This is a genomic window from Luxibacter massiliensis, assembly GCF_900604355.1.
Lineage (GTDB): Bacteria > Bacillota > Clostridia > Lachnospirales > Lachnospiraceae > Luxibacter > Luxibacter massiliensis.
Genome location: NZ_UWOE01000001.1, coordinates 457,431 through 515,101, shown reverse-complemented (window position 1 = coordinate 515,101; position 57,671 = coordinate 457,431). Strand labels below are relative to the sequence as shown.

Here is a 57,671-nt window from a genome sequence, read left to right as displayed (position 1 = left end):
CACAGGCCACCGCCGCTGCCAGGCAGAGAAACGTAAAGATTTTAAATACCCGCATCTCCATCTCTCCTGGCACATTGGGTTCTGGATACTGTGTCCCAGCTTCTTCAGAAGAAATTCCCTGCTCTTTGAGTATTTTGAAAAAATTCCTCTGGATATTATCTGTATCAAACCTGGAAGTAAACCCAAGTGACAGCGTATCCTGGAAGGAACACATACAGAGCTCCATTTTAGGCGTACTAGTAAATACCCCAAAACGTTCAATATACGGTATATATTCTTCCGGCATCGTTACAGCGCTCATATTAGAAAATATAGCTGTCACATCTTTTTCTGCATATCTGGCTCCTGCCCTAATACACAGATTTTTCAGTTCCAGAGGGGCCAGCCTGAGTATGGGATGCATCTCTAATGCAATCAGCTCATTCATGTGCTCGGCAACTCTCTCCGTGGCCAATTCCCTGGAAAAATACTGCTTCACATGTTCCAGGACAGACTCAAAACTATCCTCCTGCCCGCCAAAATAATATCCCGGCTCTATCCAGTTAAAAAAATTCAGCATAGAATCCGATGGGAAAAATTTTCTTAAATTTACTGGCACCATTAAAACAACTGGATACTTTTCCTGTCTCTTGGACATTTCTCTGTGTATCGCCAGCAGGTAAACAGCAGTTAAAAATACTGTCATGGACACCCCCAGTTCCCTGGAGCGGGCAAGTACCTCCCTGACAGATACAGTCCTCTCCTGAACCTGGAGTTTGCCCGTCTCTCTCCTTGGTTTATGAAGCTGGAACGCCCTGGGTTTTTTCTCCTTCTTTCTCTTTACCTCTGAATAATATTTAGAAAAACTGTCGTTTTCCTGATCCTGCACCGTGATTCCTTCATCCAAAAGGACTATGTCCTTAAGTCCCTCCTTGCCATGTACAATATAGAGATAATTTTTCACCAGCTCCCGCAGAAACTCTGTGGCTCCAGTTCCGTCTGTCAGCGCATGGAATACTTCAAAATTAATCTTCCTGCCAAAGTAGGTCACTTCAAACAAAAGATCCTTCTTATCGCGCACGTATAAATTACTGCAAGGTTCCTTATATTCTTCCCGGACCCTGGGCCTAATCCTGCTCTTTTCCAGATAATGCCAGAATAATCCCTTTCTCATGACAGACAAAAAAACCGGATATGTGGCTAACGTCCGCTCCAGCGCTTCCTGCAGCTTGTCCTCCTCCACCTCTTCTTTCAGCACACAGTAAAACCGGAACACCCGGGTATCCTTCTTATTACTGGTAGCTGAAAACAACTTCGCCGCGTTATCCAGTTTTCTCCAATATGCCCTTTTCTCCTGCACCCCTATACCTCCTGTGATGTAGTATTTTTGAGAAAACGATTAATAAAATCAAAACTTTCCTGCACATGGAAATTCTTAATACCTAAAGCAAAGTATCCATGCAGCGCATCCTGTATCCTGCGTATCTCCACCCGGTTCCCGGCCTGCTTAAGCCGCAGTGCATATGCTTCCCCCTCATCGCGCAGAGGGTCAAATTCTGCCGTTATCACCAGCGTATCCGGCTGGCCGGATACATCCTTTGCTAATATGGGGGCAAAATATGGGTTAAGTTTGTCCTCCTCACTGCCCGCATAAAGTTCTATATAGTCGCGCATCTTGCCTGCCGTAAGCAAATAATCTGTCCCATTTTCTCTCACCGAGGGAAACGGGGATTCTTCTGTATAATCACTATTCACGGCCGGATAAATAAGTATTTGCCGTCTTGGCATAAATTCTCCTCTGTCCCTGGCCATGAGCGACAGCGCCGCTGCCAGGTTCCCGCCCGCACTGTCCCCGATCAGAGTAATATCTTCTGGTTCCACATTCAGTATAAACCGATTTGTAAAAATTGCCCTGGCCACTGCATAGCAGTCCTCTAAACCCACAGGGAACTTATTTTCCGGGGCCAGCCTATAATCTACAGATACAACTACATGCTCTGTGGCATTTGCCAGCCTTGCACATATACGTTCATAGTTATCTACGCTCTCCGTCACCCATCCGCCGCCATGGATAAAAAGCATCACCCTGCGCTGATCTGGGCCCATGCCTTTAAATGCTTTTTCATTTGGGAAAAATATTCTGGTTGGCACCTCAAAGTCCTCATTATAGATTTTATAATCTATAGTTTTATAAAAAATCTTCATAGGGTCAAGCCGTTTTAAGTCTGCCAGATGCCTGGAAGCCTCTACTTCAATGCCGTCAAATGAAAGTGCCTTTAAAATCTTCCTTGCTGTGTGATTAATCGCCATCTATATCTCCATTCTAAATGCTGTATCTGCACTGTTTTCTAAGGCCAGACTCCAGCCAGCCATATTTGTTCCATGCTCCCCCTGCCATATCTTTTAATATTCTACCATTAAGCTGAAAAATGCGCAAACCCAAACCTGGATTTACGCATCCTACTTCCATTTATAACATTTAATTTTCCTTAAAAACCACAAGAGGCCCTGAGCCGGAGCTTTTTCAGATGAAATGCATATACATCAAAGGTCACAGTTCCCCCGCTTCCTGAAAACCCCCATTCCAAGGGCTCCCGGCCCAGTATGGCATCCAATGCTCAGGGTAAGGGGACTGTGCATAATCTTAACTCCCGGAAATGAGGACTTAAGCTTATTCTTCCAGAATTCCGCTGTCTCCTCCTCCATAAGGGTGTTCGCAAATCCGAACTGCAGCTCCCCCTTATCGTAGAGTGGTTTAAACCGCCCGGAAACATCCTTTTCAAGGGCATGTATCATTGTCTTGAATGCAGCTTTCATCCCTCTTACTTTGGCATAGGCATCCAGCTTATCTCCTTGTATAGTAAGAATCGGCTTTATATTCAGCACACTCCCAATAGCCGCCCCCGCCGCTGTGACCCTCCCTCCCCTTTTTAAATATTCCAAAGTATCTACTGCAATATAAATTACAGCATCTAAGGCCTCCTGTTCCAGGACAGCCTTTATCTGACTCCCGCTCATGCCCTGCCTGGCCATAGACTGTGCATCCATGGCTGACTGTGCCAAGGTAAGAGAGATACGGTGGTTGTCCACAACATGGACACGGCCTTTATATTCTTTTGCAAATCCCATAGCGCTCGCGCAGGAATTACTGAGGCCGCTGGACATAGGTATATAGACCACTTCCTTGAATACTTCAAGCAGTTTCTCCCACATATCCATCACATCTCCCGGGGAAGGCTGGGAAGACGTTACGTCCGCGCCCTCAGCCTGCAATTTATAAAAAGTCCCGGCCTGAATATCCACACCTTCAAAGTACGTCCTGCCGTCAATCAATATCGGCATAGGAATAATATAAATCCCCAGCTCTTTTCCTGCTTCGGGGAGAATCCCACAATTACTGTCTGTCATAACTGCAACATCCGGCATCATATTATATTTCTCCTTTTCGCCCATCGGGGTTATTCTGTCATTGCAAAATAACTTAACACATTGACCGTTATTTTTACATGTGTTAAAATTATAGCAAATCATATATTTTATAACAATTTACAATATTTTATTTTTGTAAGTTATTTATACAGATCGGAGAAATTGTAAAATCATATGGAAGACAAACGTGTCCGTAAAACAAAAAAGAATTTAAAGGCGACTCTTATCAGCATGTTATCTGATATGCCCTTTGAACAAATATCTATTACAGAACTCTATATGCGTGCAGATACTAGCCGTATTACCTTTTATGCCCACTACAATGATAAATACGCCCTGGCTGATGATATTTTCCAGGATATGATACAGGCCGGCACTTCTATTTATGAAAACATGCAGTCTGAAAATAATCCCGGCAAAAATGTGGTCACAAGCTACTGTAATGTACTGGACAGCATTTTAAAACTCTACTATGAAAACTTTGATTTTTTTCGCCACACTGTCCCTGACAAGAATCCCTATCTGGCATTTTCTTTCTATAATTATATACTTGCCACCGTTGAGATGCACACAAATAAAGAGAGCAAAGTACTTAAACTGAAATACTCTGCCAAAAAGATTGCCGGCTTTATCTGTTATGGTATGGCAGGATTTATCAATGAGAGCCACTCTGATAACACCCCTCTGGATGTAATACACGCGGAGGCCAAAGAACTCCTTGGCAATGTATTGAGATCTGATATCCTTCTCCACTGAACATACCTCAATTCACATGGAAAGCTGCAGCCAGACCCCTAGTAAATTCAGAAGTCCGATGGAAGCATCGGCGTATTAAACCCTCGCGGCAGTCACCAACCGGACATATAAGCATGCCCGCTTAGTTTTTTGCCCGCGGGAATAAAGTAAGGAGAAAAGACCAATGACACAAGATAAAATCAAAATTCTTGCCTTTGAAGTACGGAACGATGAAGAAAAAATATTCAGAGAAGCCGCCCAGTCACTTTCAGCAGATGTCACTTTGCTTACAGATATCCTGGATGAGAATACAGTACAGAAATGCCATGGGTATACCGGCGTAACAATCCTCGGCATGAGCCGGATTAACAGAAAGCTTCTCCAGCAGCTGAAACAGGCGGGCGTCCGCTATTTGTCCACACGGACAATTGGATATAACCACATTGATATTGCTGCAGCCAAAGAGATGGGCATACGGATCTCTAACGCAGAGTATGCGCCAGAGAGCGTAGCCGATTTCACGATTATGCTGATGCTCCTTGTGCTCCGCAAATATAAGCCTGCAGTATACCGGCAAAATGTAAATGACTATTCTCTGGACGGCCTGCGGGGAAGGACATTAAAAAGCCTGACCGTTGGCGTAGTGGGAGCAGGCCAGATTGGGCAGGCTGTTATCCGCTCCTTAAGCGGCTTTGGCTGCCACATCCTGGCATACAACCGCTCTCCCCGCCGGAACGCTGAAGTATATGCAGATTTTGTTTCCCTGGAGGATCTCTATGCGCTAAGTGATATTATCACCTTCCATCTTCCCTTGACAGACGCCACAAAATATATGGTTAATGAGAAATCTCTCCAGGCCATGAAGGACGGCGTAATTCTAATAAATACGGCCCGCGGGGAGCTTATGGACCGCAGGGCGCTGATCCATGGGGTTGAGTCCCAAAAAATAGGGGCATTAGCCTTGGATGTTTTTGAGGATGAACGTTCCATTTATCACGAAAGCCGGATTAACGATATCATTGCAAACCGGGATATGGCCTATCTGCGGCAGTTCCCCAATGTAGCCATGACACAGCATATGGCCTTTTATACTGAATCTGCCATAGCAGAAATGGTCAGCTGTGGAATACAGGGGATCGTAGAAATGCATACGGCAGGCCACTGGAAAAAGGAACTATAAGCCTGCACCTGCCTGGCCTTATTATTTCCAGACAATATGCCCCTTCCCCCTGGGGGCCGTCCTTCTGTAGGACACAGCAGGATACCCCAGAAGCATACAGCAGGAAGCTGTCTTATCCTCCATGCCAAGCCATTCTTTTAATTGGGTACTGCTATTTACTATCCGCATCAGATAACCGCTGTATAAAACCCCCAGTCCCTCAGCCACTGCCATATTCTCAATATTGGCTGCTGCAAGTCCTCCATCCAATGGGTTGTCTGACGCAATCGCCAAAAAAGCCGGCGCATGAAAGAAAAGAGAATCATCACAGGGATCTTTCTTCCAATTCTCATAGAAACGGCCAAATATTCTTGCATATGCCGGCGCATTTTTATGCAGCTGTGCCACTACTTCCGGCATCTGCCCCCACAAAAGTTCCCTGAACTCTTCCAGAGTATTCTGGACAAAAATAAAAGTACAGTCCTGCATGTTCCTTGCAGTAGCCGTATAACGGCCGGCCTCCAACACACGTCCTGCCTTGTCTCTCTCAATCTTATCCTGCCTGTAATTACGGATACTCCTCCTGAACTTGACAGCATGCAGCAAATTTTCAGGTTCAACATGGAACGTCTGTGGATTATACTCCTCCACACCTTCCATATCATACTCTGGAATTGAAACTGCCTTTACAGGACATAATGCCACACAGTGGCCACACTGCATACACTCCCTTATAATAGATGCTTTATTGTCTGCCATGCGTATGGCCTTGCCAAAACAGTCTCTGGCACAGGCGCCACAGCCAACACATCGTTCCTGATTTATCTCTACCATAATGACTTTCCCTTTCTTCGCCTTCAAGCGGCGGCACAAACAGTAAAAAATCTCCTATAAGTCCTTTGTTATATTAAAAATATGTATTTTTTGGAAGAAACTGCTACTAAATCTCCTATTTACTGGACATACTATATATACACGGCCGTCTGGACAGCTATACTTGTAAACCTGCCCACTAAAAGACTGCCGGGTAAAATGTCTGTGAAAGGAGAAAGATATTATCATGAAAGCTACCATTGACAGAGACGGGTGTATCGGATGTGGACTCTGTGCTGGAACCTGTCCAGAAATATTTAGTATGGCCGATGACGGCCTGGCGGAGGTTACTGCTGAAATTACATCTGATACAGAAAGTACTGCGCAGGAAGCCGCAGATAACTGCCCGGTAAGTGTAATCCATGTAGAGTAAATCCCACGCCTTCAAGCCTTCCATAATCCCCAATTTACAAAACACCCCACAGGACATGGGGAATATACTCCAGGTTTACTTTCTACAATACCCATCCTACGGTGCAACTAGTATGCCCCCAATCTCTCGTGTGCCTGACTGTCCACATTAACAGTGTGTTCCATCCAAATTATCGTCCGCATCCTACTGCGCTGATTAAATCCAGATGAAACACACTGCTAAATGGGGCAGGCGGCTGCCCCGTTATTTTCAATTATCTAAGACATAACAGCCAGCTTACCTATACCAGACATTTTAAGCCTGTTGTTTTCTGTCCGTCCATCTCTCAAACTCATTTACTGGCAGCGGCTTAGAATATACATATCCCTGAATCATATCACAATTTACCCGGCGCAGATATTCCACTTGCCAGAGTTCCTCAATCCCCTCTGCCACAGTTTTAACGTGGAGCTTTGCAGCCAGTTCAATCAGACAGGAAATCACATCCTTTGCCTTTTTTCTGGACATATCCAGGAAAAACCGCCTGTCTAATTTCAGAACATCCACATCAAACTCTTTCAAAAGTCCCAATGAAGAAAATCCAGAGCCGAAATCATCCAGTGAGCACTTAAACCCTAATTTATGCATTTGGCTAATGCCTTCTTTTACTATATTAATCTGTTTGTCATCAAAAAAGGTGGACTCCGTCAGCTCTAATTCAATGATCCCCTCAGGAATGTTGTATTTCCGAGCAACCTTGGCAAAAGGTTCCAAATATCCCTCATGCTGGAAATGCTGCCTGGACAGGTTGACTGAAATCGGAACCAATTCCCGCCCCCTGTTCCTCCAGTCATCAATAAGCCTGCATACAGATTCAAACATATACAAATCTAAGCGGCATATTTTGCCGTTCTTTTCAAACAACGGAATAAAATCGGAAGGGAAAATCATCCCCTTCTGAGGATGAACCCAGCGCACAAGCGCCTCTGCCCCTGCCACCATACTATCCTTCGTACTAATCTTAGGCTGCAGATAAACCTGGAAATCATTGTTCTTCAGAGACTCCTCAAACAAAGCGTTGAGCTCCTGCTCTTTCTTGATCTTCTCTGCGAATATATCATCGTAAAAAATACATTTTTCACAGCTTTCATTTTCCATGCTCTGATATGCAATTCTCGTCCGGTCCTGAAGAATCGTTATTTCCTGTCCAGGATCATTAATAATGCATGCCCCCTGCTGGAAAACAACTGGGAATGGGGATACGTCCGTATTGCGGAAAGCATTTACTTCTTTAATAATCTGATTCAGCCTTGTCTGGATCATGACCGGCTCACACTCTTTCATACATAAAAAGAAATGATCTGACTCACTCCGGGCCACAAACTCATTATCCTTTACATTTATGTAATGCCGGATCACTTCATAGATGTAAGAAAGCATATGATTTCCTCCATCTATGCCAAACATTTCATTCACCAGCTTGAACCCCTTCACATCCAGCATAACGATTGTATAGCTAAAGGGTTTCATGGACTGGGAGGCCTCCCGGTATTTCAGCTGGAAAGCTGCATTATTCATCCCTCCCGTCACGTCATCGAGAAAAGCAAAATGCTCCAGCCTCCTGCGGCTCTCATTGAATAAGTGAAATACCATTATTATAAATGCAAGGAACACCAGGGACATGAATCCTAAAATCAGATAGAATCGTAAAATGTATGCCTCTGACCCTCCTGATATGAGGTCATTGGGAATAATCGTAAGTAAAAACCAGTCATTCACACCAAGCGAATTGTAGGACAGGAATAAGTCCTCCTGGGTGCTGGAGGCAAACTCCAGAACGCCCTCCTTCCCCTCCTCCATATTCTCGCCCATGTTCTCTATCTCTAAAGCCAGTTCCCCATCTTGGTCACTCTTAAACAAATCATCTAACTGAAGAAAGGGTTTCAGGTCGCTGGGGGAAAGTACAACTTGGCCGCTGCTGTCAATAATACAGCTTAAGGTACGTCCATCAAAGCTTTTGGAGTCGATCATCTCCTGCATACTCTCCTTACTGCGTATGCCCACAATTACATCTGAGACTTCATCCTGTACATATACTGGGACAGAATAAAAGATCTCCTGGCCGCCCAGATAACTTGTACAGACTTCTCCCTCAAAAGAGGCCTGCACGCTGGGCAAATCGCACAGTATGTCATGCTTTACAGATGAATCTGGGTTGGAGGATACCCCGCCCCCTTCTCTGTCTATCTGTATCACAGAATCAAAATCCAAGATCCGCGCTTTTCTTTCTAAAAACTCCTGCAGGTTCTGGCCTTCCTGGAAGCTTCTGATCTGTCCAACTGAATCTGCAATCATTAACAGAGAATCTATATTAAACTGAATTGAATCATGTATAGTCCCTGTCATCTGCGATGTCTTATCATTCAAATACTCCTGGGTCCTGCGGTTCAATGCATCTTTCAGCCCTAATGCATTCCAGACTGAAACCAGTAGCGCCACAATAATTATACCAGAAATAAAAATAATCTGGATTCCTCTCACAATAAAAGGTCCCCGATAGTCAGAAACCAAACCATCTTCCTTTCTCATCCATCCTATTCTCCTATACGAAGTATCAAAAAGTATATACCGCTCAGTATTATTTTAGTACAATCCAATCAAAAATACAAACATCACATATATTAAGTTATGTTTTTTTATGCCTTACTGAACTGCTAATATCCAATAAGATATATATTCAGACTAGTTGTCCTTAATTTCATATGTCCCATAGACTTTCCCTAAAACTTTCCCAATGCAGCGAAACCGGTCATCTTTTGCCACTTCAATTTCAGGATCCATAACATTGAGCGCCCTAAGACGTATAGAGTCTCCATCTTTACACAGGACTCTGATATAACACACGTCATTCAGAGAGAAAATCCCCATCTCATTATGTCTGACCTTGCCCCCCTTTACAGCTATCACATCATATTTTTGAAATATAGGCTCATAACGGTCAATCTGTATCTGCAGGCAGAAATCCGTCTCCCCCGGCAGATACATTTTAGGAATCCTTATAGTCTGGGCCATATCCTGCAAAATAAATCCAGTATTGTTGACCCTGCTCCCAGGCTGCCAACAAGGCAGCGTTGTCCAGTCTTCAGCCTGTATACGCATATATTCTTCATCTATGATCATTCTTACTAGACGCTTGCCATTTTTCGTCAAATACCTATATTTTGCCACAGCTTCCTTCTCTTCCTCGGAAAGTTCATTGCCATATATCCTGCGGATCGTATTATTTGACAAGTAGTCCTGGTATAGGTAGTTCGCATCTACTTCAAGAGCAATAATCAAGGAGATAAGTATATCTGGCTTAGGATAGCTCACTCCATTCTCATAATTTGCTATAGCTGAGGGTGTGACATGGACCATTTCGGCAAGCTTATTCCTAGAAAGATCCATCTCCACACGGCGTTTGCGCAATCTTCCACCAATGGCCATATAAAGCCTCCTTCCCACTTTTATATTACCAAGTTTACTACAAATTTCTTTGAAATTCAACATATTTTACAAGAAATTTGTAAAATTAGATTGACTTTTATCCCTACATATCGTAGACTGATAACGTTATGTTGAGTAATAATATATTTGGGGTATGGAGGAAGCATGGACAAGAAACTTCAAATTATTCAATTAATTAAAAAGGCGAACCAAGCGCAGCTTAAATGTATTTATGAATTTATAAAAGCGCTGCTCGGCAATGTTTAACCAGAAGGCCTTTTGGAAATAAGAGCGTCAACTAATTTCTGCAGAGCACCCCATTCACCTTCCGTGAGTTCGCTCAATGTAAGTATGAACTGTTTCTTAAACGAAGCCGGATCCTCACACAGCAGCCGCCCAAACCATTGGGATAATTTTACATCAGGGTTTGTCTCTACATACATCTCCCCTTTTCCAGTTCTAAGCCACGTTTCATCTACGTTAAATTCCCGGCATAAGGATATAAGTATTGCATCAATCGGAACCCTCACACTTGTCTCATAAGTGGCAATAGTATTTCTGGAAACCCCAATACGCTTTGCGAATTCTTGCTGGGTCATACCGGCATTCTTTCTGATAAGCTTTATACGATCTTTCAATTTTTTATAATCCTTTCTGGTTTATTGAATACTGCTTGAAACGGGAACCAGCGACATTTGCCTTTTCAATTCCCTGCATATATGGAGGGAATACGCCTATATTTTTGTATAAACATAAGGCTTATGGCTTATTGGTCCCGCGATCATTTCTCATAGTAAATTAAAACTTGTACATTGTCAACAAAAAGTTATTGACAATTGTTGTATATAGACATATAATAGTTGCATTGTGAGTTATACTTAGTTAGAGACCCCGATGCACGCGTACGGGGCGTCAAACTAGCAGTGATGCAGGCAACGGGGTATTAGATCCTCGCAGCAGCCGCCAAACGGACAAGTGAACATATCCGTTAGCTGGTTACTTGTGGGAATAAAATAAATATAGCCTGATATCGTGATCAATAAAGGAAAGAGAGGAAAAAATGATGAAGAAGGATGTAGTTGACACACTACTATGCATCGGGATTCCCGCTAGTATCAAGGGATTTACCTACATTTGCGATGCTATGGAGATATTTGACACCGATTCCTACTATACAGATGGGAAGGTCTGTGCACTTTATCATGAAATTGCCCGCCGGAGAGATACAACATCCTCCCGCGTAGAGCGCGCAATGCGACGTGCATTTGAAATAGCAATCACAAAAGGAGACCCAAAAAAGGTCGAAAAGTATTTGGATACTGTAAATACACAAAATTCCAATTTACTCAGGACACTCTATATCAGAATAAAACAGGAGGAAACCCCCGCCCTCACCCCGAGATATCTCTGCGGTGTTGAGAATTGCGATATAAAAAAACAGGTTTACCAGGAGATGCTTATCTGGTTTTCCAAGGAGCTGGAATATGCCCTCGAAAAATTATCGGCTGCCAGAAAGTAAACCTCCTGCAGAATGTCTGATGAATCATGTACCTTGCTGATTGTCACAATTATCGGTATGTTCCAGCCAAACTATGGGCATAGCGGTTAGGCTGCCACAGAGATTTAGTTTGGCTAAAACACACTGTCAGGCAGGACAGTCAGATGGGTACAGCGTATTATGGCGCAGTCTCTCCTACTGAATACTCCATCCAGTTTCTAAATCATAAAAAACATTCAGGCTGTCCTGATATCTGCCATCTGAGGTTCCCCCCATTACTACGCAGATATATGTTGTGTTGTTAATCACAGCCGCCGATACAAGTCCACTTCCTGCATTTGCACTATTTCCTGTTTTTATACCAATTGCCGGGGAATAATAATATGTACTTTTAGGATTTATCAGTTCATTTGTATTTGTGAATGTCATATTTTTTCCATTTTCAAAAGTTTCTCTGACACTGTAAATACCTGAAATTTCAATATTCCCACCCTCTTTTATATAACTTTCTCCTGGAAAACAGTAAAAAACTGCTGCAAAATGAACATCATCACTGGAATGGCATGCCCCGTCAATGGGCACCATCCTATATGAAAATTCAATTTACAGCAGTTTATGTATTCTTGTCCAGATTTCCGTCTGCCTATTCTACCACAAGTTTTTATATATCTCTACTACATCAGCTTTTCTGGGAACACGGGGATTTGTCACTGTACACCCATCTGCCAGCGCCGCATCTGCCATCTGGTCAATAGCTGCAAAATACTCTTCCTCCGAAATCTTTTCCATCTGAGAAATCGACAATGGGATATCCATTTCCTTTAGCATAAACTGTACCCAGTTCACAAGAGATCTGACGGTCATAATCTTATTATAACTGCTCAACCCCAATAACTGGGCTACTGTGGAATATCTCTTAACAGCCGGAAGATACTCTGAACGGCTCTTACTGTGTTTATTTATGTCACTGTTGAACTCAATAATATGCGGAAGCAGCATTGCATTGGCCCGCCCATGGGGTATATGGAACCTGGCCCCAAGCTGATGGGCCATCCCATGGTTCAGTCCTAATGACGCTGAATTAAAAGCCAGGCCTGCCAAGCAGGAAGCTGAATGCATTTTCTGTCTTGCATGTGTATCGTTGCCGTCCAGATATGCCCTGAGAAGGAACACACCACATATCTCTATAGCTTTCTCGGCAAGTGCAGTGGAAAAATCATTTCTATTTGTACTTACACAGGCCTCCAAAGCATGGGTGAACACATCCATCCCTGTATCTGCCGTAATAGCAGGAGGGACGCTTTTTACCAATTCAGCATCCAATATAGCCTCATTCGGAGTCAATTTTTCTGACACCAGAGGATATTTCATTTGTTCCGCCGGATCAGACACAACTGCAAACGAAGTTACCTCTGAACCTGTTCCGCTTGTCGTGGGAATTGCTATTAAACCCACATCACCATAATTATCTACACGGAGTGCAAACTCACGGATAGATTTAGATGAATCTATAGCTGAACCTCCCCCAACTGCCACAATAGCATCGGGCCTATACTCCAGCATCTTTTTAACGCCCTCACTGATCTTCTCAATGGGAGGGTCCGGCACAACATCCTTAAAAATATCATACTGAATCTTTCCCTTCTTCAGGGGATCCAGAATCAGATTAATCATATTACTCTGTGCCATAAACGGGTCAGTAATGACCAGTACTTTATTATACGGAATCTCAGTCAGGCGGTCTAAGGCCTGATCTCCAAAATAAATTTTTGTCTTTATATCAAAGCTCTTCATAGTGCTTTCCTCTATTCTGGATAGATACACTCTATCCCTAATTCTTTAAATACCTGCAGCCACTTTGACGGAGGTCTTTTATCTGTAACAACTGTTGTAATATCTTCAGGCATTCCCACAACTGTAAAAGCTGTTTTCCCCAATTTACTGCTGTCCACGGCTAATATCTTCTCCTTTGCCGAATCCAGCATTGTTTTCTTATTATTGGCGAGAAGTTCGTCAGAATCTGTAATTCCAGATGAAAGGTCAAATCCTTTACAGGATATTACAGCTTTATCCACATGATAGGAACGCAGCATTTTGTCAGTCTGGGGCCCCACAAGGGCAAAAGAACCGCCTCTTGATACGCCTCCGGTGGAAAGTACAGTCAAATCTGGCACATCAAACAGCTCCACAATAATTTCTATTGAGTTAGTAATCAATGTCAGATTTTTTTTCCCTTTCAGTGCTTTGGCAACATATACAGCCGTGGAACTTGCATCTAGCATAACACTTTCGCCGTCATGAATCCTGGACGCTATGGCCTCAGCGATGTACTGTTTGCCAATCACATTATGATTTTTCCGAATATTAAAGGGCAAATCTATATTTATACTTTCATTGATAACCGCACCGCCATAGCTTTTGATGGCAAAGCCATCATTTACAAGCTTTTCCAGATCTCTGCGTATGGTCTCCTCCGACACTTCGTAAATCTGGCTCAGTTCACTTACCACCACACGCCGTTCAGCCTGCAGCCTTTCTAATATTTCATTCCGTCTCTCTATCGCAAGCATCGCATCGCCTCCCGGTCACTTTATGTCAGTCGTAAATCCCTACAATATTGCCCTGCGTATCTGTTCATCTGGATGTGCGATCACAGACGAATCCAAATACATACCTTCCACTGCAGCGGCTGATTTTGCCCGTTCAATGGCCGCCTCCACTGCAGCGATCTCACCTGTGAGCATCAAATATGATTTACCGCACATTCCCCGGGCAATCCTAAGCTCAATCAAATCCACAATTGCTGTTTTAGCCGCCTCATCGGCCGCAACAATTATAGATGTGGCATCATATGTTTCCATAATGCCAAGGGCAGAAACTGCTTCGATTCCTGTGGTGCCATAAATAGCAGGAAATATTGACTCGTGAGGATTTCCCAGTATAAAACTGTTAATCAGGTGCTTTCCATACACGGTCCGGGATACTTCAACGGCAGCGTTTACAGCGCTTAAGTCCCCTGATATAATCACAATATATTTTCCAGGACAGACTGTCTGTGCCTCTATAATTGTCACTGCGGAAGTCTTGACCATGGCATCTGCTGCTACCACGCCTGCTGAAACAGTCTTATATTCTACCATTCCAATTGCCTTGCTCATTTACCTGCACGTCCTTCCTGCTTTTCTATTATGATGTATTTCTCACTTACCTCCGTAACCGTCCCACTGATACTCGCGTGGATCCCCACGCTCAATCCCGTGCCTGGTTTAGCAATCATCTGCCCCTTTTCTACCTCATCGCCTATGCTGGCAATAGCCAGGGCCGGCGCTCCAATATGCTGGCTTAAAAGGACTTTTACTCTTTTCACGGAAACAGGCTCCTCGTCCAAGGGCGCTTCCCTGTCATATCTATCCAGATCTAAGCGTGCCATAAGACGCTGCATAGGGACTTTCCGGTACTCCCTCTCCTTGCCCGCTGCTTCCGGCACTACATCCTGGGGCGGCTTTATCCCATTAGCTTTAAGTCCTGCCTTATACTCAGCCATCAGGCTGCGGGGTGACAATCCCTGCATACAGGAATACATCTCACATAGGCCGCAGGAAGAGCAGAACATTGTATTGATAAATATGTCTGGCTTCTGTATGTCCTTACAAGTAGCCGCACGCATAAATAAATGAGGTTCAATAGGATGTCCCAGGAGATGTCTGGGGCACAAATCTGTACACATAGTACACTGACAGCAGCATGCTGCCGCACGTTTCAGGTCTATGGATGCCTTTCGCATTTTCCTTTGGATAATCAAATGCTCCTCCGGCAAAACAAGAACTGCATTGGTAGTCTTGGTTACGGGCCAAAGGCCGCCGCCAATGAACCCCATCATAGGGCCGCCAATAAAGTATGCCGGGTTTTCCACTGTAATGCCGCCTGCCATCTGCACAGTCTCGTCAATGGAAGTCCCTAGGGGGACACGCACCGTTACTGGAGCCTTTACTTCCCCAACAACGGACACCAGTTTATCTGTAACCGGAGCTTCCTGACTGACTGCCCTATATATATTATAAACCGTTTCTACATTAAATACAGCCACGCCACTTTCAATTGGAAGTCCTCCGGGCCTGACTACTTTTCCGGTCACTTCATAAATCAGTACAACTTCATCCCCGGCAGGATACACTTCCTCTAAAAGTCCAAGCCTGACCCCTGGATAATCTCCGATTACATCCTCCAGTGCTTCAATGGTTTTCTTATAAGCTTTCTTAATGCCGATAATGATATCCCTGGCTTCCACAGCCTGGCCAATCATATGAAATGTACGGACAATTTCCCTGGCATATTTTTCCAGGAGCTGCCTATGTAACCTCAATAATGGTTCACACTCTGCACAATTGAGAATGATAGTATCTGCGCGCTTGTCTAGCTTTGCATAGGTTGGAAATCCTGCACCACCTGCACCAACAATGCCACTTTGCTGCAATAGGCTGCTCAATTCTTTTATTTCCATCATCCCACTACTCCAGTCCTGTACCATCGTCAATAATTCCTACAATGGCAGCGTCAACAGGCACATCAGGCATGCCAGAGCCAATCCGTGCCGCACTTCCCTGCGCCACTAGCACATACTCCCCTATGCCCGCTCCAATTTTATCAATGGCAATAAGCTGTTTTGCCCCAGTCTGCATATGCTCCAGGACGTCTACAATCATAAATTTATTGCCGACTAAATTCTCGCATTTGCGTGTTGATACAACACTTCCCTTTACTTTTCCTATCAGCATAATCTTCTCCTCCTGCAGCTAAGTCTCATTCCGCCCAAAATCTGTGGATTTTCCCTCCTGGGCACAGATACGGGGCATTCTATTAGCCAGCCTTTTCTATGGCAGCTCTGGAGGCCGCCAAAAAAGAAGGGTGTACCGGCTCTTTGCCTGCCGGTACACTGCCCTTATTTAATAATCCTGACTGTATCTCCCGTAACAATCTTCGCCGCATTTGCCTCATCAGTATCTATATGCATTTCGAGGGTAAAGCTGTCATCCACACGGATCTGCACATGGTTAAATACAGTACCTCTTTCATTATCTGCCTTGACAGATACTGTATCGCCATCATGGACTCCGGCTGCCATTGCGTCCTTGGGAGACATGTGGATATGCCTCTTTGCAATAATACAGCCTTCATCCAAATAAATCGCGCCTTTAGGCCCAACCACCGCAATCGCAGCTGAACCAGCAACATTTCCGGATTCTCTGATGGGAGCCTTTACGCCAAGGCGTATAGCGTCTGTAGCAGAAATCTCTACTTGTGACTTACTTCTTACTGGTCCTAAGATCCTAACATTTTCTATGGCCCTTAACTTCAGGCCTACGATTGTAACTAGCTCATTGGAAGCATACTGGCCGCCCATCAGTTCCTTTTTCCTGGTCAGCTGATAGCCTTCCCCGAATAAAGCTTCCACATGCTCCTGTGTCAGATGGACATGTCTTGCGGATACGCCGATTGGCACCATATATCCTGTATCATCTGATGATTTTTGCCTCTCCACTGCTTCCAGAACCATTTTTGTTATCATTGCTACATTACTGTTATCCATATCAATTCTCCTCATCAAATATTTACAAGAGCTGCCTCAAAATGTCCCATGCCACAGAGCCGCACAAATTGGCGGAACCATATCTCTGCATCACTTCCCATTTTGGGGCAGCGCCCTGTAAAATGTCAGCTGAAAGTTATTATTTCACTGCCGGAAGAATTTTCTCAACATCTGTATGTGGCCTTGGGATTACATGTGTAGCTACTAATTCTCCAAGCCTTCCTGCCGCTTCTGCGCCTGATTCAACTGCAGATTTTACTGCTCCCACATCTCCGCGGACCATAACTGTTACAAGGCCGGAACCAATCTTCTCTGTCCCTACTAACACAACGTTTGCAGCCTTAAGCATTGTATCTGCTGCTTCAATTGATGCTACCAGACCTCTTGTTTCTACCATTCCTAATGCTTCCTGTGACATTCTTTTTTCCTCCTTTAATTGAATCTTATCTTCTACCTGCTCCGCCTGCTGCGCCGTCTGCTTTACCCGTTGGATGGTCTTGGCCGGCGCTTTTGCTGTAGTGGTTTTCTTAGTGGATGCAGCTTTTGCAGCTCCGCCTGTCTTTTTTGCAGTGCTCTTTGCCGCACCGGAAGATTTCGCCGTGCCCTTCTGGACTGCTCCTGCGGCTTTCTCTTCGCCTGTTGGTTTATTTTCTTCCGCCATCTGACTGCCTCCTAGCTTATACGGTTTGCGCTGTTATTGATTAGCTTGATGACCTCTTCATGGGGACTTGCTATCACCACATGCGCTACGGGTTCTTTAATTCCATTTGCTGCAGCAGTTTCAATGGCTTGCGTTACAGCAGACACATCTCCGCGGATGATAATTGTAACAAGTCTTCCACCTAACTTTTTCTCCCAGGTAACAAGCTGTACCTCTGCTGTTTTACACATAATATCTATGGCCACCACTGCCGCTGTTACACTAGGGATTTCAAAAAATCCATATGCCTGTCCCATGAGACTGCTCCTTTACTTCTCCTATACTGTAGGAAGAATTTTCTCCACATCATCATGTGGCCTTGGAATTACATGTGTGGCAACCAGCTCGCCCAGCCTTCCTGCCGCGTCTGCCCCTGTTTCAACTGCAGCCTTAACAGCTCCAACGTCCCCACGGACCATAACTGTTACAAGGCCAGAACCAATCTTCTCTGTCCCTACCAATGTAACCTCAGCTGCCTTTGTCATTGCATCAGCCGCCTCAATTGCAGCCGTAAGTCCTCTTGTCTCTACCATTCCTAATGCCTGTTGTGCCATTTTATTCTCCTCCTACACTTCTTCTATAAATATTTTATTTGGTTTACCTTTATCTAAACCGCTCAGCTTCAGCATCTTCTCCGTATCCACTGTGGGCCTTGCAATCTCATATTCAGCCACCACTCCAGCCAGTGACTCTGCCTTTGCCTTTGCAGCTTCCAGCGCTGCACTGACATCGGACACACTGCCTCTGAACTTAACCATTACAATCAGTGGAACAGGTAATTCATCCGCATTTGCCGGTTTATTCTTATCAAAAGTCTCAAGGCTGACATTCCCCGCTTTACAGCCTGCATCTGCTGCCGCAAATGCGGTGGCCAACCCGAACACTTCCAACATCCCTACTGCTTCTCCCATATCAATTCTCCTTCTTGGGATTGCTGCTATTTATTAATTATCGCTATTTTCAGGCCTTCCATTTTCAGATTTGTCTGATGTGCCTCATTAATCTGCTCCAGCGGATACTCATGTGTGATGAGGTCGTCCATGGGAAGTCCGATTGCCTTTGCCCGCTTGAGGAAATCAAATGTTGTGGCATAATCTCTCAGAGTATATACCCAGGATCCAACCAAGGTGATTTCTTTAGAGCAAAGGTCAAAGTGAGGATTAATAGTTGCATCCCCGCCATTGATAAAGAATCCAAGCTCACATAAGCCGCCGCCGTTTCTGATAAATTTATAAATATTGGCGTGTGCCACCGGAGATCCTGTACACTGGAACGCAAAGTCTGCCGGATATCCGCCAAATGCTTCTTCCACTCCTGCCGCAAGGGCCTCTATGCCTTTATGGTCTTTAAAGTTAACAGACTTCTCAGCGCCCATTCTTTTCGCAAAATCAAGACGCTTCTGCTCCCCGTCAACTGCCACAATATTCTCGATTCCCATCGTACGCAGAATGGCAATACAGATCAAACCGATAGGCCCGCATCCCTGTACAACGACACGGCTGTTAAATCTCAGAATACCTGTTGTCTTGGCTCTTTCTACTGCGTGGATTAATACAGCACATGGCTCAATAAGGATTCTTGATTTCAGGTCTAAATCGCTTACATTAAACACTGTAGAACCTTCACGGATCAAGATATAGTCAGAAAACCATCCATTCAGATGTATATCATCATCAGGAAGAAGGCCATATACATCAGCGCCTCCCACATTCTGTTTGTTCAAATCGAACATTGTAATATCCGGGTTGTCTTTAAAGATCATACAAGTAACCACTTTGTCACCGACTTTCAGTGATTTTCCTGCACTGTCAACCTTGACATTTTTACCCATCTTTACGATCTCGCCAGTTCCTTCATGGCCGAGAACAACTGGAATCAGGCTAAATGGGTCTCTTTTGAACTCGTGTGCATCTGTACCGCACACACCGCACCCCTCTACCTTTACAAGGATATCCCCATCCCCAACTGGCGGCATCGGATATTCCTTGATATCATAGTGTTCCAGCGCTGTCAGCATTGCAACATGGGCAGTGTTCGGAATCGCCTGGCCTGCTGCGCCTGCTGCAGGAGCAACCTTCTTATCCAGCATACTTTCCAGTACCTGCTTTACAACTGCCTCTACATTTGCAGAATTCATTTCCATTTTCTTTCCTCCTGTCTTAGCGAATACATAGGCTGTCTGTCATAACACAGCGTCTTCTCTTTGTAAATGTGCTTGGGCTCGTAAGTCCCTCGCCTGTCCTGCTTGCAATAGTAAAGGTACAAAAGCCTTCTCCACCAAATCCCAGTGCCGCATAGGAAGGCCCATTTTTTACAAGAATCGCTGTATCGATCGCTTTTGCATATTTTGTTATATTGTCTACGTGCTTGGAATGTATATGTGCGGAATGTCTGTTGCCATGCTCCAGCCATACAGCCTGCTCTACCGCATCATCAAAATCCTTGGCCCTGACCACGCCGAGAATCGGCATCATCAGTTCTTCTGCAATTAGCGGATGTTCCTTAGGGCCTTCAAATGTAATACATCTGATGTTATCTGGAACTGTAACACCAATCATCCCAAGAAGAGTCTTGGCATCTCTGCCTACGCACTTCCTGTTCAGCCTTCCATCCTTCAGCACTACCGCCGTCAGTGCATCCTGCTCTTCCTTTGAAGCCAGATAACAGCCTTGTTCAGAAACCATATAGTGCATCAGTTCATCCACTATAGAATCAACTGCCACGATTTCCTTTTCAGCAATACACGGAAGGTTATTATCAAAGGTACACCCATTCACAATATCCTCCGCTGCCTTGCGGATATCTGCAGTTTCATCCACCAGCGCAGGAGGATTGCCCGCACCGGCCCCTATCCCTCTTTTTCCAGAGGAAAGTACTGCTGTAACTACTCCCGGCCCGCCTGTCGCCGCAATCAGATGGATGTCCTTATGCTTCATCATAATGCTGCTGGTCTCCATTGTAGGCTTTTCCACAGTACATGCAATATTATCTGGTCCACCGGCCTCTAAAGAAGCCTCATTGAGCAGATTCACCGCGTATATAGATGTTTTAATGGCTGCCGGATGTGGGTTGAATACAACTGTATTTCCCCCTGCCAGCATACCAATTGTATTGCAGAGAACTGTCTCACTGGGATTTGTACACGGGGTAATCGCCCCAATAACACCAAAGGGCCCCATCTCTATCAGTGTCAGCCCCCTGTCCCCGGACCATGCGGTAGTCGTGATATCTTCTGTCCCGGGAGTCTTTTCAGCTACAAGCTGATGTTTCAAAATCTTATGGCCCACATTGCCCATGCCAGTTTCCTGTACGCCCATACGTGCAAGGATTTCTGCATGCTCCATAATTTTAGTCCTGATAATGGATATGATTTTTTCTCTCTGGTCCATAGACATTCTGCATACAATCTTCTGGGCTTTCTTAGCTGCCTCGATTGCTTCATTCATATCAGAAAATACGCCATGGCTTTCGGATACACTAGAAGCGATCTGCATCTTGGCCATAACTTCCTGCACAATGTCCTGCACCATCTGTTCATTTACAGACACGCTAATACCTCCTTGAAAACTTCTTTGCCATAAGCTGCGATTGCAGTATCTTCCTCTGCTGATCCACCGCTCACGCCTAAGGCACCGATTATTTGACCATCTGCTTCCAGCGGTTCTCCACCTCCGAATATTACGATCTTCCCATTATTCGTATACTGGATCCCGTACAGGGACTGTCCCGGCTGGCTTAAATGGCTCAGCGCTTCCGTTGACATCTTGAGGCTCGCCGAAGTAAATGTCTTATTAACTGCAATATCAAAACTGGCTATGTAGGCCCCATCCATACTCTGGACTGCAACCGGACGCCCCGCCTGGTCTGATACGGCGACCACTGCACGAACGCCCATCTCGGCAGCCTTCGCCCTGACCTTCTCTATCAGGGCATTGGCGGCTTCCAATGTCATCTTATGCTTGCTGCATTTACATACATGTCCTTTTTCTGGATGAGAGCTATTTTCTTTCATCTGTTCCAGTACCGCCCTCACAGCGTTGGAAATATCCTGTTCATTCATAGCAGTCCTCATTTCTGTCAATACTTACAGTCCAAGCTGCTCCATTACTTTCTTTGTGATAGAAGCTACTAAATCAGCGTCATTTGCTTCAGCCGCCGGCGCTTCAGCACTGCAGCCGCCCCCACAGCTATGGCAGCTTGGCTTGCCTGCCTTAGCATTTGGACACAGGTTCGCAGGATGCTTGCCCTTCAGTCCCATCTTCCTTCTGATTTCATATAATTTTTCCACCTGCTCCTTGTTCAGTTCCTGTGGCCCTCCGACCATCTCTGACTGATACAGCAGACGTGCATAGAACTCCAGTGATTCCATCTTGTGATATGCATTCAGCAGGGTATCTGAATAAGCAAGTGCCCCATGGTTCTCCAGGAGTACAGCGTCAAAATACTGAAGGTGCTCTGAAACTGCATCTGGGATTTCTACTGTAGAAGGTGTGCCATATTTTGCAATCGGAACACATCCAAGTGCAATAACAGCCTCTGGCATGATTGGCTGTGTAAGAGGAATACCTGCAATAGCAAATGTTGTGGCATATAACGGATGGGCATGTACTACTGAATTAACGTCCGGCCTTTCTTTGTACACACGCATATGCATCTTAATCTCTGAAGATGGCCTGAATCCTTTGTTTGCCTGGATAACATTTCCTTCCGCATCTACTTTACAAATGTATTCTGGTGTCATAAACCCTTTGCTGACACCTGTCGGTGTACATAAAAATTCATTGTCATTCAATTTTACGGAAAAGTTACCGTCATTTGCCGCAACCATCCCACGGTTATAGACTCTTTTACCGATTTCACACATTTCTTTTTTGATTTCGTATTCGTTTTGCATCCTATTTTCCTCCTTGGATTCTTAAAACAAACTTTTGTTTCATGTTGTTTATAACTCGATGTTACCACACAACCCCACATCAGTCAACTTGTTTTAATGTTGTTTTTGTTGTTCTTTCAGGCTTTCTTCCACTTTCTTCCATTTCCCAGGGAAGTACATCCCCTTCTTCCTTTAAATACTCCAATATTTCTGGAATACCTTCGTAGTTTTTGGAATCTACATAGAAGATTTTTTTGCAGCCCGCAAGCCTGAGCCACCGCTCTGCACGTCCTACATCCGCCTTTTGATCATGGATTTTTGTGACAATCCCTATGACTTCACGGTTACACATTGCAGTGCAGCAGGGGGGATACAGCGAATAGGGCTCTGTGGCTGACAAAAGCAGGCCCACCACATCCGCCTCATAAGCATACAGCGCGAGGGCATATCCAAGATGCTTTGTCTGCGCATATTCCCCGGGAGTGTCTATGATAACATCAAAATTATTTACATACTGCGTTTTATGGTACTGGATTTTTTCACCTTTCAGGGCCTGTGTCAGCGTTGTCTTTCCACATTCGCTGCGGCCCATCAATACAATCTTCTTCATAAGATCAAGTCCTTGTAATCTCACATACTGAAAAACCCATCTTTTCCTTTACATAATCCAGAACCGCCCGAATAGAAGCCTCTGTTTCTGATATTGTCCCAGTCACAATCAGCGTGCCGCTGAAGCGGTCTACAAAGCCAAGTTCAATACCCGCCGCCTTAATCGCAATATCTGCCGCAATGATAGCTGTCTCCGCAGGACTGATTGTCAGCACCCCAATAGCAGATTTGCTGTATTCTACTCTTGGGTCAAGTCCCAGCTTTTCGTACAAAGTAATATCTGGACTGGCAATCAGATGGGCAATTGTAATCTCCTTACCAGGAACCAGCTCCTGTACAATTCTCTCTGGCGCCTGTTCATAACTCATCCTCTCCTAACCTCCTATCTGACATTCTACTCCAGAAGCCTGTTCTGCCGTGTGCAGCAGCCTCTCCATCAGTTCATTGGACGGCGGCAGGACATCTCCCATCAGATATTCTCTGCCTAACCCTGCATATTTATCCTGTCCAAGCCTGTGATATGGCAAAAGGTGCAGCCTCTTTACATTTCCCAGCTTCCCCGTATACTCTGCTATGTCCCGGATCTCTGCTTCTGTATCATTAAAGCCAGGAATGACCGGAATGCGGATACTGAGTTCCGTCATACCGGATTTTGCAATTTTCATAGCATTTTCCAGCATTAACTCGTTAGAACGCCCTGTATACTCCTTATGCTTTTGAGGATTCATATGTTTAATATCTAATAAGTACTGATCCAGGTTAGGGAGAATTTTATCAATCACCTCATAGTCAGCACACCCCATGCTCTCCATAGCCGTGCTGATCCCGGCCTCCTTAGCAGCTTCAAGAAGGGCTGCGGCAAAGACTGGCTGGCAGAGGCTTTCTCCCCCTGATAATGTGAGGCCGCCTTTGGTACGCCTATAATATGGACGGTCTTTTTCTACTGTTTCCATCACTTCAGCCACAGTCACATCCCGCCCTATCACCTTGGGTTCTCCCTGCACCAGCATTGTCTCTATCCCATATCTTTGGGATTCGGGATTACAGCACCAGCGGCATCTCAGCACACAGCCTTTCAGAAAAACGATCGTCCGTATGCCATTCCCGTCATGGATTGAATATCGCTGTATATCAAAGATACGGCCTGTTACTTTCAAAAAGTCCTTCATGCTGCCTTTCCTTTCTCCGATTAGAACCCCTGCTCTGTCCTTCGTATGATGTCGTCCTGAAGTGACTTGGATAATGTTGTAAACAGTGCGCTGTAACCTGCAACCCTTACAACCAGGTGCTTATACTGCTCTGGGTGCTTCTGGGCGTCCAAAAGCGTCTCTCTGCTCACTACATTAAACTGCATGTGGCTTCCTTTCTGGTCAAAATAAGAACGGATAAGTCCCACAAAATTCTCAAGGCCGCTTCTCCCACTCAGGGCAGAGGGGTGGAACTTCTGATTAAAAAGTGTACCATTCGATGCAATATAATGATCCAGCCTTGAAACAGAGTTTGCCGCTGCCGTGGGCCCATTTATATCCTTCCCTGCAGAGGGGGACACACCGTCCGCAACAGGGGTATGGGCCAGACGCCCGTCTGGCGTGGCTCCAGTCTGAGCGCCCAGGGGGACATTGGCCGATACCGGATAAAGGCCTGCCTGGAAAATCCCCCCCCGGGGATTCTTATAGTTCTGTAACGGCTTTGTATATGTATAAGCCACATCCCTTGCAAATGCATCTACCTCTGCTATATCATTGCCGAACTTCGGAACCTCATCTATCAGCTTCAGAATCCTTTCGCCCTTCTCCTTAACCTCAGGTGCTTCTGAAATAGCGGCTATGCTCTTTAATATCGCAGCTATTTCCCGCTCCCCTACAGCTTGTCCAGCAGACTTCATTCCTGCTGCCACGTCTGCTGCCATGGATACCATATCTTCCTCTGCAAGGCCTTTGCCATAGTTGAGGGCCAACATATCCTTCAGCTCCTTCATGCTGATTTTCTTCTCATCATAAACCAGCTTCTTCACTGCATACAGGGCATCTGCCATATTTGCAACGCCAAATCCCTGAGGGCCTGTAAAGTTATAGACAGCCCCGCCTTCCTGTACACTCTTTCCTCTCTTCATACAGTCATCTACCATAGAAGACAAGAAGGGAAGCGGGCACCGTTCTGCATGTGCCATATCGATGGCATTATCCGCGTTCACCAGAAGTTTAATCGCATAATCCATCTGGATCTTATAAGCCTGGTAGAATTCTTCAAAGGTACGCATATCTTCTACTTTGCCTGTTTTGGGCCCGACCTGGCTGCCTTTATCCATCCCATTGCCAAACACAAGTTCCAGAGGACGGCACATGTTGAAAAATGCAGCATCATGCCAGCCTTCCGTTTTCCCCGCTTTCTGCGGCTCCACACAGCCGATGATATTATAATCTCTTGCATCTTCCAACGTAAGCCCCCTGCTGATCAGAGAAGGGATAATCACCTCATCGTTGTAGTATGCAGGCAGGCCAATACCTGTGCGGGTCAGCTCAGCCGCTTTCACCAAGAATTCATGGGGCGTGCCGTTCCATACTCTGACAGACAAGGACGGCTGGGGCAGGAATACGTGCATAGATGCCTGAATGCTCATGAATGACAGATCGTTTGTCACATCAATCCCGTCTTTATTCTGGCCGCCCGCAATCAGGTTCTGGAACAGGCTGTATCCTGCAAACCCTTCCGCAGACGCAGCGTCTCGGCATTTATTTAAGTCATTGAGCTTCACCCAGATACAGTCCATCAGTTCCTGGGCGAATCCTCTTGTGATCTTGCCAGCTTCTAAATCCTTCTTATAATAAGGATACATATACTGGTCAAACCTTCCAGGAGAAATAGAATGGCCGCTGGATTCAATCTGCAGAAGCTGCTGCACAAACCAGAAAGACTGACAAGCTTCGTAGAATCCCGACGCTCCCTTCTCCGGCACATTCGCACAATTCTGGGCAATCCCAAGCAGTTCCTTCTTCCTTGCGGTATCTGTGCATTGTTCAGCCTCTTTAAGGGCCAGCCTGGCGTACCGCCTTGCATATGTAATCACCGCATCACAGCTGATGATAACAGCTTCCAGGAATCTGGATCTTTTCTGATAATCTCCATCTGCCAGACATAAAGATGCCATCTCCGCCTCGGCCTTTTGCCTGATGCCCGCGAATCCAATCTCCAGCACCTCGCCATACTTTACAGTGACATGTCCCACGCCATTATAAAAATAATTGCCAGGGGTAAACATATTATGCTCCATGGCAAGCAATGTCTCCGGTTCCATGTAGGCCGTGGCAAGCTCACTGGTTGTTTTCCCTTTCCAGTATGCGTTAGCCTCTTTCAGTTCTGCCTTCGTCTTATCTGAAATATAAAACGGGTCGGCACTTCTCTTTTCCACTGTATCAAACTCTTCTTCCAGCCACTCATAGGAAAACTCTGGATATGTCTGGCATCCCCGGGGGGCAATCGTCGTGCTTCCGACAATCAACTCTAAATCCCGTATGACAATCGGTATATTTTCTAAAATATGCCTGAAAGCCTTTGCCCTACGTATAATCATAGGCTCATTCTCAGTCTGCTTATAAGACTCGGTAATCAAAACCGCCCTGGCAGATTCTATCTCCGGCATCTTAGCATACAAATTCTCAACAAGCTTAGAAATCCGCTCCGACTTTGGGATATCGCTGCTGTCATAAGTGTATAATCCCATCCTTCTTTTTCTCCTTTCTGAAAAATATCTTCTTTAAAGTATAAATCAATATCAACTTTGCGAAAATACCTATCTTTCACCCAGTTGTTTCTATTATAGTATAAGACTATATATAAGTCAACGAGAACCAACACTTTTATTCTGATTTTCATATGTGAACTCAACACAAACCAACATGTTTTTTGTTGTTTTTATTGGTATTAATCTTTCTATATCTCATTTTTTGTTGACAAACTTCCCATAATCTATCATACTGTAACTAAAGGGTGCCCTGCACCTATATAATTTCATTTTTAGAAAGGCTTAGATTATGTCTTTTTTTGAATTTGACGTACATACACACACCATAGCCAGCGGGCATGGCTCCACTGCCACTATAACAGACATGGCAAAGGCAGCTGTATCGAAACATCTAAAAATGCTGGGGATCTCCGACCATGGCCCCGCAACAATCGGAGGCGGCAGGCCTTCTTATTTCCGCAGTCTTTCCCGCGCCCCACGTAAGCGTCTGGGGATAGAAATACTTTACGGCGCGGAGGCAAATATATTAGATAACAATGGAACCTTGGACTTAGAGGACAGTATTCTGGAGAAACTTGACTACACCATCGCCAGTGTCCACAAACCTGTGAAGAAGCCTGGTACAATCGAAGAGAATACTGCCGCCTACATTAGAGCAATGGAAAATCCAAACGTCCGGATCCTGGGGCACTGTGATGACACTAAATATCCCGTAGACTATCTGCAGTTAGTCCGGGCCGCCATGAAATATAATGTGCTCATTGAAATCAATGACAGCTCCCTCCGGCCTGACGGCTACCGGGGTGATACACGATTTAATGACCTGATGATATTAAATCTCTGTAAGCATTTCCACTATCCGGTTATTTTCGGCAGTGACAGCCACGGCCCTTCCCATGCAGGGGATTTTACATCCGCCTCCGCACTGGCCGCACTGGCACAGATGCCGGAATCACTTATCATAAATTATTCTCTGAAAGCCTTTCATTGTTTTCTTGAAAGGTCATCCAGCGGGAATCGCAGCCTATAAGCAAAAAGTCTTGCGTTCCCGTTTCCTGCTGTTCTGGAAAATCCTGCCGGAACAAATTCCCTATGGTTCACAATCAGCGCATCTAAAGACAGGCCAAGGGCCTGGCTGAACGCATAAAAATTGTCAAGAGACGGAAGTGTCCTCCCGCAGAACCAGCTATATACAGACTGGGGGGACCCCAGTCCAAGCCACGTTAAAAGCTGCCGGACAGAAATTTTTTTATAATAGCAGATGAACTTAAGCCACCGTCCTGTCTTTTCCATACTAATACTGGGATATTCTTTTTCTTCCATATCTTTCACACTGCCTCCTTGAATATTATTGTTGTTCATATGGATATACATGCCCCAAGCAAGCACCCCAATAGGCTTTAAGGTATATTACAGTCTTTCTGCCCCGGCACCAGTTTCCCATGAATTCTAATATCAGCATAGCATAAACTACCCTGTTTTATCTACCTGCTGCTCTGTCAATCAGTTTATACTATAATGACAGGCCGCCTAATATTCTGTACACTCTTATGTATATAGTACTGTAAATCATCCGGGAATGTATTGGGCAGGTGCATATCCGTCCATTCATCTTCCCTGCAATATTGTATTTTTATACGAAGGAGAACTTACATGAATATCTGTCTCCCCTATAAGTTATCCTCTGAGGCCATCCAAAAAGAAGCCCGGCTTTTGCATCTAACCCCCCTCCAATTCTGTGAGCTAATGGAAATTCCTTTTTCTCCAGAACGCACCCTTCCCCGCCAGGGACTGCAAAAGCCTCCTCTCCCTCAAAACCACAGCAGAATATATGGCCCGCCTCCCCAGAAAACCCAAGGGCAGTATACAAGGGAGGACTATATACTATACCCTGCCTCCAAGATCCCCCAGCTCATTGATGGTTATCTTGTATATAACGATTCCGTTCCCTCGATCCACCAGTCTGTTGTCACCGATCTTTTATACCAGATGCTGGTATATTTAGAAAACACAGGCCTTCCCTTTAAGGTGATCTCTACTCCTGTAAGCCTGTATCTTCCAGATGACATTCAAACCGCCATCCGGCCTGATATCGCTTTGATCAGACACCCCGGCAAAATTTTAAAGAACAGTGTCAGTACCCTCCCCTGTTTTATAGCGGAAGTGCTTTCTCCGTCCACACATTGTCTGGATTGTCTTCTGAAGTTTCACAAATACTATAAAGCCAATATTCCAGAATACTGGATTATTGACACAGATACTCGGCTTATATATACGCTTCACTCTACTTCCAGACAGGCCCCCGCCGGCCGGATCTTCCGCTTCCTGGATCATATCCCTGTCCCCGGATGTCCGGGACTTTCCCTGACCTTGAAAGACTTTTCCTGAGCATATACAAAGACAAAATTTAGTCTTTCTGCAAAGAGCAAAACCCCCCGTCCCAATGCCTTCTTAACATTGGGACGGGGGGTTCTCCAAAATATCCAAAAATTACAGCTATCTGCTAAGCTCTTTTTGCAAGAACCTCTTTCTCATATCTTTTAATTTCTTCAAACCACGCTTCTCTCTCTGGCACATGGTTGATCTCACAGAAATAATTCCAAACATCCCCAAACGGATAACACTTCAGCTCTTCCTGCATAACCATAAGTTCAGTAAATTGTTGTGTGTCCTGAAGCTCTTTTAATTTCTCGATGGGACTCAGCATTGCGCACAGCAGGGCTTTCTGCATATTTCTCATCCCCACTACCCACGCAGAGATTCTGTTGATGCTGGCATCAAAGAAGTCCAGGCCAATGATCACTCTGTTTAGGGCATCGTTTCTGACAATCTCTTTCGCGATTTCCTTTGTCTCATCATCAAGCAGGACTACATGGTCACTATCCCAACGGATAGGCCTGGTCACATGGAGTGCAATTTTATCGTTAAACAGCAGCATAGACGAAATCTTATCGGATACCACTTCTGTGGGATGATAATGTCCATTATCCATCAGAGGCACGATGCCTTTATTCATTACATAATTCATTGTAAACTCAGCCGACCCGGCAGTATAAGCCTCCAGGCCAATGCCAAATACTTTTGATTCCAGGCACACAAGCACCTTTTCTTTATCATAGTCAATTCCAAGAATTTGATCCAGAGAGTCCTTATAGCGCGCCCTCGGCCCAAGCCTGTCCGCCGGAATATCCTTAAAGCCGTCAGGGATCCAAATATTCATCAGGCAAGGTGTCCCCAGCTCTTCCGCAAAATACTGTGAAATGCGGATACATGCTTTGCCGTGTTCAATCCAGAATTTACGGATTTCCTCGTTTGGACTTGTAAGTGTATATTCGTCTGCCTTAGGATGGGAGAAATATGTAGGGTTAAAATCCAGTCCAAGCCCCCGCTCCTTTGCGAACTCAACCCATTTCTTAAAATGCTTTGGCTCTAACTTATCCCTGTCAACCCACTCGCCTTCCTCAAAAATAGCATAGCTTGCATGGACATTAATCCGGTGTGTCCCTGGTATCAGCTTTAAAGCCTCGTCAATATCAGCCATCAATTCCTCTGGTGTCCTGGCCTTGCCCGGATAATTACCTGTAGCCTGTATGCCGCCTGTAAGCTCCCCCTCACTGTCAAAACCGCCTACATCATCACCCTGCCAGCAATGCATAGAGATAGGCACAGACTTAAGTGTCTCCAGAACCTTATCCGTGTCCACGCCCACCTTGGCGTACATTTCTTTCGCTGACTCATATCTTTCTTTCGTTGTCATCATAAAACCCTCCTTATTTTTCAAAGGGGTCTGACCCCTTTGCCTTCCATTTTCAGAATTGTTTATCATTTCTGCCTCACTGCATACTTATATGCCGCAAAATAACCCCTAAGTATATTCCACAATATCAAATGAACTCCCCACACAGGCCCTGGCCTCGGAAAGATCTGCAAACACTCCGTCCTGGAGCATCTGTACAATAATGTTTCCAATGGCTGTAGCTTCTGTAGGTCCTGCAGACACTTTTTTCCCCGTATATTTTGCAGTCAGTTCATTTAAATATCCTGCATTGGCGCCCCCGCCCACCACATATATAGTATCATAGGTATTTCCTGTAATGGCTTCTATCTCTTTGACCGTATCGCCATAGCATTTTGCCAGGCTGTTGTAAATTACAGCGGCAATCTCCCCCACTGTCCCAGGAACCGGCTGGTTTGTGTTTTTGCAAAAATCCTGCACAGCTTTAATCATGCTTTTGGGGGCCAGGAAACAGTCATTGTTACAGTCAACAATAGATGGGATTTTCTCTTCTGAGGCCATGCTGCATATTTCTGCAAAGGATAGATCCTCCTCGAACTCCTTCTTAACAGACTGGATCATCCAAAGTCCCATAATATTTTTCAAATAGCGGAACCTGTGGTCATATCCTCCCTCATTGGTAAAATTAGCCTTCATGCTCTCCATAGAGCAGTCGGCCTCCTTCCGCTCAATTCCCATGAGGGACCATGTGCCTGAACTTATGTAAATCGCATGGTCATCATTCGTAGGGACCGCCAGCACTGCTGACCCTGTATCGTGTGTGGCCGGAAGCACTACCGTACAGTCAAACCCTACCTCCTGCTGGATTTCTTTACTGAAATTCCCCACCACTGTCCCGGGCATAGAAACGGGTTGGAAAATATCGGCGTTATATCCCAGCAATTTAATCATCTCATAATCCCAGTCATTAGTTTTAGGGTCAATAAGCTGACCGGTTGTGGCATTTGTATACTCCATTTTCTTTACCCCCGTCAAGAGGAAATGGAAATAATCTGGAATCATCAATATGGCCTTGGCCTGTTCCAGATACTCAGGAGTGTTCTCCTTCACTGCCATCAACTGATAAATAGTATTAAATATCTGCTTCTGAATCCCAGTCCTTGCATATAAATCTTCCGGCGTGATTTTCTCGTATACCTTTTTGTCCATATCCACTGTACGGCTGTCACGGTAGCCTACTGTATCTCCAAGCAAAGCGTCATTTTCATCCAGCAGGGCAAAATCTACTCCCCATGTATCTATACCCATAGACACAGGAATCTTGCCAATCTCTTTGCATTTTTTCAGGCCGTTTATAATCTCTCCCAGGAGCCTCTTTGTATCCCAGCATAACGTACCGTCCTTATTATCCATCCCATTGGAAAAGCGGTATACCTCCTGAAGCTGCATTTTCCCTTCCGCCATAGACGCCAGCATATGCCGGCCACTAGACGCACCAATATCAACAGCCAAATAATACTTATCCATTCCGCGCCTCCTTTGTACTTTCAAATCTAAACTGATTATATGCCTTGGGCAAACAAAATAAAAGGACGCTATTTATTTTAAATCAGGACCTTATTTGCAGAAATGCCCTCTTTTGGTATTTGCCGCTGCCTTTCCCTGTATTCTTTTGGGCTCACCCCATATTTCTCTTTAAACTTCCGGTAAAAATAGCTGGTATTATCATAACCCACAGCCTCAATAATATCGGCAACAGGCAGCGTACTGCTGGTCAGCAAGTATACTGCCTGATTCATCCTTCTTGTTTGCAGCAGCTCCTTATACGTTTTTCCCGTCCGCTTTTTAATTTCTCTGCTCAGCCAATACACATCATACCCCATAATGTCAGCCAATTCAGACAGGCTCCCATTCTTATAGTGCTCTTCCACATAGCTTAAGACACCCCCTGCCAGTTCTTTGTCAAACTGGCTGCTGCCTGTCTCCATCTTGTCCATATGGTTGAGGAGCTGCAGAAGGAGGAGTCCCATTGTTATTTGATTGCAGCTGCGTTTATTTGATAAGTCGTAAAAAATTGTCCAGACCATATTTTCCACTAAATTCTGAATTGGGAGAATCTCTGCCACATGAAAATAAAGATAAGAGGTTCTGTCATTCTTCCCGCAAAGAGTCCCCACAAGGAACTCTTTGAGCATATTATCTTCTGCTCCCATCATAGAAAAGGCCATATTAAAGAATTCAGGAAGAATAATAAAATTTACTGCAATATCTGCCTTTTGGGCCGGAAAAATCTCCTGCATGGCATTCTGATTTAAAAAGAGCAAATCTCCCTGCCCCAGTACAACCTTGTTCCCATCCACTATATGGGTGGTAGAGCCCTGGCACATATAGATAACCTCCACATAATTGTGGCGGTGCTTCGGAAAATAGACAAAACGGGTATGGGGCCTTACCTGAATCAATTTTCCTCTCTTTAAAAGCTTGTCGCAGTCAACGACTAGTTCATCCCGCTCTGTATATAGATGGGGATCGATGCCGCTTTCGCCGTCTAATATTTTCTGCTCCTCTTCTGTAATTACAGATAATGACTTCAATAATTCAGGATGCATATGCCCACCTATTTCATGCCTGCAATCTCTTTTGCTAGTTCCATATATTCCTCAGCGCTCCTGCTGCTCTTCTTATATGCCATTACCGGCGCATTGTTATCCTGAGACCACTCAACATTGCTGTCTACCCGGATATATGTATCAAAGACCTTCACGCCTTCAAGCTGCCTCAACGTTTCCCGCGTCTGTTTAAAATAACTTTTTCTTGTATCTACCTTTGTAATTACAATGCCGCCTATTTTAAGCTCAGGGGCAATCTGCTTAACCTCTTCCAAAAACTCAAACATATTCCCCAGTCCGAAAAGTCCCCATGGCGTTGATTCCACGGGGATCACCACCTCATCTGACGCGCAGAGTATGTTCATAACCCAGCCTCCCAGAGTCGGGGGCGCATCAATCAGTATATAATCATACTTCCCAGATTCCTTTATTTTGGACAGACACTTTTTCAATATATATTCTCTCTGCCACTTCGTGAAAAGCTCATACTCTATGGAGCTCATCAGTGTGGAAGAGGGAATCAGGTCCAATCCATCATAAGGGGAACATACAATATAATCTGTCAGGTCAGCCTGGCTTTTAATCCCCTCATACAAATTCCTGCTGCTTCGGGCAAATCCCAATACTTTATCTTCATCAAAAAGGGAAAGCGAAAGGTTCAGCTGCATATCACCGTCCACCAACAGTACTTTCTTTTTAAGCTGTGTCAGTCCATATCCAATATTGGAGCAGGTAGTTGATTTCCCACTCCCCCCTTTATTATTCGCAAAACATATTACTCTTGTCTTTCCCATCATCACGCCTCCATATTCACTGACCCGGATCCAGGCTTTTCTCAATCCGCCTGCTTTCTTTCTGCCCAGGAGTGTGTTTTATCTGTCACTTTTATATGCAAGTATATCACGGTTCACAGTTTTGTAAAACTCCGCTTTCAGCTCTTCATAGCTAAGTCCCGTCCTTGCCATCAGCCACATTGCCTTTGTAATTGTAGCCTCCAGTGTCATATCATAGGTTTCCAGAAGGTCAAAGTCCTGCTTCACTCTTTTCCCCACCTCGTACACCATCATGTCACTGCCTTCCTTCACCACCTGGGTGGCCACAATGGCAAGCTTCCCGCCTGCCCCGCAGCCTTTCATGATCTCATAAAATTTATCTACCAAATATTCCGGGATGCCGCCTACCCCAAAACTCTCGATCACAATACATTTATACCTGTCAAATAAAAAAGAGAGCACATCCGGGTCCAATCCCGGTGTAAGCTTTAATACGTAGATGCTTTCGTCCATATCGTGGTAAAACTGTACCTGGCCTCTATATTCCTGTGGGGGGATGTAGCGGATAACTCTCTGTTCCCTTATAACGGCCGGATAAGGGAAATTAATACTGGAAAATGCATTATAACTCTTTGCCCGTTCCTTTTTTGCCCTTGTCCCTACGATTACCTTACCATCAAACACAATATTTACATCCCTGGAGTCCTGGTCTGACGCATAGATAAAACTATCCAGCAGGTTCATTCTTGCATCCGTATTTTCCATATCTATTGGTCTCTGCGCCCCGGTTATAACAATAGGCTTATGTGAATTCTGTATCATATAGGAAAGTGCGGCAGCAGTGTATGCCAGCGTATCAGTGCCGTGGCAAACGACAAATCCATCATAATCTGCATAATTTTTTTCAATGGCGCGGCTGATCATGCCCCAGTATACGGGAGTCATATTTGTGCTGTCCACATTACACACTTGTGTTGTGTGGATATCGCACACCCTGGCCGCATCTGGAATATATCCCAATAGTTCTTCTGGCGTGATAGCAGGCGCCAGGCCGTTCTCAGTATGCCTGCAGGCGATGGTTCCGCCTGTCCCCAGCATCAATATCCGTTTCTTCATATTACCTCCCTCCCCTTGTCCCATTCCATGGAAGCCGGCCCCTCTCCAAAATTCTTTTCAATCAGCAAACAATACTCCTGGTATGCTGAGAATCCCTGGAATTCTTCTTCCAGGACATCCCTTATCCCCTTATAATACCAGCCAATGGCTTCCTTGTTATTCATACGGAACCGCTTCCAAAAGCTTTCACCGGCCACAGGGTAATCTCTGTCAATGTCTCTCATATTTGAGAGTTTATCGGCAAGTCCGATCATTTTCACTTCCAGGGATGCAGTTTTTAAATGCTGGATTGTAGCGCCCTTTCTCTCTACCCACGACCTGGACTTGTCCTCACTCTCCTGTGCTACCATCCAGGCTACCCGCTCTCCAAACTCTGTCTTGAGCAACTCCTCTGTCACGTCTGCACAATCTTCAATTGTATCATGCAGGACCGCCGCACAAATAACTTCCTCGTCCTTTGTCATTGTTGCAACAATGTCAGCCACCTCTACCGGGTGCACAATATATGGACGCTTTGTGCCTTTACGGAATTGTCCATGATGTGCCTTGGCCGCAAATTCAAGGGCTTTATCAACCATACTTTATGTTCCTCCTCAATGCTTTTTAGAGTTCCATGTATAAGGAAATCATATCATAAGCAACATAGAATCACAACCAAAAAGGGACAGGCCTTATCCTATGCCCCTTTGGGGCCGTTCACAGCTTCGCCGTGAATTAAGGTATACCGCTAGGGCACCCCTTATCCTATGCCCCTTTGGGGCCTGTTCACAGCTTCGCTGTGAATTAAGGTATACCGCTAGGGCACCCCTTATCCTACGCCCCTTTGGGGCCTGTTCACAGCTTCGCTGTGAATTAAGGTATACAAATTTTTGCAGATGGGGTATAATATCAGGAGAATTATGCAAAGGAGCTGTTTCTCTTATGGACAGGAAATCTGTGCTTATTACCGGAGCTTCCAGGGGGATCGGAAAGGCCTGTGCCCTGGCATTCTCCGCCCTCGGGTATCACGTATATATAAATTGTAGGCAATCTGCTGGAAGTTTAAACCAAACCAGGGATGAAATCTGTTCCATGGGCGGCATATGTACCGCTCTTATGGGGGATGTGGGAAATCCTCTGGAAGTCTCAGAGATTTTCCGCCGGATAGAAACCGAGGTGACTGGCCTGGATGTCCTGGTCAACAATGCCGGCATTTCTTATATCGGCCTTCTCACGGACATGGACAATGCAGATTGGGAAAGAGTCATTTCCTCCAATTTATCCTCTGTATTTTACTGTTCCCGGGCCGCCATTCCATATATGGTTTCTCAGAAACGCGGAAAAATCATTAATATCTCTTCCATGTGGGGAACTTCAGGGGCATCCTGCGAAGCCGCCTATTCCGCCTCAAAGGCTGGAGTCAACGGCCTGACTAAGGCCCTGGCAAAGGAGCTGGCCCCAAGCAATATCCAGGTCAACGCAATTGCCTGCGGCGTGATTGATACTGCCATGAACTCCCAGCTCTCTGCTAAGGAGCGCCAGGCGCTCACAGAGGAGATTCCTGCCGGACGTTTTGGCACAGCAGAGGAAACGGCGGACCTGGTGGCAGCGCTGGCTGAAGGGCATGGTTACTTAACTGGGCAGATTATTGGCCTGGATGGGGGGTTTTTATAATTCCCCTATAGGATTAGGGTTTCAAAAACACCTTTGGCGCCACACTCATACCATATACTGTCAATACAGGCAAGCCTGTATATCATGTCTGGTATAGAGCGGGTGAGGCGCACCCTTTTGCTCCCCCAATCCCTATAGCAATCCAAGGCACAAGTCAAAGACCCCGATGCAAGCATACGGGGCAGCAAACTAGCAGCAATGCAAGCATCGGAGTATTAGACCCTCCCAGCAGCCGCTAAATGGACATGTAAACATGTCCGCTTGGCTCGTTGCTCGCCAGAATAAAGGAGACTTATCATGTTAAAAGTAAAAGACATTGAAAATATTCCCATGAATTGTTCCATGACGGAATTTGTAGGCACCACAGTTCTTGATACAATCGGACTCGTTATCCCCGGGACTGCCCCTGCGCTCCTGGAACAGATGAAGCTTCCCAAGCCTTTTAAAAGCCTTGGACTGCTGAGTTCCCGCACGGGGGCGGCCGGGCAGATCAATGCTGTGGACGAGGCAGTTAAATCTACAAACACCGAAGTCCTCTCTATTGAGCTTCCCAGAGACACAAAAGGGTGGGGCGGCCACGGCAACTTTATCATCCTGGGAGGGGAGAATGTCTCGGATGTCAGAAGAGCCGTAGAAATGGCTCTCGAATATACTGATAAATATGCAGGAGAACTCTACATAAGTGAAGCAGGGCACCTGGAATTCACCTATTCTGCAAATGCGGGGCAGGCTCTCCATATGGCTTTTGACACGCCCCTGGGAAGGCCTTTCGGGTTCTTCTGTGGTTCCCCGGCTGCCATCGGACTGGTCATGGCGGATCTGGCCCTCAAATCCTCCCCTGTTGAGATCGTAAAATATATGACTCCCACAAGAGGTACCAGCCATTCCAACGAGGTCATTGCCGCAGTCACCGGCGATGCCAGTGCTGTAAAAAATGCCGTCCTTACTGCTAGGGATGTGGGACTTAAGCTTTTAGTTTCACTGGGAAGTTACCCGGAAACGCCTGCCAGGCCGTATCTGATTTAAAGATACGGCCTGGCTGCACAGCAACGTTTTATATCTTTCCATAGATTTCCTTCGTAACATATGCCTTTACAGAAATCCCCTCAGGTACATAGTTTTCCTCCAGAAGTTGGCCATTTTTCCGTATCAGCTGTACTTTAGGGGCCTGTTCAAAGGGGTAGACTCTTTCAATATATATCTGTTCCCTGCGCAAAATCTCCAGCAGTTTTTCCTTTAGTTCATCTAACCCCTGCCCTGTTTTAGCAGATACCAGGACAGAATAGTCCGCCTGGAAATCCCGGAAGCTTCTTTTATCAGAAATACGATCCTGTTTATTAAAAAGCGTAATAATCGGCTTGCCCTCAATCTTAAGTTGACGGAGGGTTTCATATACAACATACATCTGGGTGTCCATCTGAGGGTTTGACCCATCGACGACATGAAGAATAATATCCGCATATCTCGCCTCCTCCAATGTGCTTTTAAAGGCTTCGATCAAATGGTGGGGCAACTTGTGTATAAACCCTACCGTATCTGTCAGCAGTATTTCCTGCTGCTTATTGAGCTTCAGCAAGCGTGTTGTCGTGTCGAGGGTGGAAAACAACATTTCATCTTCCAAAATCCCCGCCCCTGTAAGGGCATTTTCTATACTGCTCTTCCCTGCAGATGTATATCCTACAAGTGCGGCAATCTTTAAATTGGATTCCTTTTTTTGCGCCCGCAGCAGCGCCCTGTGCTGTTCGACCTCGCGCAGCTCTTTTTTCAGCCTGCTGATCCTTTCTCTGATCAGCCGCCTGTCAGTTTCCAGCTTCTTTTCTCCCGGACCCCTGGTTCCAATGCCTCCGCCCAGACGGGACAGAGAATTTCCAAGTCCTGTAAGGCGGGAGGCGCGGTATTTCAGCTGGGCCAATTCCACCTGGATTTTGCCCTCACTGCTTACGGCCCTGGCTGCAAATATATCCAATATCAATAAAGTTCTGTCGGCTACCTTACACGAAAGCTCCTTCTCCAAATTATATAGCTGGACAGAAGTCAGCTCATCATCGCAGATAATTCCATCCGCCCCGGTTTCCCAAAGCTGATTTTTAAGCTCCGTAACTTTTCCTTTTCCTATATAAGTTGCCGGATGTACAGCCTCCCGCCTCTGTATCATCCTGCCGGCCACCTGCACTCCTGCCGTCCGTGCCAATTCTGACAGTTCGTCTAAGGATTCTTCTATTTTCTCTTCCTCATTCCACTGTATCCCGACCAGCAGCATTTTCTCCGTCTTTTCTCCTGTTTCAAATATTGCCATAGCATGTCCTCACATTCCTCTTTACTTTATATCTGCCAATATATCCATACCCAATGGCATCCTATTTTAATCTGATAATAAAAATGGGTACCGGAGGATTATTTTTTCTGTTATAAAAGCTGTTCACAATAACCAGCCACTTTTTTGTATCCAGGCCTTTTAACCAGGCCAGAATTGCCTCTTTCTCCCGAAACCCAGAATCGCCCCCGCTATATACGCATAAGCTCATGACCCCGTCAGGTTTAAGCAGCAAAAGGCCGGCCTCCAGGGCAGCGATGCTTGTCTCAGGCTCTGTGGAAATGGCATGGTCGCCGCCGGGCAGATAGCCAAAATTAAAAACGATGGCAGATACACCCGTTTCAACGTAATCTCCCATCTTTTCGTGTCCGTCCTGAATCAGGACGGCCCTGCCCTCATATCCATTTTCATTAAGCCGCCGTCCCGTTGCCGCAATCGCCTCAGGCTGAATATCAAATGCATATACCTTGCCCTCAGTCCCTGCCAGGCTACACAAAAATTCCGTGTCCACGCCATTACCCGCTGTTGCGTCCACACAGATGTCCCCCTCCTCAATATACATCTCCAGAAAACGATGGCAGTATTCTGTGATCTGATAGCTATACTTCATATCATCTACTCCTTTGGCAATATCCCTAAAAACTACCTTGTACGTAAAAACGCCGCCTCCCTCTGGGCCTCACTGTCATCTGGGTATTGTGCAATATACTCTTCTATCTTTGCCTTGGCGCTGGCCCAATCCAGCTTCTTTTCATAACAGACAATTTCGTTATACTTCATTTCCTGCAATACTTCAGCATAAGGAACCTCTTCTCCCTCCTCAGGTTCTGTATAGGATGAGGCCGCCGCGATCCCCTGTTCAAATGCCTGGAGGGCGCCGTCATAATCTTCCAAATGCATAGAGCAAATCCCCATTAAATTATAAGTTGTGGGAGCTGCCTCGCCCCCATTATCCAGCGCCTTCTGAAAGGCTTCCTTAGCCTGCTGATATTCCTGCTGTTCATAATAAACCAGGCCTAACCCGCGGTATCCCTCTGCGGCGTCCTCCTCTGCATCCAAAGATTTTTCAAAGGAAGCTGCTGCATCTGTATACGCCCCTTCCTCAAGGAAAGCTGTCCCCTCTTCTATATAATTGACTGGTTTCTGGCATCCTGTCAAAAAACAGGCTGCCAGAATTGCAAGCATAATCCCCTTTTTCATATATGTCCCCTTACTCCGGATATTTTAGTACCCAGAAAGAATTCAAAATATTAATCAGCATCACAACCATATCCGCAATAATTGCATTTTGCATTGTTACATAGCCAAGAGCTGCCAGGAATAGCAGAATAACCTTCATCCCGATAGCAAACACGAGATTCTGCTTGACAGCCCGTATCGTCCCTCTGGCTATTTTAACAGCATTAACAATCTTAGAAAGTTCATCCTCCATCAATATTACATCAGCCGCCTCCAGCGCCGCATCCGCTCCCAATCCTCCCATGGCAATCCCTATATCAGCCAGGGCTAAAACTGGGGCGTCGTTGATGCCATCCCCTACAAAAGCCAGCTTCTCATCCTCCATCTGGCTCTCCATGAACTCTTTCACCTGCTCCACCTTCTCTTCAGGCATCAGGTTTGCATAGACATACCCTATCCCAAGCTGCTTGGCAACTGAATCTGCTACCCTCTGGTTATCACCTGTGAGCATGACCGCCTCCAGCTGATGCCGCTGCATCCATCGGATTGTTTTCTTAACATCACTGCGTATGGAATCAGCAATCAGAACATACCCTTCATACTGTCCATTTACCGCCACATGGACTGCAGTCCCAATCTCACTGACCGGCTGGTAGAAAATTCCCTGCTGATCCATAAACTTAGAATTTCCGATCAGCGTCTCCTGCCCATCTATACGCGCACAGACACCGAAGCCTGGATATTCCGTCACGTCTGTGACCTTGCCTGTATCCACCGCTCTGCCGTATGCCTCACGCAGGGATACGGCTATGGGATGGTTAGAGTGGATTTCACCATAAACTGTTGTTTCCAGAAGCGCCTCCTCACTCATATATGTGGGCTGTATATCCTTTACCCGAAAGATTCCCTCCGTCAATGTCCCCGTTTTATCAAAGACAAATGTTTCTGTATGTGAAAGAGATTCCAGGACATTACTGCCCTTAATCAGGACACCCTGCCTGGACGCTGCCCCTATCCCTCCCAGAAACGCCAGCGGGACCGATACCAGCAGTCCGCATGGACAGGCCGCAACCAGAAAGATTAATCCCCGGTACATCCAGATATTTTGATTATCTCCGGGCAGGATCATGGGCGGGAGCATCATCACCAGTACACCGAGCAAAGTCACTGCCGGAGTATAAAACCTAGTAAACCGGGCCGCAAAATTTTCACTGCCAGCCTTTTTGTTGCCGGCATTTTCCACAAGCTCTATAATTCTGGAGGCAGTGGAGTCCTCATATATCTTAGATACCCTTGCCTCCAGGACACCGCTTATATTGATACTTCCGCTGTAAAGCCTCTCCCCTGGCATGGCCTCCCGGGGAACAGATTCCCCCGTCAGCGCTTTTGTATCTACCATACTGTTTCCCAGCGTCACCACTGCATCTACTGGTATTTTCTCCCCAGGCTTGATTATAATAATCTGTCCGGGATGGAGTTCTTTGGGGTGTACTTTCTCTTCACCATACCTTAATTTACGGTTCGCATACTCCGGCCGAATATCCATAAATTTGGCAATGGATTTTTTTGTCCTTGTCATGGAGATGACTTCAACTGTCCTTCCAAACTGAAAAAACAGCATCGCCCCCACAGCTTCCACATATCTTCCTATGACAAAAGCTCCTATGGTAGCCAAAAGCATAAGTAAATTTTCATCAAAAATATAAAATTTCCTAAGATTCTTCAGCATGTCCCAGAATATTCCAAGGGACATAACTAAATATGGCAATAAAAATACAATAAGCCGGGCCCTGCCATATACATCCCATTGTCTGACCGAAAACATTGCAAAAAGATATAGCAGCAGGCCTGCCCCCATTTCGATAAATTTGAGCTTCACTTCCTTCGCCATCTCGGCCCCCTCTTTTCATCCGTCATCTCACTATTCCCGGATATGCTCCATCCCCTGGTTCATGATTGTCTTAATATGACTGTCCGCCAGAGAATAAAATACTGTTTTTCCCTCCCGGCGGTTCGTAACCAGCTTCATCTGTTTCAGCACTCTGAGCTGATGCGATATAGCCGACTGTGTCATGTTCAGGGACTGGGCCAGGTCACATACGCACATCTCACTCTGGAACAGGACATACAAAATCTTTATCCTGGTCAAGTCTCCGAATACCTTAAAAAAATCGGCCAGGTCTTTTAACTCACCTGAAGCAGGCATATGGCTCTGCACTTCTTGCGCAACGCCCTCGTGCACATGCCTGAAATCACAGTGCTCTACTTCTATCTTTTCCATATATTGCTTCTCCCTTCATATGAACAGCCATTCATTTCATTATACGTAAAATGTTCCTCAAGGTCAAGCAATGCACACGCCTATGGCCCTATCCCTACATTCACTCCGGCCTCTGGATTCCTGAAACTGCAAACACACGTGCCAGGGTGGTACAAAGCAGCTGCATGTCCACTGGCTTTGCCACATGTGCATTCATGCCTGCCTCCAATGATGCCTGTACATCCTCGGCAAAGGCATTGGCCGTCATGGCTATAATAGGGATTTTAGAGGCGTCACCCCTGTCCAGCTCCCGGATCCCCCTGGCGGCCTCAAAACCATTCATAACCGGCATCTGGATATCCATAAAGATCACGTCATATGTGCCCGGAGCTGCATTCTGAAACTCCTGCACTGCCAAATACCCGTTTTCTTTTACAACGGACTTTGCCCCATGCATCTGCAGCAGTTCACAGAGGATTTCAGAATTAATCGCATTGTCCTCTGCAATAAGGACATGCAGTCCATTTAAAATATCTACTGCTGCCGTGTCATTTCCGCCAGAAACACTGGACGCCGCCTCGGCAGTATCCTCTGGTATTTCGCATTCCAGTTCCACCCAGAAAGTAGTTCCTTCGCGCACCTGGCTATCCACCCGGATTGTGCCCCCCATCAGGTCTATCAACCCTTTCGTGATGCTAAGGCCTAATCCTGTCCCTTCTACCTTTGCAACACTGCTGCTGCGGGTAAACGGCTCAAAGAGATGGCTCTGAAACTCCTCTGTCATTCCAATGCCTGTGTCCCTGACCATGAACCGATAGCGTACTGTGCCAGACTCCTTCTGGGGCTGTATCTCTTCCCCGAAGAATTCCACACTGCCCCCTTCAGGGGTAAACTTAAAGGCATTGCTCAGCAAATTGATAAAAATCTGATTGATACGCAGCGCATCTCCCAGAAAATAAGGATTCTCAAGCCTGCCCGTATGGAATTTAAGCTTTAACCCGGAGCTTCTGGCCTGAACCTCCATAATAGAATAGAGCTGCCCCATCATCTCTTCCATAGAATTCTGCATATTATTCAGGCAGATTTTAGACTGCTCTATCTGGCTCATATCTAATATATCATTAATCAAGCTCAGTAAATGTCTGGAGGAAGCTGCTATCTTCTGCAGATATTCTGCGGTTCTCTCCTTGTCATCCAAATGGGCTGCTGCCAGGCTTGTCATCCCCATAATAGCATTCATGGGAGTCCGTATATCATGGCTCATGGATGCCAGGAAGTCGCTTTTTGCCCTATTTGCCTTTTCGGCCAGATCCAAAGCCTTTTCAAGGGCATTTTGGGACTTTCTTTCTGCCACAAGTACATCTGTCATATCTGCCCGTACCAGGCAGATTGTTTTATGGCCCTCATCCCCCCACAGAACATTCACTTGTTTAAACAGCAGGGTATCCTCTTGTTTAAAGGAAAATACAAAATCATACCCTGCAGGGGATTCTTCCAAGCGTGCCAGCATCGTATCCAGCCTTAGCTGCCTTATAGTTTCATCTCTGCCCCCGGATCCATAATAGGCAGTGAAGCCTCCTATCCATCGGTCATAATCAGCAACAATATACGGCATATCATTATTCAGCACAGTCTCCCGTGTATGCATTGTAAAAGACCTACTGTCTACATCAATAACCCCTGCAAGTTCAAAAGTATAGGCTATCATATTTAGAAGCCTCTGCTGCTCCCTTACAAAATCTGTAATATCTGTCCGCGCAAGGCAGACACGGCCCAGGCGCAAATCAATAGCAGCCACTGTAAGGCTTTTAGTCTGGACATTGCCATTCTTCCCTACAACAGAATAAGAAAAAGAATATGTATTGTTTCTGGCGAGCTGTTCCATAATGTATTTAGGGTCCAGCATATTAGAGACACGCTCTCTGTCCCGGGGAACCACTTCTTGAGATAATAAAACACGGACTCTTTCTGAATAGGTCCTGTTATATTTCACCGGATCCTCCGGTACGATACTACTTACCAATGAGCTTTTATCATGCAGCAAATCTATATCTGCCACTAAATCATAGCTGACAACGGACAGCTGCTGCAAAATCCTGTCAGAAATAGTCTGCTCTGTAATATCTGTTACTGTCAGAATCCCCGTAATGTCCCCTGTGTCCGGCGTCTCCACCAGGTTCACCTTAAACTGCACATAGCGTCCGGCCTCCTCTTTCGGAAGCTGTACATAGCAGCATAAAAGAAGCTCTGTTTCTCCCCTCTCAAAAGCAGCAATCGACGGCGCATTAAGATACGTTTCCAAAAACCGCTTCTTCTCCTGCTCATCTGTAATTAAACTGGCGATTCCTGTAAAAAAGTTATCACGGACTGATCCAAAGGTTTCCAGAAGATTAGAATCTGTATGGTCAATAATCTCCAGAATCCTGTCGCGTGTAATATTACAGTGCCCTAAAATCAGTGTGTTCGGGCCGGGAGTCAGGTAGTGCTGTAAGATCAGTTCCCTGTATTGCTGCCTCAGCTGCTCCTGCCCCTCCCTCTCTTTTGTAATATCATTATAATCCACATAAACCCTGGTATCCTGGCCCTCGCTTTGTATCACGGAAAATATAGCCTTTACCCATATATATTCCTCTGTCCCACCCTTTCTCAGACGGTATGTCATTTCATAGCGGGACTGGCCCTTTGCAATACATTTATTTAAATTTTCCCTAAGATATTCTCTGTCATCCGGGTGGACGCCGGATACGGCGTCTCTGCGGTACATTTCCCACGCTTCTTTAGGAGTCATATGTACCATCTCTGCAAACCCATCCGAAAGAAACTCTGGCGTCATGGCTCCGCTGGCGTCATGGCGCACTACCGCCACACCACCGGGAAGATGCTTAAGCACTGTCTGAAAATATTTGTCCAGCTTTTCCTTTTCCTTCTGCAGCAGCACATCCTCCGTAACGTCCCTTACATATTTCACATAGACTGGCACTCCGCTCCAGTCCGTCTCCCAAAACCGTGTACTGTAGAACTTCCCCCTGTCCTCAAAGGACATTAGGTGGGATACCCCATCTGGGGCATGGCTTTTCAGCGTGCAAAATGAACAGGGTTTATCTTTACCATGAAGAACAGAATAGCACTTTCCCCCGATGCCTTTTCCCTCCTTCCAGAAAATCCCCTTCGATTCATTGGCATAGAGCAGATTATAATTCTCTTTATCAATCACATATATCTCATCTACTGTCTCATTGACAATACTTTGAAACAACTTAGCTTCAGACGATACTCCTGTAACTACCGCATAAAACTGGGGTTCTTCCGACACAAACTCTATGCCTCTGCCGTTAAGGTGGCACCAGCTTAGGCTTCCGTCTTTATTCTGCATTCTACAGTGGATATCCAGAACCCCTCCATTCTCCAGCACATTCTCCACGGCGGCAGTCACCCACGGGCGGTCCATCTCACAGACTATATTTAAAGCATTATCTTGTACAATACTCTCAAATTCCCTTTGCTCCACCCCCAGGAGGGCCAACATCCCATCAGAGAAAAAATCAGAGACAAACCGCCCGCCTTCTATATGGCAGCTGATGACTCCTCCCTGAATCATATGAATTACAGACTGAAGTTTCGTTCTGGCATCAGCCAGTTCCCCATCCTTAGTCTCCATAATATTCTGACTGTTCTCAACCATAACCTGCATCCTTTCCGCTGCCGCGTGCCAATTATTACATATCCCTTTCTGGTTTACAAAGGAGTATGCACCCATATGTATCATATTTTATCATAAACAATGGCTGTCTACAAGTTACAGGATTTATATAGGAGAAAGGGCCGCAAAGGGATCTCCATTTGTATGTATATAACAGATTAGGAGCCGCGAAACCCGCGGCTCCCAAATGCAGCGCCCTCTTATTATCTGTCCCAACTTTTTAATAATATGTCTACAGTTTTTTGTATAATATTCTTACAGAATTTAAGATACACAACATCGCTACTCCTGTATCTGCAAATACTGCCATCCACATATTGGCAAGTCCAGCCAGGCCCAAGGCCATCACAAGGAATTTAACAACAAGGGCGAATATAACATTCTGCTTTGCAATAACTCCTGTGCTTCTGGCAATATTTAATGACTGCGGGATCGCCTCCATGGAGGAAGTCATAAACACAACATCTGCCGCCTCTATAGCTGCATCTGCGCCGCTTCCCATTGCAGCTCCCACGTCTGCCCCGGCAAGTACCGGTGCATCATTAATACCATCCCCAACAAACATTACGCTGCCATGCCTAGAGCGGATCTTCTGCAGTTCCTGAACCTTATCTTCCGGCAGAAGCCTGGCGTGTATTTCATCAATCCCGGTCTCCCTGCCCACATTCTCCGCACTCTTTCGTGAGTCGCCTGTCAGCATAGCTGTAACAATACCCAGCCGTTTCAGGGCTTTGATTGCAGCCTTTGCCTCACTCTTTATTGTATCTGCAATAACCAGGCGGCCTGCATAAGAGCCATGGACTGCCAGAAGCACTTCTGTGCCGTATAAGGTATCTTCTCCCTCAGGTAACTTCACTCCAAAACTCTCTAGTAATTTCCTATTACCACAGAGTACAGTTCCCTCCTCCAGCTCAGCTTTAACACCTTTCCCGGAAATTTCTTCCACAAAGGAGGGCCGCACTATTTGTATGTTCCGTTCCTTAGCAGCTGTTACTATACTGTTTGCAATTGGATGTGTAGAAGCCATTTCGCAGCTGGCGGCTATTTTTAAAAGTTTTTCGCCGTCCATACCTTCAGAAGGAAGAATATCCTGAACCACAAAGTTTCCTTCTGTAATTGTCCCTGTTTTATCCATGACAATAGATTTGACGCCCTGCATTGCCTCTATTGCAACACCGCCTTTAAATAAAATCCCTTTCTTAGATCCAGAACCGATCCCTGAGAAAAATGCCAGAGGCACGCTCAACACCAGTGCACATGGACAGCTGATTACAAGAAATGTGAGGGCCGTATATACCCAATAATTCCAATCTCCCGTAATAATAGAAGGTATAATGGCCGTTGCCGCTGCCAAAATTACCACAAACGGTGTATACACTCTTGAGAATCTTGTAATAAACCTATCAATTTTGGGTTTGCTTGCCGCTGCGTTTTCTACAGAATCCAGAATCCTCGTAACCATAGAGTCTTCCAGCGCCTTATCCACACGTATCTTCAGAAGCCCTGACGTGTTCACACATCCAGATGTCACTGTATCTCCTGATTTGGCTGCTACCGGGACAGGCTCTCCAGTCACAGGAGATGTGTCAATCCTGCTTTCTCCTTCCACAATAGTCCCATCTAAAGGTATCCTATCGCCTGGCCGTACAAGAACTATGTCACCTGGCCGGGCCTCTTCGGCCGGAATCACCTGTATATCTTTCCCCTGTACCTTATTTACTATTTCAGGGCGCATATCCACGGCGTCCATAATCTGGCTGCGGCTTCTTGCCACTGCAATTTCCTCAAAAAGCTCGCCGACCCGGTAGAACAACATGACTCCCACGGCCTCTGGAAACTCCTTGATTACAAATGCTCCCAATGTAGCAATACTCATAAGAAAATTCTCGTCAAATACCTGGCCCTTTGTCAAATTTCTGGCCGCGCTTAAAAGAACGCCTCTCCCCAGTATCAAATACCCAACAACATATAGGGCGGCAGAGAGATACACATTGACCGGCTCAGCCAATTTTCCCCCTGCAAAAAAAACAGCCCCTGCCACAATTTCATAAATATCTTTTTTATTTTCACTGATCTTCCCAGGCTGGCTCTGTCCTTTGACCGCAGGCCTATTCTTTCTTTTAGATACCTGCACTTCACTTTCAATTGAGGAACAGATTTCCTGGAATACAGGCAGCAATTCTTCCTTTGTGTTTGTCACCACCTGAAGCTGCTTGGTGGCAAAAATAATATTTGCAAAATCAACCTGGGGAAGTTCCTGTATCTTTCTCTCCATCTTAGCGGCACAGTTTGCGCACCCTAAGTTCTCCAAAATATATACCTGCTTCTCAGCAGTGTCAAAAGCATGGTCTACTTCTCTTCTCTCAACCGGCTCATGGGTATGGCCTTCATGGCCGTGATGATGGCCGCAGCCGCACTCCCCATCGTGGTCATGCTCCTCATGGCTATGCTCATGGCCGCAGCCGCACTCTCCATCATGGTCATGCTCCTCATGGCTATGCTCATGGCCGCAGCCGCACTCCCCATCGTGGTCATGCTCCTCGTGGCTATGCTCATGGCCGCAGCCGCACTCCCCATCGTGGTCATGCTCCTCATGGCTATGCTCATGGCCGCAGCCGCACTCCTCATCGTGAGGATGCTCCTCATGGCCATGGCCCTCATGTATATGGCCACATGAAGTATGTTTTAAATCTACCTTTCTATTTAATGCTTGTTGTGCCATAATAATACCTCCATTCCGATATATGAATAACTGTTCATATGTTCATATAACCATATTTCTTTTCACTTGTCAATAGTTTTAAAATAATTTCTTCCAATTTTTAAATAATATTCTTCTGTATAATAACTATCTATTTTTGTAATATAAAAGGGGAGAAATGCATCTCCTCCAGAGCATACATTTCTCCCCTTTTATAATATGTTTTATGATCCCCGTCATTGGAATGGGGCCTTTGTTTTGTCAATCCAGATGAAATACAGGTTCCAAGTCAGTAGATACCGGACTATTGTCTGGGTTTGTCTCCATTATATCTGCCATAAAATCCCACCACTTACGGTTGATTGCAGTATCCGCCCCTTTTGCCCACAGTTCCTCATCTTCAATTTCAATATAGCCAAATAAAATCAGCGTCTCACGGTCCAGGTATATGCTATAGTTCCTTCCGCCATGCTCATGAATCATATCCTGCATCTCTGGCCATAATTCATTGTGCCTCTTTTCGTATTCTGCCTCCATCCCAGGGTACAATTTCATCTTAAATCCTTTTCTAATCATTTTCACTTTCCTCCTGACACTGTTCTAATATATCTGTAAACATTTTATTTGCAAAATGCAAATCTTTTTTCCATTCTGGATTTCCTGTGTGCCAAAATTCCGTCACATACTTTCTGACCCCTAATTCCCAGGCCTTATCAGCGGCAGACTTAAAATCCACATGCCCTGTCCCATAGGGAATCTCCCGGAATTTTCCCGGAAGGGTCTCTTTCATATGCATGGCCACAATTTTACCTCTTCCCAGTTCCAAGTCTTCCAACACATCATTTTCATATGTTTTAGCTGCATTGGTTATGTTTCCAATATCTGGATATACATTCAAATACGGCGAACCCACTAAGGCCACATATTTCATTGCCTTTTCCACTGTGTTCATAAAATCATTTTCCATAGTCTCAAACCCCATCACAACACCAGCCGCCGCCGCCATCTCAGATGCTTTTTTCAGATTTTTAAGAAATCGTTTCTTTGTATCATAAGTTGAATCCTCATAATATACATCATATCCAGCCAGCTGGATAATACGAATCCCCAGATCCTCTGCCAGCCTGATTGCCTTTTCCATAATCTCCATACCCCGTGCGGCAGTATCAGGGTTACTGCTGCCAAGAGGATATTTCCGATGGCCGCTTAGGCACATAGTGCGGATGGGCATTCCTGTCTTAATCATCAAGTGCTGCAATTTAAGACGTTCTTCTCCGGCCATATTTAACCGGGATAGTTTTGCATCGGTCTCATCGATACTGATTTCTACAAAATCATAGCCAGCCTCTTTTGCGGCCAATAATTTTTCCTCCCATGCCAGGTCAGAAGGCATTGCTTTCTCATAGACCCCGAGCGTATACTTTTTTTTCATGTGGTCCAGGCTCCTTTATATTCTTCTCATTTTTATTAACTCCCCTGCCTAGTAAAACTAATATATGGCAGGAACTAATTATTTGCTGTACTAATTCTCAAAACAGTCCCAAACACTGCCCAGGCTTTCTATCACACGCCGGTACGTTTGGTATTTCTTTTGGTAGATCTCCTTATATTCCTTCCGTGGGTATATAGTCTTAGTAATATGAACAGTTCTCTTAATTCCATCCTCATAGCCATCATAGATCCCTACTGCAATCCCTGCCGCTATTGCAGCTCCCTGGGCCCCCAGCTCTTTATCCTCAATTACATCTACGGGAATCTGTAATGTATCTGCAAAAATCTGCACCCATACATCTGAATTCGCGGCCCCGCCGGATAGCCGGATGGTCTCAGGCACATTTCTATTCTGCAGCAATTTATTGACATGCGTCATATGTGAGAATACGATGCCCTCGTATACTGCACGCAGCATATGCTTTTTATCATGGTAGGCCGTCAGTCCAATAAAAGTCCCCTTCGCCAGTGCATCCTCATTAGACCCATTTAAAAATGGAAGGAAGATAATATTATTGTCTTGCGGCTCAATTGATGATACCCATTCATTTGTTAAATCATAGACAGATCCGCCTTTTCCCTTCATTGCTGTTTTCTCATAACTCATCAGGTTCCGTATGAACCACTCCATATTGCCAGCTGAAGTAGGACTGCTCTCTTCGATAAGATAATAACCGGGAATACAGAACATGGAATTAAGGGAAACTGTTCCATTTAATACAGGTTCTCTGGCAATAAACTCATTAATGCTCCATGTGCCCGCTATCATGCACATCTTTTCCTCATCCGACAGGCCGGAGGCGATGCCGCAGGCATTCACGTCAAACATCCCGGGCGCCACAGGTGTCCCTTCAGGGAGCAAGGTCATCTCACTGGCCTCCTTAGTGACACAGCCGCATAAATCTGCCGCATACTTTAAGGGCGGCAATTTATCATAGATTTCTTCCAGTCCCATGTATGCCAGTAATTCTTTGTCATAATCCCCCGTAGACAAATTAATCAGATTGCATCCAGAAAAGTCTGTATATTCCGCATATGCCTCGCCTGTCATACAATAACGCACATAATCCTTCACTGCAAATATATACTTAGTTTTCTCAAGCACATCTGGCCGGTGGTCTTTCATCCAGGCAAGTATGCTGACTGGCTGGCATGCCAGAATTTCCTGAAAAGTTTTACCATAGACTTTCTTAGCTGTCCCATCCTCTTTCCATCTCTTCACGTAGGCCCACGCCCTGGCATCTGTAGATATAATACCATTGTACGCCGGATTTCCATCCTTCCCCACAAGATAGAGTCCTTTACCGTGTCCCGAATAGGAAACCCCTGCTATATCCCCAGGGTTAATCCCACTTTCTTCAATGGCCTGCCGCACTGCCTGTGCATTGACCTGCCACAACTCTCCCATGTCCCGCTCTGTATAGCCAGGCTTTGGCGTGATTGTCACAGTAGGGACGCTGGAGACTGAAATCTGTTTCCCGTTCTCATCGAAAAGGGCTGCTTTAGAAAATGTCCCTCCATTATCAATTCCCATCAAATATTTCATCATTTTCTCTATAACAAATCAGCCTTAGGTGATTGTCATATCTCCTCCTATATTTTTCATTATTATATCATTTTATAGTGTATTTTGGAATAAATACCAACCCATTTCCCGCAAAAACCCTTTGGTATATAAATACAGGGGAGAAAATTCCCTGCCTGGAATTTACTCCCCTGTGTGTGACTAAAAAACAATCATTTTTCTGTTATTTTTTACAGAACATCAATCCACTCAGCCATGTTATTCTTTTCGAAAATAAATGGCGTTCCAGCGAGGACTGCTGTCCCATCTCCGCTTTCATATGCATCAAAAGAAGTGGCCTCATAGTCACGAAATGCATCCATTTCAAAAGAAGTTCCCACACTTCCGTCGAATCCATCATTAACTGCTGCATATGTAGCTGCCCCAGAAACTGCGCCAAGGTGAATAACATCCCACAGCATCATATATGGGCAAACAGACTCAAATGCATCATCATCTGCTGATGTAGGCATAAAGGACTGCATTTCTGAAGGAAGTCCAAGACCTGTCAGTTTGATTTCACTGTTTGCAGATTTCAGGGCCTGCCCTGCCGCTGCAATACCTACAGTTGTAGGAGAGATAATACAGTCCACAGAATTCTCTGCGATAAACGCCTGTGCCTGTGTTGTAGACTCTGTGAGGTCGTCATTGCCATATTTTTTATCCAGCTCTGCACTTACTTTTCCTGCATAAAAGTCTTTTGCCAGCTCTGTTTCCATAGCTGCGATCCAGGAATTCTGTACTGGCGTATCAATAGATGCAGACAGGACGCCCAATTTGATCTCATCTCCTGAATATTTTCCAAGCTCTGTCTTTACAGTTTCTTCCATCTTGCCGTCCCCTGGATAATCAACGCCAAGTGTAATCAGTACTGCCGCCTGTACAAGGTAAGAACCAATATCCTGTGTTTCAGCCTGATTTACATGGCAAATGCGATACTCCGGATTTGCCTCTGAGTCAACTGATACAATAGGGATTCCAGCTTCTTTTGCTTTTTTAAACACTTCATCATAACCTGCATCACCATTTGTAGAAATTGTGATAGACGCTACTTTCTGTGTAATCAGCTCATCCAGCATCTGAACCTGGGCTGCAACAGTTGTCTCTGCGGGACTCTTATAAGCAGTTTTCTCTCCCTTGCCCTCCAAATATTCCGCAAACCCCTCATACATCAGGTCGCCAAAAGAATTGCCTGTGGATTTGAACATAAAGACATGTGTCCCTTCCATATCCCCAGAGTCTCCGCCCCCATCTGTTGTGGCAGCCGCATCACTGCCATCTGTTCCAGCATCCGTACTTGTTGTTGTGCTGCACCCAACTAATGATGCCAGCATCATCACACTCATCCCCAGCGCAGCCAGTCTTTTCCAATTTTTCATGCTACTTCCTCCTTTTTTTAATTATATAAACAGCTTTCTGCTGCTTATAACAAACGAGTACCTTATATAAGATTATTTTGCCGCAAAACGCTCTTTTGCCTTCCTTTCATCTTCCCTCTGCTCTGCAAGCCATATATTAGACTGTTCCCTGCATTTCTTCTGAAGGGAGGCAATTTTTTCTTCACATTTTCTGACTTTCTCGTTCCTGTCAGCATCGTTTAATGAAGAGTCTTTTTTTGTACCTGCGATTGTATTTCTCAGGGCCTTTACTTCCTCTGCAGTCCTGTTGTTAAGTGCCTCAACATTCTTATTGCCTTTATATACAAATTTCAATTTTAAATTTGCTATAAGCTGCCTGTTCACATTCGGAATCAATACTGCAATAATCAGAATAAAGCCAGTTACAATTTTTCTTGAGTTTGCATCTACTTCCAGCAGGCCCAGGGTGTAAGTCAGAAATGCCATAATCAGTGTAGCAATGATCGGCCCATATACTTTCCCTTTACCGCCGTTAGTAGATACCCCGCCCAATACACAAATTGCAATTGCAGTCATCTCATATCCTGTGCCCATGGTGGAAGATACGCTGCCGCCCATCCGCCCCACGAAAAAGATAGAGGCAATCCCGCACATAATCCCCATAATGACAAACACCATTAATTTTGTTTTCCTCACATCAATTCCAGAATACTCCGCACATGTGGAATTATTACCGATAATATACAGCTGGCGCCCGAATTTGGATTTATGGAGAAGGAATACAAACCCTGCTCCCATTACCAGAAAAAGAAGCAATGCCAATGGAATGCCTGCTATATTTGTCCATGCAATCACTGTATAAAATGAAGGAAACTGTTTCAGCACATTTACGTCCAGAATTATTTTAACAATCCCCCTAAATAACATCGATGTAGCAATGGTCACAATGACTGCAGGCATCCCTACATATGCCACAAAAAACCCATTAAATGCACCGCACAATGCCCCTGCTGCAATTCCTGCAATCACGCCCACAAAAGCCGGAAGTCCCGCCTGGCAGCAAAGTCCTGTTGCCATGGATGCAAATATCATAGTCGCTGCCACAGATACATCAATATCCCCGAGCATCAATATCAGTATCATCCCAAGCACAAGTGGGCACACATCCATACCTGACTGGATAATCGCCTGGATTGTCCCCTGTGAGAAATAAAGGTTCGTCCTGCTGGCCATCAGCACCAAATTTATTAAAATTAAAATATACAGCAGAACCATTTCCCAGCTCACTAAAAATTTGGATAATTTAAATCCCTGTTTTACCGTCAAATCTCTTACAGGCGCTGTATTTGTATTCTTTTCACCACTCATCAGATTAAAGCACTCCTTTCTTTCAGTGCTCTCTTTTCAGCAGAGCGTTCCGTAAATATGTTAAGTGCAACCGCCGCAATAATGATTGCCCCCTGAATTGCATCTGACCATACGCTCAGGCCGGGAAGCAGGCTGATAAAATATGTAATAACCGCCATCATAAGGAAACCAATAATTACACCGTCAACCTTCCCTTTTCCTCCAGTGATGCTGACTCCTCCGAGAATACAGATCGCGATGGCAGTCAGCTCATATGAATCACCAATGCTATAACTACAGGTTGCATAATTTGCTGTATAGAGCATGCCTGAAAGGCCCGCAAGCATTCCGCAGAGCGTCATTGCAAGGAATACCACACGCTCTTCCTTGATACCTGCTACCTGGGAGGACTCCCGGTTTGTCCCGATTGCATAAATTCTTCTTCCCCTGGCTGTATAACCAAGGAATAAGATGGCCAGTGCAAACACAATAATCAGAATCCAAAGTATAGATGGGATCCCCAATATCTTCTTAGTGGCAAATGCCTGGTACCCCTCTGTAAACTGATGCGGAAACCACCACTGCCCGCCGCTGAACAAGAAAGAAAATCCACGGAAAATATACATTGTGCCCAATGTTGCAATCATGGGGACCATCTTAAAATATCCTACTAAAAGTCCGTTAAAGGCACCGCACAGCGCGCCAATCAGCAGGGCAAGTAAAAGCCATAGGATTCCCGGGACATCCGGATTTTCGGCCATCAGGCGGCAGCATACAACCCCCGTCAGCGACAGTGTGGCCCCAATTGAAATATCAATACCTGCAGTAATAATTACCATCATTTCACCGATCGCAAGCAGTCCATATACTGCATTGTTTTGCAGCATGTTCAAAATAGAATTCAGCGAATACATAGATGGAGTAATAACTGCCGCAATAGCCAGAAGGACGATCAGGCCTAGAACCAGGCCAAAATTTCTGTTCTCCGCTATCTTAGAAACTGGTGATTTATTTTTTCCTGTTGAACCCATTTTCAACTCTCCCTCCCATCATCCTGCTTTAGAGATGCTTCCAGAATCATTTCCTGTGTCGTCCCTTCCACATCAAATTGCCCGGCCACACGCCCATTTCTCATGACAACGATTCGGTCTGCCATGCCGAGGACTTCCGGCATCTCAGAGGATACCATGATGATTGCATAACCGTTAGCCGTCAGCTCATTCATAATTTCATATATCGAGTATTTGGCGCCTACATCAATACCTTTTGTAGGCTCGTCTAAAATCAGAACTTTCAAGTCACAGTTCAAAAGTTTCGCAAATACTACCTTCTGCTGGTTCCCGCCTGAAAGAGAAGATGGAGGGGCGCTGATATCCTTTGCCTTCAGCTGGATTTTCTGGCATAGCTCAATGGCCTTTTTCTCCTCAGCGCCTACATCCAGCCTTCCCCCTTTCACAAATTTCCCCATATCTGCCGATGACACATTCTGATAAATGGGAAGCTCATTAATCAGTCCCTGGGTCTGCCTGTCCTCTGGAAGCAGGCCGATGCCCAGCTTCAGGGCATCAATAGGACTGTGAATCTTTACTGTCTTTCCCTCTAACTCTATGGAGCCGCTGTCCGGAGTCATAATACCAAATATATTCTGGCAGACTTCCGTACGCCCTGCCCCAACTAGTCCTGTCAGGGCCAGAATTTCACCCCTTCTGACGTCAAAGGAAACTTCTTTAAAATAACCTTCCTTGGAAATATGATTGACTTTCATAACAACATCGCCAATTTCCGCAGTTTTCTGCGGATACATCTGGGTGAGCTCACGTCCTACCATGGCCGCAATCAGCTTCTGGTTAGAAATCTTATCCACGTCCCACGCACCTATGTATTTAGAATCCCGGAACACTGTGACCCGGGTAGCCAGGCGGTACATATCTTCAAATTTATGTGTGATGAAGATAATAGAAACCCCTTCATCCCGAAGGCGTTCTGTAATCTGATACAGCTCCTCGCATTCCCTTCGTGAGAGGGATGCTGTGGGTTCATCCATAATCAAAATCCTGGCATCTCTGGATAAGGCCTTGGCAATCTCCACCAACTGCTGCTGTGCAACAGAAAGTGTGCTCATTGGTTTGGTGACATCAATATTTTTACTAAGAGGTTCAATCAGTTCCTTTGCACGCTTTGTCATCAATTTCCAGTTATAAATCCCCAGCTTATTTTTTATTTCCTGTCCCATAAAAATATTCTCTGTCACAGATAAATCAGGAAATGCCGTAACATGCTGATAAATTGCTGCGATTCCCAACTTTGCAGAATCTTCCGTTGAACGCAGTGTCACCTTCTCACTTTCCAGCAGCATCATGCCGCTGTCCGGCTGGTGCACGCCTGTGATTACTTTTATGAAAGTTGACTTACCGGCCCCATTCTCGCCCATCAGGGCGTGAATCTCACCTCTTTTCAACTGAAAATGTACACCATCCAGGGCAGTCACGCCGCCGAAGGTTTTCACCACATCTTTCAGCTCCAAGATATATTCACTCATCTTGCTGTTTCCCCTTTCTCCTTTTTGATTCTGTTTTGTCTTGTGAACCAACCTGTCCTTGCCATAAATATATCTCTTCTTTTTTTCATCATTCAATATCAAAAATTGTTATTTCGTTATCTTTTTTTGTTATTTTTACCAATTTGTCATTTTTTGAAGTTCATGCTATAATTTTTTTGTTACTTTTATGTGATTTTCTCAATAAAATATGGAAAATAGAAGCTGTCAATATAGACAGACAACTTTCTACATTTTATTTCCCTTTTATTCAACTTTACGATATTAAGGAGCCTCGCCATGCAGACACCA

Annotated in this window: 56 protein-coding genes (2 of these 56 cut by a window edge); 9 read left to right on the top strand and 47 right to left on the bottom strand. The window is 45.3% G+C overall.

Annotated elements, in window-relative coordinates; all coding sequences use genetic code 11:
* From EFA47_RS02595 to EFA47_RS02585, 3 genes are all read right to left on the bottom strand, one after another.
* Positions 1 to 1,339: the 5' portion of a DUF6320 domain-containing protein gene (locus EFA47_RS02595; RefSeq protein ID WP_122641876.1), read on the bottom strand. Its footprint begins 476 nt before the window's first position; only the first 1,339 of its 1,815 coding nucleotides appear in the window; it begins with the start codon at positions 1,337 to 1,339; its stop codon lies off the left edge, out of view.
* Between the two features lie 2 nt (positions 1,340 to 1,341).
* Positions 1,342 to 2,289: an alpha/beta hydrolase gene (locus EFA47_RS02590; protein ID WP_122641875.1), complete on the bottom strand. Its 948-nt coding sequence runs from the start codon at positions 2,287 to 2,289 to the stop codon at positions 1,342 to 1,344.
* 234 nt (positions 2,290 to 2,523) lie between these two features.
* Positions 2,524 to 3,405: a DegV family protein gene (locus EFA47_RS02585; protein ID WP_122644380.1), complete on the bottom strand. Its 882-nt coding sequence runs from the start codon at positions 3,403 to 3,405 to the stop codon at positions 2,524 to 2,526.
* Positions 3,406 to 3,582: 177 nt separating this feature from the next.
* Between EFA47_RS02585 and EFA47_RS02580 the strand changes: the two genes are divergently transcribed.
* Entirely contained in the window at positions 3,583 to 4,164 is a 582-nt protein-coding gene (locus EFA47_RS02580) for a TetR/AcrR family transcriptional regulator (RefSeq protein WP_122641874.1), read from the top strand.
* Positions 4,165 to 4,327: 163 nt separating this feature from the next.
* On the top strand, positions 4,328 to 5,323 hold the full coding sequence (locus EFA47_RS02575; protein ID WP_235853195.1) for a D-isomer specific 2-hydroxyacid dehydrogenase family protein: 996 nt from the start codon (positions 4,328 to 4,330) through the stop codon (positions 5,321 to 5,323).
* 21 nt (positions 5,324 to 5,344) lie between these two features.
* Here the strand turns inward: EFA47_RS02575 and EFA47_RS02570 are convergent, their stop codons facing one another.
* Positions 5,345 to 6,136 carry a nitroreductase family protein gene (locus EFA47_RS02570; RefSeq protein WP_122644378.1) on the bottom strand — a complete coding sequence of 264 codons (792 nt, stop codon included), beginning with the start codon at positions 6,134 to 6,136 and terminating at the stop codon, positions 5,345 to 5,347.
* Between the two features lie 226 nt (positions 6,137 to 6,362).
* Here EFA47_RS02570 and EFA47_RS02565 point away from each other — a divergent pair, with 226 nt between their 5' ends.
* Positions 6,363 to 6,548: a ferredoxin gene (locus EFA47_RS02565; RefSeq protein WP_122641873.1), complete on the top strand. Its 186-nt coding sequence runs from the start codon at positions 6,363 to 6,365 to the stop codon at positions 6,546 to 6,548.
* A 294-nt stretch (positions 6,549 to 6,842) separates the two neighbouring features.
* Here EFA47_RS02565 and EFA47_RS02560 read toward each other — a convergent pair whose 3' ends face one another.
* The 3 genes from EFA47_RS02560 to EFA47_RS02550 form a co-directional block, all read right to left on the bottom strand.
* Positions 6,843 to 9,116, bottom strand: coding sequence for an EAL domain-containing protein (locus EFA47_RS02560; RefSeq protein WP_122641872.1), 2,274 nt, complete (start codon positions 9,114 to 9,116; stop codon positions 6,843 to 6,845).
* Between the two features lie 153 nt (positions 9,117 to 9,269).
* Complete coding sequence (locus EFA47_RS02555) at positions 9,270 to 10,013, bottom strand: helix-turn-helix domain-containing protein (protein ID WP_122641871.1); 744 nt, start codon at positions 10,011 to 10,013, stop codon at positions 9,270 to 9,272.
* A 263-nt stretch (positions 10,014 to 10,276) separates the two neighbouring features.
* The gene (locus EFA47_RS02550) at positions 10,277 to 10,651 is read right to left on the bottom strand and encodes a helix-turn-helix transcriptional regulator (protein WP_122641870.1); all 375 of its coding nucleotides are present in this window, start codon (positions 10,649 to 10,651) and stop codon (positions 10,277 to 10,279) included.
* A gap of 422 nt (positions 10,652 to 11,073) precedes the next feature.
* On the opposite strand from EFA47_RS02550, the gene EFA47_RS02545 reads away from it, so the two are divergent.
* Positions 11,074 to 11,532, top strand: coding sequence for a sporulation initiation factor Spo0A C-terminal domain-containing protein (locus EFA47_RS02545; RefSeq protein WP_235853194.1), 459 nt, complete (start codon positions 11,074 to 11,076; stop codon positions 11,530 to 11,532).
* A gap of 174 nt (positions 11,533 to 11,706) precedes the next feature.
* On the opposite strand, the gene EFA47_RS20255 is transcribed toward EFA47_RS02545, so the two are convergent.
* The 19 genes from EFA47_RS20255 to EFA47_RS02450 form a co-directional block, all read right to left on the bottom strand.
* Positions 11,707 to 12,096, bottom strand: a complete 390-nt coding sequence (locus EFA47_RS20255; protein ID WP_122641869.1) for a D-alanyl-D-alanine carboxypeptidase family protein — start codon at positions 12,094 to 12,096, stop codon at positions 11,707 to 11,709.
* Between the two features lie 63 nt (positions 12,097 to 12,159).
* Complete coding sequence (locus EFA47_RS02535; protein ID WP_122641868.1) at positions 12,160 to 13,305, bottom strand: 1-propanol dehydrogenase PduQ; 1,146 nt, start codon at positions 13,303 to 13,305, stop codon at positions 12,160 to 12,162.
* An 11-nt stretch (positions 13,306 to 13,316) separates the two neighbouring features.
* Positions 13,317 to 14,081, bottom strand: coding sequence for a DeoR/GlpR family DNA-binding transcription regulator (locus EFA47_RS02530; protein ID WP_122641867.1), 765 nt, complete (start codon positions 14,079 to 14,081; stop codon positions 13,317 to 13,319).
* Between the two features lie 39 nt (positions 14,082 to 14,120).
* Complete coding sequence (locus tag EFA47_RS02525; protein ID WP_122641866.1) at positions 14,121 to 14,669, bottom strand: BMC domain-containing protein; 549 nt, start codon at positions 14,667 to 14,669, stop codon at positions 14,121 to 14,123.
* Positions 14,666 to 16,012: an SLBB domain-containing protein gene (locus EFA47_RS02520; RefSeq protein WP_122644376.1), complete on the bottom strand. Its 1,347-nt coding sequence runs from the start codon at positions 16,010 to 16,012 to the stop codon at positions 14,666 to 14,668. Before EFA47_RS02520 ends, EFA47_RS02525 begins: the two co-directional genes overlap by 4 nt.
* Positions 16,013 to 16,019: 7 nt before the next feature.
* A complete protein-coding gene (locus EFA47_RS02515; protein WP_122641865.1) occupies positions 16,020 to 16,286 on the bottom strand; it encodes a EutN/CcmL family microcompartment protein in 267 nt (88 codons plus the stop codon).
* Between the two features lie 164 nt (positions 16,287 to 16,450).
* Positions 16,451 to 17,098: a phosphate propanoyltransferase gene (locus tag EFA47_RS02510; protein WP_122641864.1), complete on the bottom strand. Its 648-nt coding sequence runs from the start codon at positions 17,096 to 17,098 to the stop codon at positions 16,451 to 16,453.
* Positions 17,099 to 17,237: 139 nt separating this feature from the next.
* A complete protein-coding gene (locus EFA47_RS02505; protein ID WP_122644375.1) occupies positions 17,238 to 17,516 on the bottom strand; it encodes a BMC domain-containing protein in 279 nt (92 codons plus the stop codon).
* A gap of 254 nt (positions 17,517 to 17,770) precedes the next feature.
* Complete coding sequence (locus EFA47_RS02500) at positions 17,771 to 18,055, bottom strand: BMC domain-containing protein (RefSeq protein ID WP_122641863.1); 285 nt, start codon at positions 18,053 to 18,055, stop codon at positions 17,771 to 17,773.
* Between the two features lie 21 nt (positions 18,056 to 18,076).
* Positions 18,077 to 18,352 carry a BMC domain-containing protein gene (locus EFA47_RS02495; RefSeq protein WP_122641862.1) on the bottom strand — a complete coding sequence of 92 codons (276 nt, stop codon included), beginning with the start codon at positions 18,350 to 18,352 and terminating at the stop codon, positions 18,077 to 18,079.
* Between the two features lie 12 nt (positions 18,353 to 18,364).
* Positions 18,365 to 18,709 (bottom strand): BMC domain-containing protein, encoded by a 345-nt coding sequence (locus tag EFA47_RS02490; RefSeq protein WP_122641861.1) that lies wholly within the window; start codon positions 18,707 to 18,709, stop codon positions 18,365 to 18,367.
* A 26-nt stretch (positions 18,710 to 18,735) separates the two neighbouring features.
* On the bottom strand, positions 18,736 to 19,941 hold the full coding sequence (locus EFA47_RS02485; RefSeq protein WP_122641860.1) for a zinc-dependent alcohol dehydrogenase: 1,206 nt from the start codon (positions 19,939 to 19,941) through the stop codon (positions 18,736 to 18,738).
* Between the two features lie 16 nt (positions 19,942 to 19,957).
* On the bottom strand, positions 19,958 to 21,346 hold the full coding sequence (locus tag EFA47_RS02480; RefSeq protein WP_122641859.1) for an aldehyde dehydrogenase family protein: 1,389 nt from the start codon (positions 21,344 to 21,346) through the stop codon (positions 19,958 to 19,960).
* Complete coding sequence (locus EFA47_RS02475; RefSeq protein ID WP_122641858.1) at positions 21,337 to 21,858, bottom strand: GlcG/HbpS family heme-binding protein; 522 nt, start codon at positions 21,856 to 21,858, stop codon at positions 21,337 to 21,339. The genes EFA47_RS02480 and EFA47_RS02475 overlap by 10 nt, the downstream gene beginning before the upstream one ends.
* A 24-nt stretch (positions 21,859 to 21,882) precedes the next feature.
* Complete coding sequence (locus tag EFA47_RS02470) at positions 21,883 to 22,692, bottom strand: class II aldolase/adducin family protein (RefSeq protein WP_122641857.1); 810 nt, start codon at positions 22,690 to 22,692, stop codon at positions 21,883 to 21,885.
* 79 nt (positions 22,693 to 22,771) lie between these two features.
* Positions 22,772 to 23,281 carry a EutP/PduV family microcompartment system protein gene (locus tag EFA47_RS02465; protein WP_122641856.1) on the bottom strand — a complete coding sequence of 170 codons (510 nt, stop codon included), beginning with the start codon at positions 23,279 to 23,281 and terminating at the stop codon, positions 22,772 to 22,774.
* Positions 23,282 to 23,285: 4 nt separating this feature from the next.
* Positions 23,286 to 23,648, bottom strand: coding sequence for a BMC domain-containing protein (locus EFA47_RS02460; protein WP_122641855.1), 363 nt, complete (start codon positions 23,646 to 23,648; stop codon positions 23,286 to 23,288).
* A gap of 6 nt (positions 23,649 to 23,654) precedes the next feature.
* Positions 23,655 to 24,449, bottom strand: coding sequence for a glycyl-radical enzyme activating protein (locus EFA47_RS02455; RefSeq protein WP_122641854.1), 795 nt, complete (start codon positions 24,447 to 24,449; stop codon positions 23,655 to 23,657).
* A gap of 20 nt (positions 24,450 to 24,469) precedes the next feature.
* On the bottom strand, positions 24,470 to 27,001 hold the full coding sequence (locus EFA47_RS02450; protein ID WP_122641853.1) for a glycyl radical protein: 2,532 nt from the start codon (positions 26,999 to 27,001) through the stop codon (positions 24,470 to 24,472).
* A gap of 310 nt (positions 27,002 to 27,311) precedes the next feature.
* On the opposite strand from EFA47_RS02450, the gene EFA47_RS02445 reads away from it, so the two are divergent.
* On the top strand, positions 27,312 to 28,052 hold the full coding sequence (locus EFA47_RS02445) for a phosphatase (protein ID WP_122641852.1): 741 nt from the start codon (positions 27,312 to 27,314) through the stop codon (positions 28,050 to 28,052).
* Here EFA47_RS02445 and EFA47_RS02440 read toward each other — a convergent pair.
* The gene (locus EFA47_RS02440; RefSeq protein ID WP_122641851.1) at positions 28,007 to 28,354 is read right to left on the bottom strand and encodes a helix-turn-helix domain-containing protein; all 348 of its coding nucleotides are present in this window, start codon (positions 28,352 to 28,354) and stop codon (positions 28,007 to 28,009) included. The genes EFA47_RS02445 and EFA47_RS02440 overlap by 46 nt on opposite strands.
* A 321-nt stretch (positions 28,355 to 28,675) precedes the next feature.
* Between EFA47_RS02440 and EFA47_RS02435 the strand changes: the two genes are divergently transcribed.
* The gene (locus EFA47_RS02435) at positions 28,676 to 29,410 is read left to right on the top strand and encodes a Uma2 family endonuclease (protein ID WP_122641850.1); all 735 of its coding nucleotides are present in this window, start codon (positions 28,676 to 28,678) and stop codon (positions 29,408 to 29,410) included.
* Positions 29,411 to 29,525: 115 nt separating this feature from the next.
* Here the strand turns inward: EFA47_RS02435 and EFA47_RS02430 are convergent, their stop codons facing one another.
* From EFA47_RS02430 to EFA47_RS02405, 6 genes are all read right to left on the bottom strand, one after another.
* The gene (locus EFA47_RS02430; protein WP_122641849.1) at positions 29,526 to 30,779 is read right to left on the bottom strand and encodes an L-rhamnose isomerase; all 1,254 of its coding nucleotides are present in this window, start codon (positions 30,777 to 30,779) and stop codon (positions 29,526 to 29,528) included.
* 108 nt (positions 30,780 to 30,887) lie between these two features.
* Positions 30,888 to 32,285 carry a rhamnulokinase gene (gene rhaB / locus EFA47_RS02425; RefSeq protein WP_122641848.1) on the bottom strand — a complete coding sequence of 466 codons (1,398 nt, stop codon included), beginning with the start codon at positions 32,283 to 32,285 and terminating at the stop codon, positions 30,888 to 30,890.
* Between the two features lie 77 nt (positions 32,286 to 32,362).
* Positions 32,363 to 33,367: an AraC family transcriptional regulator gene (locus EFA47_RS02420; RefSeq protein WP_122641847.1), complete on the bottom strand. Its 1,005-nt coding sequence runs from the start codon at positions 33,365 to 33,367 to the stop codon at positions 32,363 to 32,365.
* An 8-nt stretch (positions 33,368 to 33,375) separates the two neighbouring features.
* Positions 33,376 to 34,161 (bottom strand): ParA family protein, encoded by a 786-nt coding sequence (locus EFA47_RS02415; protein WP_122641846.1) that lies wholly within the window; start codon positions 34,159 to 34,161, stop codon positions 33,376 to 33,378.
* A gap of 78 nt (positions 34,162 to 34,239) precedes the next feature.
* Positions 34,240 to 35,256, bottom strand: coding sequence for an asparaginase (locus tag EFA47_RS02410; RefSeq protein ID WP_122641845.1), 1,017 nt, complete (start codon positions 35,254 to 35,256; stop codon positions 34,240 to 34,242).
* On the bottom strand, positions 35,253 to 35,834 hold the full coding sequence (locus EFA47_RS02405; protein ID WP_122641844.1) for an HD domain-containing protein: 582 nt from the start codon (positions 35,832 to 35,834) through the stop codon (positions 35,253 to 35,255). Before EFA47_RS02405 ends, EFA47_RS02410 begins: the two co-directional genes overlap by 4 nt.
* A gap of 343 nt (positions 35,835 to 36,177) precedes the next feature.
* Between EFA47_RS02405 and fabG the strand changes: the two genes are divergently transcribed.
* Together fabG and pduB are read left to right on the top strand one after the other, a co-directional pair.
* The gene (gene fabG, locus EFA47_RS02400) at positions 36,178 to 36,909 is read left to right on the top strand and encodes a 3-oxoacyl-ACP reductase FabG (protein ID WP_122641843.1); all 732 of its coding nucleotides are present in this window, start codon (positions 36,178 to 36,180) and stop codon (positions 36,907 to 36,909) included.
* A gap of 297 nt (positions 36,910 to 37,206) precedes the next feature.
* A complete protein-coding gene (gene pduB / locus EFA47_RS02395) occupies positions 37,207 to 37,935 on the top strand; it encodes a microcompartment protein PduB (RefSeq protein WP_122641842.1) in 729 nt (242 codons plus the stop codon).
* Positions 37,936 to 37,963: 28 nt separating this feature from the next.
* Here the strand turns inward: pduB and hflX are convergent, their stop codons facing one another.
* The 14 genes from hflX to EFA47_RS02325 all read right to left on the bottom strand — a co-directional run bounded on the left by hflX (position 37,964) and on the right by EFA47_RS02325 (position 57,362).
* The gene (gene hflX / locus EFA47_RS02390; RefSeq protein WP_122641841.1) at positions 37,964 to 39,205 is read right to left on the bottom strand and encodes a GTPase HflX; all 1,242 of its coding nucleotides are present in this window, start codon (positions 39,203 to 39,205) and stop codon (positions 37,964 to 37,966) included.
* A gap of 61 nt (positions 39,206 to 39,266) precedes the next feature.
* A complete protein-coding gene (locus EFA47_RS02385) occupies positions 39,267 to 39,833 on the bottom strand; it encodes a class I SAM-dependent methyltransferase (protein WP_122641840.1) in 567 nt (188 codons plus the stop codon).
* Between the two features lie 32 nt (positions 39,834 to 39,865).
* Entirely contained in the window at positions 39,866 to 40,423 is a 558-nt protein-coding gene (locus EFA47_RS02380; protein ID WP_122641839.1) for a tetratricopeptide repeat protein, read from the bottom strand.
* A gap of 10 nt (positions 40,424 to 40,433) precedes the next feature.
* A complete protein-coding gene (locus tag EFA47_RS02375) occupies positions 40,434 to 42,293 on the bottom strand; it encodes a heavy metal translocating P-type ATPase (RefSeq protein ID WP_122641838.1) in 1,860 nt (619 codons plus the stop codon).
* Positions 42,294 to 42,323: 30 nt separating this feature from the next.
* Positions 42,324 to 42,683, bottom strand: coding sequence for an ArsR/SmtB family transcription factor (locus EFA47_RS02370; protein ID WP_122641837.1), 360 nt, complete (start codon positions 42,681 to 42,683; stop codon positions 42,324 to 42,326).
* Positions 42,684 to 42,783: 100 nt separating this feature from the next.
* Positions 42,784 to 46,344 (bottom strand): PAS domain-containing hybrid sensor histidine kinase/response regulator, encoded by a 3,561-nt coding sequence (locus EFA47_RS02365; protein ID WP_164689904.1) that lies wholly within the window; start codon positions 46,342 to 46,344, stop codon positions 42,784 to 42,786.
* A 250-nt stretch (positions 46,345 to 46,594) separates the two neighbouring features.
* Complete coding sequence (locus EFA47_RS02360; protein WP_122641835.1) at positions 46,595 to 49,084, bottom strand: heavy metal translocating P-type ATPase; 2,490 nt, start codon at positions 49,082 to 49,084, stop codon at positions 46,595 to 46,597.
* A gap of 240 nt (positions 49,085 to 49,324) precedes the next feature.
* Positions 49,325 to 49,639: an L-rhamnose mutarotase gene (rhaM, locus tag EFA47_RS02355; protein ID WP_122641834.1), complete on the bottom strand. Its 315-nt coding sequence runs from the start codon at positions 49,637 to 49,639 to the stop codon at positions 49,325 to 49,327.
* Complete coding sequence (locus EFA47_RS02350; RefSeq protein ID WP_122641833.1) at positions 49,632 to 50,495, bottom strand: L-ribulose-5-phosphate 3-epimerase; 864 nt, start codon at positions 50,493 to 50,495, stop codon at positions 49,632 to 49,634. Before EFA47_RS02350 ends, rhaM begins: the two co-directional genes overlap by 8 nt.
* A gap of 90 nt (positions 50,496 to 50,585) precedes the next feature.
* Positions 50,586 to 52,100, bottom strand: a complete 1,515-nt coding sequence (locus EFA47_RS02345; protein WP_206215505.1) for an FGGY-family carbohydrate kinase — start codon at positions 52,098 to 52,100, stop codon at positions 50,586 to 50,588.
* Positions 52,101 to 52,309: 209 nt separating this feature from the next.
* The gene (locus EFA47_RS02340; protein WP_122641831.1) at positions 52,310 to 53,497 is read right to left on the bottom strand and encodes a substrate-binding domain-containing protein; all 1,188 of its coding nucleotides are present in this window, start codon (positions 53,495 to 53,497) and stop codon (positions 52,310 to 52,312) included.
* A 72-nt stretch (positions 53,498 to 53,569) separates the two neighbouring features.
* Positions 53,570 to 54,844 (bottom strand): ABC transporter permease, encoded by a 1,275-nt coding sequence (locus EFA47_RS02335; RefSeq protein ID WP_122641830.1) that lies wholly within the window; start codon positions 54,842 to 54,844, stop codon positions 53,570 to 53,572.
* Positions 54,844 to 55,854: an ABC transporter permease gene (locus tag EFA47_RS02330; protein WP_122641829.1), complete on the bottom strand. Its 1,011-nt coding sequence runs from the start codon at positions 55,852 to 55,854 to the stop codon at positions 54,844 to 54,846. The genes EFA47_RS02335 and EFA47_RS02330 overlap by 1 nt, the downstream gene beginning before the upstream one ends.
* A gap of 2 nt (positions 55,855 to 55,856) precedes the next feature.
* On the bottom strand, positions 55,857 to 57,362 hold the full coding sequence (locus EFA47_RS02325; protein WP_122644374.1) for a sugar ABC transporter ATP-binding protein: 1,506 nt from the start codon (positions 57,360 to 57,362) through the stop codon (positions 55,857 to 55,859).
* A 297-nt stretch (positions 57,363 to 57,659) separates the two neighbouring features.
* On the opposite strand from EFA47_RS02325, the gene EFA47_RS02320 reads away from it, so the two are divergent.
* Positions 57,660 to 57,671: the start of a helix-turn-helix domain-containing protein gene (locus EFA47_RS02320; protein ID WP_122641828.1), read on the top strand. It continues 858 nt past the right edge of the window; 12 of the gene's 870 nt are visible here — the first part of the coding sequence; the start codon lies at positions 57,660 to 57,662; the stop codon falls past the right edge of the window.

Coding starts and splice junctions, on each gene's coding strand:
- EFA47_RS02590 (WP_122641875.1), bottom strand. CDS start 2,289: ATGGCGATTAATCACACAGCAAGGAAGATTTTAAAGGCACTTTCATTT.
- EFA47_RS02585 (WP_122644380.1), bottom strand. CDS start 3,405: ATGCCGGATGTTGCAGTTATGACAGACAGTAATTGTGGGATTCTCCCC.
- EFA47_RS02580 (WP_122641874.1), top strand. CDS start 3,583: ATGGAAGACAAACGTGTCCGTAAAACAAAAAAGAATTTAAAGGCGACT.
- EFA47_RS02575 (WP_235853195.1), top strand. CDS start 4,328: ATGACACAAGATAAAATCAAAATTCTTGCCTTTGAAGTACGGAACGAT.
- EFA47_RS02570 (WP_122644378.1), bottom strand. CDS start 6,136: ATGGTAGAGATAAATCAGGAACGATGTGTTGGCTGTGGCGCCTGTGCC.
- EFA47_RS02565 (WP_122641873.1), top strand. CDS start 6,363: ATGAAAGCTACCATTGACAGAGACGGGTGTATCGGATGTGGACTCTGT.
- EFA47_RS02560 (WP_122641872.1), bottom strand. CDS start 9,116: ATGAGAAAGGAAGATGGTTTGGTTTCTGACTATCGGGGACCTTTTATT.
- EFA47_RS02555 (WP_122641871.1), bottom strand. CDS start 10,013: ATGGCCATTGGTGGAAGATTGCGCAAACGCCGTGTGGAGATGGATCTT.
- EFA47_RS02545 (WP_235853194.1), top strand. CDS start 11,074: ATGATGAAGAAGGATGTAGTTGACACACTACTATGCATCGGGATTCCC.
- EFA47_RS20255 (WP_122641869.1), bottom strand. CDS start 12,096: ATGGTGCCCATTGACGGGGCATGCCATTCCAGTGATGATGTTCATTTT.
- EFA47_RS02535 (WP_122641868.1), bottom strand. CDS start 13,305: ATGAAGAGCTTTGATATAAAGACAAAAATTTATTTTGGAGATCAGGCC.
- EFA47_RS02530 (WP_122641867.1), bottom strand. CDS start 14,081: ATGCTTGCGATAGAGAGACGGAATGAAATATTAGAAAGGCTGCAGGCT.
- EFA47_RS02525 (WP_122641866.1), bottom strand. CDS start 14,669: ATGAGCAAGGCAATTGGAATGGTAGAATATAAGACTGTTTCAGCAGGC.
- EFA47_RS02520 (WP_122644376.1), bottom strand. CDS start 16,012: ATGGAAATAAAAGAATTGAGCAGCCTATTGCAGCAAAGTGGCATTGTT.
- EFA47_RS02515 (WP_122641865.1), bottom strand. CDS start 16,286: ATGCTGATAGGAAAAGTAAAGGGAAGTGTTGTATCAACACGCAAATGC.
- EFA47_RS02510 (WP_122641864.1), bottom strand. CDS start 17,098: ATGGATAACAGTAATGTAGCAATGATAACAAAAATGGTTCTGGAAGCA.
- EFA47_RS02505 (WP_122644375.1), bottom strand. CDS start 17,516: ATGTCACAGGAAGCATTAGGAATGGTAGAAACAAGAGGTCTGGTAGCA.
- EFA47_RS02500 (WP_122641863.1), bottom strand. CDS start 18,055: ATGGGACAGGCATATGGATTTTTTGAAATCCCTAGTGTAACAGCGGCA.
- EFA47_RS02495 (WP_122641862.1), bottom strand. CDS start 18,352: ATGGCACAACAGGCATTAGGAATGGTAGAGACAAGAGGACTTACGGCT.
- EFA47_RS02490 (WP_122641861.1), bottom strand. CDS start 18,709: ATGGGAGAAGCAGTAGGGATGTTGGAAGTGTTCGGGTTGGCCACCGCA.
- EFA47_RS02485 (WP_122641860.1), bottom strand. CDS start 19,941: ATGGAAATGAATTCTGCAAATGTAGAGGCAGTTGTAAAGCAGGTACTG.
- EFA47_RS02475 (WP_122641858.1), bottom strand. CDS start 21,858: ATGAATGAACAGGATATTTCCAACGCTGTGAGGGCGGTACTGGAACAG.
- EFA47_RS02470 (WP_122641857.1), bottom strand. CDS start 22,692: ATGCAAAACGAATACGAAATCAAAAAAGAAATGTGTGAAATCGGTAAA.
- EFA47_RS02465 (WP_122641856.1), bottom strand. CDS start 23,281: ATGAAGAAGATTGTATTGATGGGCCGCAGCGAATGTGGAAAGACAACG.
- EFA47_RS02460 (WP_122641855.1), bottom strand. CDS start 23,648: ATGAGTTATGAACAGGCGCCAGAGAGAATTGTACAGGAGCTGGTTCCT.
- EFA47_RS02455 (WP_122641854.1), bottom strand. CDS start 24,449: ATGAAGGACTTTTTGAAAGTAACAGGCCGTATCTTTGATATACAGCGA.
- EFA47_RS02450 (WP_122641853.1), bottom strand. CDS start 27,001: ATGGGATTATACACTTATGACAGCAGCGATATCCCAAAGTCGGAGCGG.
- EFA47_RS02445 (WP_122641852.1), top strand. CDS start 27,312: ATGTCTTTTTTTGAATTTGACGTACATACACACACCATAGCCAGCGGG.
- EFA47_RS02435 (WP_122641850.1), top strand. CDS start 28,676: ATGAATATCTGTCTCCCCTATAAGTTATCCTCTGAGGCCATCCAAAAA.
- EFA47_RS02430 (WP_122641849.1), bottom strand. CDS start 30,779: ATGACAACGAAAGAAAGATATGAGTCAGCGAAAGAAATGTACGCCAAG.
- rhaB (WP_122641848.1), bottom strand. CDS start 32,285: ATGGATAAGTATTATTTGGCTGTTGATATTGGTGCGTCTAGTGGCCGG.
- EFA47_RS02420 (WP_122641847.1), bottom strand. CDS start 33,367: ATGCATCCTGAATTATTGAAGTCATTATCTGTAATTACAGAAGAGGAG.
- EFA47_RS02415 (WP_122641846.1), bottom strand. CDS start 34,161: ATGGGAAAGACAAGAGTAATATGTTTTGCGAATAATAAAGGGGGGAGT.
- EFA47_RS02410 (WP_122641845.1), bottom strand. CDS start 35,256: ATGAAGAAACGGATATTGATGCTGGGGACAGGCGGAACCATCGCCTGC.
- EFA47_RS02405 (WP_122641844.1), bottom strand. CDS start 35,834: ATGGTTGATAAAGCCCTTGAATTTGCGGCCAAGGCACATCATGGACAA.
- fabG (WP_122641843.1), top strand. CDS start 36,178: ATGGACAGGAAATCTGTGCTTATTACCGGAGCTTCCAGGGGGATCGGA.
- pduB (WP_122641842.1), top strand. CDS start 37,207: ATGTTAAAAGTAAAAGACATTGAAAATATTCCCATGAATTGTTCCATG.
- hflX (WP_122641841.1), bottom strand. CDS start 39,205: ATGGCAATATTTGAAACAGGAGAAAAGACGGAGAAAATGCTGCTGGTC.
- EFA47_RS02385 (WP_122641840.1), bottom strand. CDS start 39,833: ATGAAGTATAGCTATCAGATCACAGAATACTGCCATCGTTTTCTGGAG.
- EFA47_RS02380 (WP_122641839.1), bottom strand. CDS start 40,423: ATGAAAAAGGGGATTATGCTTGCAATTCTGGCAGCCTGTTTTTTGACA.
- EFA47_RS02375 (WP_122641838.1), bottom strand. CDS start 42,293: ATGGCGAAGGAAGTGAAGCTCAAATTTATCGAAATGGGGGCAGGCCTG.
- EFA47_RS02370 (WP_122641837.1), bottom strand. CDS start 42,683: ATGGAAAAGATAGAAGTAGAGCACTGTGATTTCAGGCATGTGCACGAG.
- EFA47_RS02365 (WP_164689904.1), bottom strand. CDS start 46,344: ATGGTTGAGAACAGTCAGAATATTATGGAGACTAAGGATGGGGAACTG.
- EFA47_RS02360 (WP_122641835.1), bottom strand. CDS start 49,084: ATGGCACAACAAGCATTAAATAGAAAGGTAGATTTAAAACATACTTCA.
- rhaM (WP_122641834.1), bottom strand. CDS start 49,639: ATGATTAGAAAAGGATTTAAGATGAAATTGTACCCTGGGATGGAGGCA.
- EFA47_RS02350 (WP_122641833.1), bottom strand. CDS start 50,495: ATGAAAAAAAAGTATACGCTCGGGGTCTATGAGAAAGCAATGCCTTCT.
- EFA47_RS02345 (WP_206215505.1), bottom strand. CDS start 52,100: ATGAAATATTTGATGGGAATTGATAATGGAGGGACATTTTCTAAAGCA.
- EFA47_RS02340 (WP_122641831.1), bottom strand. CDS start 53,497: ATGAAAAATTGGAAAAGACTGGCTGCGCTGGGGATGAGTGTGATGATG.
- EFA47_RS02335 (WP_122641830.1), bottom strand. CDS start 54,844: ATGAGTGGTGAAAAGAATACAAATACAGCGCCTGTAAGAGATTTGACG.
- EFA47_RS02330 (WP_122641829.1), bottom strand. CDS start 55,854: ATGGGTTCAACAGGAAAAAATAAATCACCAGTTTCTAAGATAGCGGAG.
- EFA47_RS02325 (WP_122644374.1), bottom strand. CDS start 57,362: ATGAGTGAATATATCTTGGAGCTGAAAGATGTGGTGAAAACCTTCGGC.